The organism is Martelella sp. FLE1502, from assembly GCF_053484255.1.
This window is the reverse complement of record NZ_JBAKFQ010000014.1, coordinates 57,672-114,328: the sequence shown is the minus strand read 5'-3', so window position 1 is coordinate 114,328 and position 56,657 is coordinate 57,672. Positions and strand designations below refer to the sequence as shown.

The 56,657-nt window shown below is 62.5% G+C and carries 52 protein-coding genes, 5 tRNA genes and 1 pseudogene (2 of these 58 cut by a window edge); 18 read left to right on the top strand and 40 right to left on the bottom strand.

The window, feature by feature from the left end:
* The 5 genes from V6767_RS13705 to V6767_RS13685 form a co-directional block, all read right to left on the bottom strand.
* Positions 1-1,152, bottom strand: the beginning of a protein-coding gene (locus V6767_RS13705) for a valine--tRNA ligase (protein WP_448473995.1). The gene continues 1,761 nt to the left of window position 1, outside the view; only the first 1,152 of its 2,913 coding nucleotides appear in the window; its start codon is at positions 1,150-1,152; its stop codon lies off the left edge, out of view.
* 199 nt (positions 1,153-1,351) lie between these two features.
* Positions 1,352-2,086: a PopZ family protein gene (locus V6767_RS13700; protein WP_448473994.1), complete on the bottom strand. Its 735-nt coding sequence runs from the start codon at positions 2,084-2,086 to the stop codon at positions 1,352-1,354.
* Between the two features lie 178 nt (positions 2,087-2,264).
* Positions 2,265-2,933 (bottom strand): protein-L-isoaspartate O-methyltransferase family protein, encoded by a 669-nt coding sequence (locus V6767_RS13695; RefSeq protein ID WP_448468036.1) that lies wholly within the window; start codon positions 2,931-2,933, stop codon positions 2,265-2,267.
* A 201-nt stretch (positions 2,934-3,134) separates the two neighbouring features.
* Positions 3,135-3,947, bottom strand: a complete 813-nt coding sequence (locus tag V6767_RS13690) for a hypothetical protein (RefSeq protein ID WP_448473993.1) — start codon at positions 3,945-3,947, stop codon at positions 3,135-3,137.
* Between the two features lie 394 nt (positions 3,948-4,341).
* Positions 4,342-4,415: transfer RNA gene (locus V6767_RS13685), tRNA-Cys, on the bottom strand.
* A gap of 162 nt (positions 4,416-4,577) precedes the next feature.
* Here V6767_RS13685 and V6767_RS13680 point away from each other — a divergent pair.
* From V6767_RS13680 to V6767_RS13670, 3 genes are all read left to right on the top strand, one after another.
* Complete coding sequence (locus tag V6767_RS13680; protein ID WP_448473992.1) at positions 4,578-6,497, top strand: mechanosensitive ion channel family protein; 1,920 nt, start codon at positions 4,578-4,580, stop codon at positions 6,495-6,497.
* Positions 6,498-6,540: 43 nt separating this feature from the next.
* Positions 6,541-7,209: a hypothetical protein gene (locus V6767_RS13675; RefSeq protein WP_448473991.1), complete on the top strand. Its 669-nt coding sequence runs from the start codon at positions 6,541-6,543 to the stop codon at positions 7,207-7,209.
* 161 nt (positions 7,210-7,370) lie between these two features.
* Positions 7,371-7,445: transfer RNA gene (locus V6767_RS13670), tRNA-Asn, on the top strand.
* A gap of 43 nt (positions 7,446-7,488) precedes the next feature.
* Here the strand turns inward: V6767_RS13670 and V6767_RS13665 are convergent.
* Both V6767_RS13665 and V6767_RS13660 read right to left on the bottom strand, forming a co-directional pair.
* A pseudogene (locus tag V6767_RS13665) lies at positions 7,489-7,821 on the bottom strand (IS481 family transposase); the annotation flags it as partial.
* Between the two features lie 142 nt (positions 7,822-7,963).
* Positions 7,964-8,317: a hypothetical protein gene (locus tag V6767_RS13660; protein ID WP_448474007.1), complete on the bottom strand. Its 354-nt coding sequence runs from the start codon at positions 8,315-8,317 to the stop codon at positions 7,964-7,966.
* Here V6767_RS13660 and V6767_RS13655 point away from each other — a divergent pair.
* A complete protein-coding gene (locus V6767_RS13655) occupies positions 8,232-9,500 on the top strand; it encodes an NAD(P)/FAD-dependent oxidoreductase (RefSeq protein WP_448474006.1) in 1,269 nt (422 codons plus the stop codon). The two genes, V6767_RS13660 and V6767_RS13655, sit on opposite strands and share 86 nt — an antisense overlap.
* Before the next feature lie 12 nt (positions 9,501-9,512).
* The gene (locus tag V6767_RS13650; protein WP_448473990.1) at positions 9,513-9,884 is read left to right on the top strand and encodes a DUF5368 domain-containing protein; all 372 of its coding nucleotides are present in this window, start codon (positions 9,513-9,515) and stop codon (positions 9,882-9,884) included.
* Positions 9,885-9,957: 73 nt separating this feature from the next.
* Here the strand turns inward: V6767_RS13650 and fghA are convergent, their stop codons facing one another.
* Genes fghA through V6767_RS13630 form a run of 4 tightly spaced genes read right to left on the bottom strand, consistent with a single transcriptional unit; the run spans position 9,958 to position 12,839 of the window.
* On the bottom strand, positions 9,958-10,788 hold the full coding sequence (fghA, locus tag V6767_RS13645; protein ID WP_448473989.1) for an S-formylglutathione hydrolase: 831 nt from the start codon (positions 10,786-10,788) through the stop codon (positions 9,958-9,960).
* Positions 10,789-10,801: 13 nt separating this feature from the next.
* The gene (locus V6767_RS13640) at positions 10,802-11,251 is read right to left on the bottom strand and encodes a YaiI/YqxD family protein (protein ID WP_448473988.1); all 450 of its coding nucleotides are present in this window, start codon (positions 11,249-11,251) and stop codon (positions 10,802-10,804) included.
* The gene (locus V6767_RS13635) at positions 11,248-11,712 is read right to left on the bottom strand and encodes a GNAT family N-acetyltransferase (RefSeq protein ID WP_448473987.1); all 465 of its coding nucleotides are present in this window, start codon (positions 11,710-11,712) and stop codon (positions 11,248-11,250) included. Before V6767_RS13635 ends, V6767_RS13640 begins: the two co-directional genes overlap by 4 nt.
* Positions 11,712-12,839, bottom strand: coding sequence for an S-(hydroxymethyl)glutathione dehydrogenase/class III alcohol dehydrogenase (locus tag V6767_RS13630; RefSeq protein WP_230721255.1), 1,128 nt, complete (start codon positions 12,837-12,839; stop codon positions 11,712-11,714). Before V6767_RS13630 ends, V6767_RS13635 begins: the two co-directional genes overlap by 1 nt.
* A 192-nt stretch (positions 12,840-13,031) precedes the next feature.
* Here V6767_RS13630 and V6767_RS13625 point away from each other — a divergent pair, with 192 nt between their 5' ends.
* The gene (locus V6767_RS13625) at positions 13,032-13,409 is read left to right on the top strand and encodes a helix-turn-helix domain-containing protein (protein ID WP_448473986.1); all 378 of its coding nucleotides are present in this window, start codon (positions 13,032-13,034) and stop codon (positions 13,407-13,409) included.
* Positions 13,410-13,413: 4 nt separating this feature from the next.
* On the opposite strand, the gene lipB is transcribed toward V6767_RS13625, so the two are convergent.
* The gene (gene lipB / locus V6767_RS13620; protein WP_448473985.1) at positions 13,414-14,130 is read right to left on the bottom strand and encodes a lipoyl(octanoyl) transferase LipB; all 717 of its coding nucleotides are present in this window, start codon (positions 14,128-14,130) and stop codon (positions 13,414-13,416) included.
* Between the two features lie 194 nt (positions 14,131-14,324).
* On the opposite strand from lipB, the gene V6767_RS13615 reads away from it, so the two are divergent.
* Positions 14,325-14,409 (top strand) — tRNA-Leu (locus V6767_RS13615).
* Between the two features lie 488 nt (positions 14,410-14,897).
* On the opposite strand, the gene V6767_RS13610 is transcribed toward V6767_RS13615, so the two are convergent.
* The 8 genes from V6767_RS13610 to pcsA all read right to left on the bottom strand — a co-directional run bounded on the left by V6767_RS13610 (position 14,898) and on the right by pcsA (position 22,601).
* Positions 14,898-14,973, bottom strand: a tRNA-Lys gene (locus tag V6767_RS13610).
* 146 nt (positions 14,974-15,119) lie between these two features.
* A complete protein-coding gene (locus tag V6767_RS13605; RefSeq protein ID WP_448473984.1) occupies positions 15,120-16,028 on the bottom strand; it encodes a PhzF family phenazine biosynthesis protein in 909 nt (302 codons plus the stop codon).
* 7 nt (positions 16,029-16,035) lie between these two features.
* Entirely contained in the window at positions 16,036-16,782 is a 747-nt protein-coding gene (locus V6767_RS13600; protein ID WP_448473983.1) for an NUDIX hydrolase, read from the bottom strand.
* A 217-nt stretch (positions 16,783-16,999) separates the two neighbouring features.
* Complete coding sequence (locus V6767_RS13595; protein WP_230718013.1) at positions 17,000-18,076, bottom strand: BMP family ABC transporter substrate-binding protein; 1,077 nt, start codon at positions 18,074-18,076, stop codon at positions 17,000-17,002.
* A gap of 40 nt (positions 18,077-18,116) precedes the next feature.
* The gene (locus V6767_RS13590; protein ID WP_448473982.1) at positions 18,117-19,034 is read right to left on the bottom strand and encodes an ABC transporter permease; all 918 of its coding nucleotides are present in this window, start codon (positions 19,032-19,034) and stop codon (positions 18,117-18,119) included.
* Entirely contained in the window at positions 19,031-20,143 is a 1,113-nt protein-coding gene (locus V6767_RS13585; RefSeq protein ID WP_448473981.1) for an ABC transporter permease, read from the bottom strand. Before V6767_RS13585 ends, V6767_RS13590 begins: the two co-directional genes overlap by 4 nt.
* Positions 20,133-21,695, bottom strand: coding sequence for an ABC transporter ATP-binding protein (locus V6767_RS13580; RefSeq protein ID WP_448473980.1), 1,563 nt, complete (start codon positions 21,693-21,695; stop codon positions 20,133-20,135). Before V6767_RS13580 ends, V6767_RS13585 begins: the two co-directional genes overlap by 11 nt.
* Positions 21,696-21,851: 156 nt before the next feature.
* Complete coding sequence (gene pcsA / locus V6767_RS13575) at positions 21,852-22,601, bottom strand: phosphatidylcholine synthase (RefSeq protein WP_448470469.1); 750 nt, start codon at positions 22,599-22,601, stop codon at positions 21,852-21,854.
* Between the two features lie 193 nt (positions 22,602-22,794).
* On the opposite strand from pcsA, the gene V6767_RS13570 reads away from it, so the two are divergent.
* Positions 22,795-23,979, top strand: a complete 1,185-nt coding sequence (locus V6767_RS13570) for a UbiH/UbiF family hydroxylase (RefSeq protein ID WP_448473979.1) — start codon at positions 22,795-22,797, stop codon at positions 23,977-23,979.
* A gap of 51 nt (positions 23,980-24,030) precedes the next feature.
* Here the strand turns inward: V6767_RS13570 and V6767_RS13565 are convergent, their stop codons facing one another.
* Both V6767_RS13565 and V6767_RS13560 read right to left on the bottom strand, forming a co-directional pair.
* Positions 24,031-24,975 (bottom strand): AEC family transporter, encoded by a 945-nt coding sequence (locus tag V6767_RS13565; protein WP_448473978.1) that lies wholly within the window; start codon positions 24,973-24,975, stop codon positions 24,031-24,033.
* 26 nt (positions 24,976-25,001) lie between these two features.
* The gene (locus V6767_RS13560) at positions 25,002-25,745 is read right to left on the bottom strand and encodes a cytochrome c biogenesis CcdA family protein (RefSeq protein ID WP_448473977.1); all 744 of its coding nucleotides are present in this window, start codon (positions 25,743-25,745) and stop codon (positions 25,002-25,004) included.
* A gap of 240 nt (positions 25,746-25,985) precedes the next feature.
* Here V6767_RS13560 and V6767_RS13555 point away from each other — a divergent pair.
* The 3 genes from V6767_RS13555 to lexA all read left to right on the top strand — a co-directional run bounded on the left by V6767_RS13555 (position 25,986) and on the right by lexA (position 27,776).
* Positions 25,986-26,061 (top strand) — tRNA-Lys (locus tag V6767_RS13555).
* An 86-nt stretch (positions 26,062-26,147) separates the two neighbouring features.
* Positions 26,148-26,921: a YrhK family protein gene (locus tag V6767_RS13550; RefSeq protein WP_448473976.1), complete on the top strand. Its 774-nt coding sequence runs from the start codon at positions 26,148-26,150 to the stop codon at positions 26,919-26,921.
* Between the two features lie 147 nt (positions 26,922-27,068).
* On the top strand, positions 27,069-27,776 hold the full coding sequence (gene lexA, locus V6767_RS13545; RefSeq protein ID WP_448473975.1) for a transcriptional repressor LexA: 708 nt from the start codon (positions 27,069-27,071) through the stop codon (positions 27,774-27,776).
* On the opposite strand, the gene V6767_RS13540 is transcribed toward lexA, so the two are convergent.
* On the bottom strand, positions 27,730-30,288 hold the full coding sequence (locus V6767_RS13540; RefSeq protein ID WP_448473974.1) for a ComEC/Rec2 family competence protein: 2,559 nt from the start codon (positions 30,286-30,288) through the stop codon (positions 27,730-27,732). The genes lexA and V6767_RS13540 overlap by 47 nt on opposite strands.
* Before the next feature lie 289 nt (positions 30,289-30,577).
* Here V6767_RS13540 and gltA point away from each other — a divergent pair, with 289 nt between their 5' ends.
* Positions 30,578-31,864, top strand: coding sequence for a citrate synthase (gltA, locus tag V6767_RS13535; protein WP_448473973.1), 1,287 nt, complete (start codon positions 30,578-30,580; stop codon positions 31,862-31,864).
* 84 nt (positions 31,865-31,948) lie between these two features.
* On the opposite strand, the gene lpxB is transcribed toward gltA, so the two are convergent.
* From lpxB to V6767_RS13465, 14 genes are all read right to left on the bottom strand, one after another.
* On the bottom strand, positions 31,949-33,109 hold the full coding sequence (gene lpxB / locus V6767_RS13530; protein ID WP_448473972.1) for a lipid-A-disaccharide synthase: 1,161 nt from the start codon (positions 33,107-33,109) through the stop codon (positions 31,949-31,951).
* A gap of 11 nt (positions 33,110-33,120) precedes the next feature.
* Positions 33,121-33,990 (bottom strand): LpxI family protein, encoded by an 870-nt coding sequence (locus V6767_RS13525; protein WP_448473971.1) that lies wholly within the window; start codon positions 33,988-33,990, stop codon positions 33,121-33,123.
* Positions 33,987-34,817 carry an acyl-ACP--UDP-N-acetylglucosamine O-acyltransferase gene (gene lpxA, locus V6767_RS13520; RefSeq protein ID WP_448473970.1) on the bottom strand — a complete coding sequence of 277 codons (831 nt, stop codon included), beginning with the start codon at positions 34,815-34,817 and terminating at the stop codon, positions 33,987-33,989. The genes V6767_RS13525 and lpxA overlap by 4 nt, the downstream gene beginning before the upstream one ends.
* Positions 34,814-35,248: a 3-hydroxyacyl-ACP dehydratase FabZ gene (fabZ, locus tag V6767_RS13515; protein WP_230718446.1), complete on the bottom strand. Its 435-nt coding sequence runs from the start codon at positions 35,246-35,248 to the stop codon at positions 34,814-34,816. Before fabZ ends, lpxA begins: the two co-directional genes overlap by 4 nt.
* A 25-nt stretch (positions 35,249-35,273) precedes the next feature.
* Complete coding sequence (lpxD, locus tag V6767_RS13510) at positions 35,274-36,326, bottom strand: UDP-3-O-(3-hydroxymyristoyl)glucosamine N-acyltransferase (protein ID WP_448473969.1); 1,053 nt, start codon at positions 36,324-36,326, stop codon at positions 35,274-35,276.
* A gap of 45 nt (positions 36,327-36,371) precedes the next feature.
* Positions 36,372-38,711: an outer membrane protein assembly factor BamA gene (bamA, locus tag V6767_RS13505; protein WP_448473968.1), complete on the bottom strand. Its 2,340-nt coding sequence runs from the start codon at positions 38,709-38,711 to the stop codon at positions 36,372-36,374.
* Between the two features lie 328 nt (positions 38,712-39,039).
* On the bottom strand, positions 39,040-40,134 hold the full coding sequence (gene rseP / locus V6767_RS13500; protein WP_448474005.1) for an RIP metalloprotease RseP: 1,095 nt from the start codon (positions 40,132-40,134) through the stop codon (positions 39,040-39,042).
* A 32-nt stretch (positions 40,135-40,166) separates the two neighbouring features.
* Positions 40,167-41,048: a phosphatidate cytidylyltransferase gene (locus V6767_RS13495; protein WP_448473967.1), complete on the bottom strand. Its 882-nt coding sequence runs from the start codon at positions 41,046-41,048 to the stop codon at positions 40,167-40,169.
* On the bottom strand, positions 41,048-41,833 hold the full coding sequence (locus tag V6767_RS13490; RefSeq protein ID WP_448473966.1) for an isoprenyl transferase: 786 nt from the start codon (positions 41,831-41,833) through the stop codon (positions 41,048-41,050). The genes V6767_RS13495 and V6767_RS13490 overlap by 1 nt, the downstream gene beginning before the upstream one ends.
* Positions 41,834-42,394 carry a ribosome recycling factor gene (gene frr / locus V6767_RS13485; RefSeq protein ID WP_230718050.1) on the bottom strand — a complete coding sequence of 187 codons (561 nt, stop codon included), beginning with the start codon at positions 42,392-42,394 and terminating at the stop codon, positions 41,834-41,836. It abuts the gene before it with no gap.
* Between the two features lie 45 nt (positions 42,395-42,439).
* A complete protein-coding gene (gene pyrH / locus V6767_RS13480; protein ID WP_269065817.1) occupies positions 42,440-43,159 on the bottom strand; it encodes a UMP kinase in 720 nt (239 codons plus the stop codon).
* Positions 43,160-43,278: 119 nt separating this feature from the next.
* Entirely contained in the window at positions 43,279-44,205 is a 927-nt protein-coding gene (gene tsf, locus V6767_RS13475) for a translation elongation factor Ts (protein WP_448473965.1), read from the bottom strand.
* Positions 44,206-44,457: 252 nt separating this feature from the next.
* Positions 44,458-45,267 (bottom strand): 30S ribosomal protein S2, encoded by an 810-nt coding sequence (gene rpsB, locus V6767_RS13470; protein ID WP_230718055.1) that lies wholly within the window; start codon positions 45,265-45,267, stop codon positions 44,458-44,460.
* Between the two features lie 209 nt (positions 45,268-45,476).
* Positions 45,477-46,289: an EipB family protein gene (locus tag V6767_RS13465; protein ID WP_448473964.1), complete on the bottom strand. Its 813-nt coding sequence runs from the start codon at positions 46,287-46,289 to the stop codon at positions 45,477-45,479.
* 85 nt (positions 46,290-46,374) lie between these two features.
* Here V6767_RS13465 and V6767_RS13460 point away from each other — a divergent pair, with 85 nt between their 5' ends.
* The 5 genes from V6767_RS13460 (at position 46,375) to V6767_RS13440 (ending at position 49,766) form a co-directional block, all read left to right on the top strand.
* Positions 46,375-46,842, top strand: coding sequence for a RidA family protein (locus V6767_RS13460; protein WP_448473963.1), 468 nt, complete (start codon positions 46,375-46,377; stop codon positions 46,840-46,842).
* Positions 46,842-47,552: a glycerophosphodiester phosphodiesterase family protein gene (locus tag V6767_RS13455; protein ID WP_448473962.1), complete on the top strand. Its 711-nt coding sequence runs from the start codon at positions 46,842-46,844 to the stop codon at positions 47,550-47,552. Before V6767_RS13460 ends, V6767_RS13455 begins: the two co-directional genes overlap by 1 nt.
* Positions 47,553-47,622: 70 nt before the next feature.
* On the top strand, positions 47,623-48,822 hold the full coding sequence (locus V6767_RS13450) for a GNAT family N-acetyltransferase (protein ID WP_448473961.1): 1,200 nt from the start codon (positions 47,623-47,625) through the stop codon (positions 48,820-48,822).
* A gap of 3 nt (positions 48,823-48,825) precedes the next feature.
* Positions 48,826-49,257 carry an HIT family protein gene (locus V6767_RS13445; protein WP_448473960.1) on the top strand — a complete coding sequence of 144 codons (432 nt, stop codon included), beginning with the start codon at positions 48,826-48,828 and terminating at the stop codon, positions 49,255-49,257.
* Positions 49,254-49,766, top strand: coding sequence for an MgtC/SapB family protein (locus tag V6767_RS13440; RefSeq protein WP_448473959.1), 513 nt, complete (start codon positions 49,254-49,256; stop codon positions 49,764-49,766). The genes V6767_RS13445 and V6767_RS13440 overlap by 4 nt, the downstream gene beginning before the upstream one ends.
* 2 nt (positions 49,767-49,768) lie before the next feature.
* Here the strand turns inward: V6767_RS13440 and V6767_RS13435 are convergent, their stop codons facing one another.
* A complete protein-coding gene (locus V6767_RS13435) occupies positions 49,769-53,197 on the bottom strand; it encodes an AAA family ATPase (RefSeq protein WP_448473958.1) in 3,429 nt (1,142 codons plus the stop codon).
* 3 nt (positions 53,198-53,200) lie between these two features.
* A complete protein-coding gene (locus V6767_RS13430; RefSeq protein ID WP_448473957.1) occupies positions 53,201-54,433 on the bottom strand; it encodes a metallophosphoesterase family protein in 1,233 nt (410 codons plus the stop codon).
* A 128-nt stretch (positions 54,434-54,561) separates the two neighbouring features.
* Here V6767_RS13430 and V6767_RS13425 point away from each other — a divergent pair, with 128 nt between their 5' ends.
* On the top strand, positions 54,562-55,548 hold the full coding sequence (locus V6767_RS13425) for an aldo/keto reductase (RefSeq protein ID WP_448473956.1): 987 nt from the start codon (positions 54,562-54,564) through the stop codon (positions 55,546-55,548).
* Between the two features lie 212 nt (positions 55,549-55,760).
* Here the strand turns inward: V6767_RS13425 and V6767_RS13420 are convergent, their stop codons facing one another.
* Positions 55,761-56,657, bottom strand: the final stretch of a protein-coding gene (locus V6767_RS13420) for an esterase-like activity of phytase family protein (RefSeq protein ID WP_448473955.1). 1,299 nt of this gene lie beyond the right edge of the window; only the last 897 of its 2,196 coding nucleotides appear in the window; its start codon lies off the right edge, out of view — the gene reads right to left on this strand; the stop codon is at positions 55,761-55,763.

The window sequence follows — 56,657 nt, the reverse complement described above, 5'->3', positions numbered from 1 at the left end:
GGCATTGATCGCGTCGACGATGCGCTTGCGGGCGGCATAGCGGTCGAGGCCGCGATATTCGTCGGGCACGAGGTTGATGTCGTCGACCTCGGCTTCGGTCGGCAGCTCGCCGGATTTCGCGATCTTCATCGCCTGCTCGGCGCATACGGCATAGGGCTCGCCGTCATCGCGCAGCGCGGCCTTGGTGTCCATCAGCCGGTAGAGCGGAATATGGTTGCGGCGGGCGACCTGATAGTCGTTGAAATCATGCGCACCGGTGATCTTGACCGCGCCGGAGCCGAAATCCTTGTCCGGATATTCGTCGGTGATGATCGGGATCAGACGCCGATGCTCCTTTGGCCCAACCGGAATTTCGCAGAATTTTCCAATAATTGGCGCATACCGCTCATCCGATGGATGAACGGCGACGGCGCCATCGCCGAGCATGGTTTCCGGACGGGTAGTCGCGATCGAGATGTAATCGCGCTCCTCCTCGAGGATGACATTGCCGTCCGCGTCCTTCTCGACATAGGTATAAGTCTCGCCGCCGGCCAGCGGGTATTTGAAATGCCACATATGGCCGTCGACTTCGCGGTTTTCGACCTCGAGATCGGAAATCGCGGTTTCGAACTCGGGATCCCAGTTGACCAGCCGCTTGCCGCGATAGATCAGGCCGTGCTTGTAGAGCGAGACGAAGACCTCGCGCACGGCCTCCGAAAGCCCCTCATCCATGGTGAAGCGCTCGCGCGACCAGTCACAGGAAGCGCCGAGGCGCTTGAGCTGATTGATGATCTGCCCGCCGGATTCTTCCTTCCACTCCCAGACCTTGTCGATGAAGGCGTCGCGGCCCATCTCGCGCCGACCGGGAAGCTGGCGTTCCATCAGCTGGCGTTCGACCACCATCTGGGTGGCGATGCCGGCATGGTCCATGCCGGGCTGCCACAGCGTGTCCTTGCCGCGCATCCGCTCGAAGCGGACCATGATGTCCTGCAGCGTGTTGTTGAGCGCGTGGCCCATATGCAGCGAGCCGGTCACGTTCGGGGGCGGGATCACGATCGAGAAGCTCTCCCTGCCCGGCTTTGCGTTGGCTCCGGCGCGGAAGGCATCGGCCTGTTCCCACCGGGTGGCAATCCTGGGTTCGACGCTTTTCGCGTCATACGTCTTCTCAAGCATGTCTTCGCCAATTCCTGCTGATACCAATACCGGGCGAAACACATATAGCGCGCCTGCGTCCGGATTAAACGGCGGCGGGTGGCCGCGGCTTACGCAGCGGCCCTTCGCGGCCTGTCGTTGTTATGCGCTTGGCTTCAGGCCTGTCAACAACAAAGCCGCCCCGATCGGGACGGCTTTGGCAGGTCCAACGCGCGTGTTCTCAGCGCTTTGCGTTGCGCATGCGCTCGATTTCCTTGCCGACCATTTCTTCCACGATCGAAGGCATGTGCTCCTCGATCCAGTCCCGGAGCAGCGGACGCAGTTCCGAAATCACGATTTCCTCGATCTTGCGCGCGCCCTCGCGATCCAAAGCGTCGGAAAGCGCATGCAGTGCATTGCCGATACGCTGTTCGGAATCCGTCGAGAGCAGGCTGTCCTGACGCTCCTCAGTGCGCGGCGAATGGTCGGTCTCGTCTGCGTGCGCGGCGCTCTTGGGCTCGTGGGCCCCACCGGTCGCCTCCCGCACCTGACGCGCAACCTCGCCGATCGTGCCCGGATAGACCGCATCGTGCTCCAGCGGATGCGGCCGGGGCGCTGCCGCCTGCCGCTCCTCCTGTTCAGTAGCCTGATGCGTCACCGGCTCCTGGTGGTCTGCCACGAACGGCTGTTCGGCTTCCTCGCCATGTGTCGCTTCCGTTTCGTTCGACGGCTGGGAATCCTCATCAAAGGTGAAGGCAGGACGGCGCGAGACGAAGGAATTGTCGCCAAAAGGCTCGGGATCCTGCGCGGCCGGGGATGCATCGCCCGCATCATGATCGCGCTGCCGATAGGCCTCGGACACGCGGTAGCTCTCATCTCTCGGCGCGGCAGCGTTGTCACGCGCGGCGCGCGGAGAACGCCCGACATCGTCGCCGCTGTCGATGATACGGCGAATCGAAGCGAGAATTTCTTCCATCGAGGGCTCTTGCTGCAATTTTGGCTGCGCCATTACAAACCTTCCCGCGCGTTAATGTCCCTAGCGTCGAATCATCGACAAAGATACGCCAGCTCCGGTCGCATGAAGACCGAAACCGTCATATTTTCAGTGCTATACACAGGATTTTAGGGACACGTCCGGTAGAACTTACCAATCTCTAGAATTCGAAGGCCTTCGCCCGCGCGAAACCGGGAAGCGGCTTGACGGCGGCATTGAAGGACGAAAGCGACGAAAACACATCGCCGTCGCGATGATAGATGGTGGCCCGGGCGGAATAACCCGTACCCTCGACGCAGACGAGCCGGCCGCCATCGCGCAGCTGGTTCAGCAGCGCCTCCGGAACGACCTCGACCGCGCCATTGAGGAAGATCGCGTCATAAGGCGCCTCGGACGGATAGCCCTCGGGCAGGACGCCGCTGACCACAACCGCATTGTCATAGCCGAGTTCGAGGAATTTCGCGCTCGCGCTTTCAACCAGTTCCTCATCGCTGTCGATGCCGACGACCGACTGGGCGAGCAGCGAAAGAATCGCGGCGGCGTACCCATCGCCCGCGCCGACCACCAGCACCACATCCTTCTTGGAAAGCTCCAGAAGCTGGACCAGCTTGGCAAGCGGCGACGGCTCCATCATGTAGCGGGCGGGGCCGGCCTCGTTTGCGGGCTTCACCTGAATGTCCTCGTCGATATAGGCGAGCGACCTGGATTGCGGCGGCAAGAAAGCCTCGCGCGGCACGGCAAGAAAGGCTTCGAGCACAGGATAGGCTGTCACATCGGTCGGCCGGATCTGGTTTTCCACCATCTTCCTGCGCGCCGTTTCGAAATTCATCATGGCCAACAACCTCGCAAACATTCAGCGTTCAGCGCCGTCTTGACGCTCACACTGTGTTCATAGATGCGCTGTCGCCTCCATGCAAGACGGGAGTTTTGCGAAAAAGCCGAAGAGGAGAAGGCGCACAAGGCCGCGCCTGCTCACCCGGGACATGACGAAAGGGCCGGCGCGAGCGCCGGCCCCGATGGCATTTCAAGATCACCGATAACGGTTGACCAGAATGCAGAGCCGCTGCAGGCCGGCTTCATAATTGTCCGGCGTGCGCATCACGGCCTGGCACTGTTTACGCACGGTCTGCTGCTCGCCGCTGCTCAGATCGTCGAAGGCGATCACGAGACGCTGGTCGTTGCGGTTGTCAGGCATCGAACCGCCGCCCGATCCATCTCCGCCGGACGTGCCACCTCCATTGCCGCCACCGGCATTTCCGCCGCCGTTTCCACCTCCACTATTGCCACCGCCATTGTTGCCGCCTCCGCCGCCGAGGCCGATGTCCACGTCCGCGCCGGTGCCATCGTCGCCGCCAATGCCGACATCGACATCAGCATTCGCGCCGCTGTCGCCGCCGATCGTGGCGGAGGCCGAAGCCCCTATCCCGCTGCTGCCGCCAACATCGGCGGAGGCATCGGCGTTCACGCCACTGGAGCCGCCAACGCTTGCGCCGACATCGGCGCTTGCCGCCTGTCCGCCGCCGACATCGGCTGACGCTCCGGCATCAACGCCACCGGAACCGCCGACGCTCGCGCCGGCATCAACGCTTGCGGCCTGACCGCCGCCGACGCCGGCTGATGCGCCGGCATTCACGCCATCCGAGCCGCCGACGCTAGCGTCAACGCCCGCGCCGATGCCGCCTGAGGGATCGGTGTCGGTGTTGACGCCGACGCTTATCCCGTTCTCGCCGCCGATATTCAGAGACTGTGCATTGGCAGGGTTCGCACCATAAAATGTAACGGCGAGCGACCCTGCGAAAAAAGCACTCGCCAGAAGTGTAGATTTACTGCGACAGGCAAACATGTCGTCCTCCTTCTGGAGCCCTCGCTTTAGAAGGACTCCCCCTGTTCAAACAACCTTATGTTTGCGGCTCGTCTGTTCGATCCGCGTAACTTTTAAACGGGACCTTGAACGAAAAAGTTCCTCAGCGGCGAAGAATCTTCTCGGCGACCAGAACAAGAGATACTAATTCTGAGCTGAAAAGACCGAGGCTCTTCACCTACCATACTTCGATAACAAAGAAGATATTCGGGCCCGAAAAACACGTGGACAATCGGGAAGCAAGTTATTCAAATAAAAGAGTGGTAGCGATACCATGTGCTCGGCGACATCTATGGTCATGAAAATCACCAACACGATCGCACAGCAAACTGGCGATGCTGCCAGGACGGCGCTGAATTCTTATCAAAAAAGGAAGTGGAGGCCTCGGCCGGAATCGAACCGGCGTGCAAGGATTTGCAGTCCTCTGCGTAACCACTCCGCCACGAGGCCAAACTTTGTCGATCGAAGGGTTGGCGCGGATTTAGAATGATTTAATTTGATTTGCAATAGCGCTGCCCGGCGCCGCAGGCTCAAAAGGCCGCGCGAATCGGTTAGTGTCACGAAGTCCGGCTTCGGGGTCGAAATACCGGCGCGTCGCAATGGAGGGGACCAATGCCGACCATCTTGAATTCCGCCAGATTTTTTGCGGCGTGGTGCGTTTTCGCCCTTTTGACGGCGGCATGTCTTCAACTCTCGCCCGCCGCCGCTCAGGAAACTGACGACGAAAAAACCTCCACCGAGCTGGTGCAGGAAATCTTCCAGGACGCCCAGGGAAATGCCGGCCTCAAGGCGCGGTACGAGCGTCTGGTGACAAACCCCATCTCGCCGCCCGACACCCGCAGCCCGCGCGCGACGCTGGAAAGCTTTCTGGTGATCATGCAGACGGCGAGCGAACTCTGGCTTGAGGTGCGCGACAGCTATTTCGACGGCGACACCTTTTTTATGACTCGCGACCAGCGCGATCAGCTCGTTCTGGTGCAGTCGCTGCTGGAAAAGGCGGCGCGAACCTTCGATCTCTCAGCGATACCGGCCGCGTCGCGTCAGCGCGCGAGCATAGAGACCGTGCTGCAACTCCAGGAAATATTCGACCGGATCTATCTGCCGCCGGTGGAGGAAATACCCGGCCTTGCCGCGGGCGCGTTCGCGCTGTCGGATACGGACGCGGAAGCGCTGCCGGCGAAGTGGATCATTCCCGGCACCAGCCTGACCATCGAGCGGCAAAGGGACGGCCCCCGGGAGGGCGAATATCTTTTTACCCAAAGCACCATCAACCAGATCGACGACGACTACGAGGAGGTCAAGGCCCTTCCGATGATCGCCGACCTCGGCGAAGACCTCTACCAGTATTACATCTATACGCCGGGCAATCTGGTCGCGCCGCGCTGGTATGAGTTCATTCTCGATGGCCCCTACTGGCTGCGCTATGAATTCGGCAACCAGGCCTATTGGCAATGGTTGGGGCTGGCGCTCATCACCGTCGTGTCGGTGGTCGCGCTGGTCTGGTTCAGCCGCTGGAATGCGCGACGCGCCGTTCCGCTGGATCCCGCCAGGCGCCAGCTGCGTCGCGTGGTCACGCCCCTGCTGATCATCGGCGCGGCAAACCTCATCCGCTTCCTGATCGAGGAGCAGATCAACATCACCGGCGACCTGCTTTATGTCACCACCACCGCCTTGAGCGCGCTCATCTGGACGGCCACAGCCTGGTTCACCTACCAGCTTCTGCAGACGCTATATATGTGGACGATCCGCAATCCCGCCGTCAGCAATGCCTCGCTTGATGCCAGCCTGCTGCGCACCGGCTTCCAGGTGATGTCCTTCATCGTGGCGATTATCGTGCTCGGCTATGGCGCGACCCAGATCGGCATTCCGATCTATGGCGTCGTCGCCGGTCTCGGCGTCGGCGGCCTGGCGATTGCGCTTGCCGCCCAGCCGACGCTCGAAAACTTCATCAGCGGCGTGCTGCTTTACGCAGACCGGATCGTGCGGGTCGGCGACTTCTTCCAGTTCGACGATACCGCCGGCACTGTGGAGGAAATCGGCATCCGTTCGACCCGCATCCGCGCGCTCGACCGCACGCTCATCATCGTCGCCAATGCCGATCTGGTAAAACGCAAGATCACCAATTACAGCCGCCGCGACGTCTTCCTGTTCCGCCACAAGATCGGCCTCAGATACGAAACCGACGCCGACACGCTGCACAGGATCATGGAGGATATCCGGGCCCTGCTTGCATCCCATGAAAGCGTGCTCGAATCGCCAAGGCGCGTCCGGCTCGTGGAATATGGCGATTCGGCCGTGCTGATCGATATCTACGCCAATATCTCCGCCTCCGACATCAACGTCTTCCTCGAGGTGCAGGAGCAATTGCTGCTTTCGATTCGCGACATCGTCGAACGCCACGGTTCCGGTTTCGCCTATCCCACCTCCACCGTCTATCTTGCACAGGGCGATGATAAGGAACCCAAGCCGATCGCAGACGTTGCGACACAAGAGAACGCCGGCGAGGCGCCGAAGGACGACGACGGGACCTAGCTTTAGCAAAGCGAATGGGCCCCTATAGGCCGCGGAGGTTGAAATGTGGGGCTGGGTCAACGAGAACGCAGGCGCGATCAGCGCGGTTGCCAGCGTCGCCACGCTTTTTATCTGGGCGATCTATCTGCAATTGATTTTCAGCGGATTCCGGGAGGGACGGCGCGCCAAGATCCTGATCAATCGCGGCGGGAGCCCGACCCTCGACGGCCACTGCCTGGTTGCCAATATGAGCGCGAAGGCGCTGTTCATCGACGCTGTCCTGCTCGATCTCACCGTGAAGAACGGGACTGACAGCGAGCACTTCAGCTACTCGCTCAGCAACCTCACCTTCGATGATAACAATGCATCCGATCCGCGCGCCAAATTGTTTCAGGGCCCGCTGGCGGCGGCCGAGCATCTCGACCTCGGCACGTTCCGCGCATTGATCGCCAAGATGTCGCCCCCGGATTTCGATCGGTTCGAGACCATTGAAAACATCAATATCACCATCGTGGCGACCTATACCTCGGAGGACCGGCCGGTCGCAGCCGAACGGGTTTTCGATATTGTCGGCGAACGCGACGGGTTGGTCGTGTCTCCGCGCCGCTACGCCGCATCGCAGTTGCGCAGCCAGCGCCAGCGCCGCCGTATCGAAAGACTGATGCGCGATCTGCACCAATCCGAGCGTGGCGATGGTCGTAACAAACCAGACGGCGTCGAGGCGCAGTCCTGACCTCTCTCGGCGGCTCGATCGGGTCCGCATCCCGACCGAGCGAAACGGAACGCGCGAGGGTGAAAAACTTCTTTGCTTTTTTTATCGAAAAGGGCTTGGCAAATCGCCTCACCATTTGTATTAACCCGCTCACACCGCAGCGCCTCAGACGGCGCGATTGTTCCCTGGTAGCTCAGCGGTAGAGCACTCGACTGTTAATCGATAGGTCGTCGGTTCGAATCCGACCCGGGGAGCCATTTCTTCATTGTACAGCCCGAAAACATAGGTAACAGAATGTACCTAAAACATGGGTGACAACCTCGTGCCGAACGGGTTGTCGATGGTTTGCAATGTTCTCTGTTCCAAATCGATATATCCCAGATCATAGCGCATGAAGCTGATCAGCCAAATGCCGTCGTCGACCTCCTTGATGCCGAGTTTCTGACCGGCGAGCACGGTCGAGATATTGATCTTCTTCCGCGCCATGCAGATACGACCGCATACCGTGACGATGATGTCGCGGTCGTGGAAGGGTATTCCACGTCCGGCAGGCCCTCATAAGGCACAGAGAAAGGGACGTAGAGTTGGTCCCCTCATGACGAGCACCTCGCGAGGCCGCTCCTCATTGAATTCGCCGAAGGCGGACAACAGATCGTAGGCGTTCTTCCATAGCCTAAATCTCTCTCCACAGCCTCGACATCTCCCGCAAAACGAAAAGAGTGTCACCCATGTCTCCGGTACAAAACATCACCTATGTTCCGGGTCGCTGCCTTTTTCAGTCTGAAGCGCCGCCCGGCGGCGGCTTGCTCGAAATTTCTAACAATTTGATTGGGATCAATTCCGAGACTGCTGTGCCGTTGGTAAATTTTGCCTCGAATTCAGTCGCCTGCCGCAGACGCTTGCCGTGAGGAAGCAGGAGCTGGACATGCCGGCTGCGCGGAGGAGCGTTGCGCAGCCTATCACAACCGCCGGCGCGGCTTAAACCGCTGCCGCATTGGGAGGCAAAGCTGTTGAAACGGCGAGAGTTTCTATCTCTTGGCGCAATGGGCGCCGCTACTACTGCATTTAGCCCGGCACCTGCGCAGTCCGGGACGAAGCCGGTATCCACCAAAGCGAATATCGTGATCATCGGCGCCGGCGCGGCCGGCACTGCCATGGCCAATCGGCTGAGCCAGCGGCTGGAGGGCGCGCGGATCACGATCATCGATCCGCGCACAACCCACCTCTATCAGCCAGGGTTGACCCTGGTCGCGACCGGTCTCAAGCCGGCCGACTATGTCACATCCGACGAAAAGCGCTGGCTGCCGGACGGCGTCGATTGGATACAGGACCCCGTTGCCGCCGTTGATGCTGAAAACAAGATCGTCGCGACCGAGGGCGGCAAGGCGATTTCCTACGATTGGCTCGTGCTCGCGCCGGGTCTCGTTCTCGATTACGACGCGATTGAGGGATTCTCGCGCGATCTGATCGGACGGGATGGTATTGGCGCTCTTTACGGCGGGCCGGAGGACGCCGCAAGAACCTGGCAGGCGGCACAGAAGTTTACCGAGGAGGGCGGCACAGGGATATTCACCCGTCCTGAAACGGAAATGAAATGCGCCGGGGCGCCGCTCAAACATACCTTCCTGGTCGACGATATCGGCCGACGGGCGGGCAATGCCGGCAGGATGAACATGATCTACGCCGCGCCGCAGGCAAGCCTGTTCGGCGTGCCGATCGTGGCCGAGAAGGTCAGAATGCTGTTTGAGGACCGCGGCGTGGAGTCTCTGATGCAGCGCAGGCTCGCCGCGATCGACCCTGGCGCCAAGCGGGCGTTCTTCAGTGTGGAGGGCGGCGTCGAGGAACTGGATTACGACTATATCCACGTCATACCGCCGCAGCGGGCGCCGGACTTTATCCGCCAGTCCGGTCTGTCCTGGGCCGAGCGCTGGCAGGACCAGGGCTGGGTGGAGGTCGATCCCGCCACGCTGCGTCATCTGCGCTATCCGGAAATTTTCGCGCTGGGAGACGTCGCCGGCGTACCCAAGGGCAAGACGGCGGCTTCCGTGAAATGGCAGGTGCCGGTTGTGGAAGACCATCTGGTCGCCGCGATCGCGGGCCTTGAGGCCACGCAGTTCTACGACGGCTATACTTCGTGCCCGCTGATCACCCGCGTCGGTCGGGCCATGCTTGTCGAGTTCGACTACCACAACAATCTGACGCCTTCATTTCCCGGCATCATCGCGCCGCTGGAAGAACTCTGGATCAGCTGGCTGATGAAGGAGATCGCGCTCAAGGCCACGTATAATGCAATGCTGCGCGGCCGGGCCTGAGGAGGATTTGCCATGAAAGACCTTACCTTCGGCACGATGTTTGCCGTATTCGAAGAGATCTTCGGCCGCACTGTATTCTGGATCATGGTGGCGCTCGCGGCGCTGATCACCCTGGCCTATTTCTATGTCCTGATCCGCGATCGCGCCGTGAGCTGGAAAAAATTCCTGCTGGCGCAGCTTTCCATGCCGGTCGGCGCGGTGGCGGCCGTATGGCTGCTGATGGCGACCACGCATTCCAGGCTGTCGGATATCGGCGGGCCCATAGACGTGCTGGTACTTCTGGCAGTCGCCCTCGCCGGGGCAATTGGCATGGCCATATGCGTCTATACGGTCGGTTCGCTGATCGCTGGCCCGCGCTCGCGCCCCGCGGGTTTGGACTCTTGAGCGGGAATGGTGGTTGTGAAGCGCTCGCGAAACGTGACCACTTCATTCTAAAGGGAGTCTGTCGCGCGCGCCTTCACACCCGTTCGGCGTGCCAGCGCAGGTGATCGTCCATGAAGGTGGAGATGAAGTAGTAGGAGTGGTCGTAGCGCTCGTGCATGCGCAGCGTCAGTTCGATATCGGTGCCCTTGACGGCCTCCTCGAACATCCACGGCTTCAGCCCGTCCTCCAGGAAATTGTCGGCCTTGCCCTGGTCGATCAGGAAGGCGGGAAAGCGCGCGCCATCCTCCACCAGTGCGCAGGCATCGTGCTTGCGCCAGACGGACTGGTCGGAGCCCAGATATTTCGTGAACGCGCCCTGCGCCCAGGCCGATGTCGAGGGCGAGACGATCGGCGCGAAGGCCGAGCAGCTCTTGTAGCGGCCGGGATTTTTCAGGGCCAGCGTCATCGCGCCATGGCCGCCCATGGAGTGGCCGAAAATGCCCTGGCGATCCATGTCGACGCGGAAGCTCTTGGCGATCAGCGCCGGCAGTTCCTCGGTGATGTAGCTTTCCATCCTGTAGTGTTTCGACCACGGCTCTTCGGTGGCGTCGACATAAAAGCCAGCGCCCTTGCCGATCTGCCAGTCGGTCAGCGCGTCGGCGACATCCGTGCCGCGCGGACTGGTATCCGGGCACACGATGATCAGGCCGAGCTCGGCGGCCATGCGCCGGTACTCGCCCTTCTCCATGACATTGGCATGGGTGCAGGTGAGGCCGGAGAGATACCAAAGCACGGGGCATGGCCGCTCGACGGCTTGCGGCGGGAGGAAGACGGCGAAGGTCATCTCGCATCCGCAAGCTTCCGATTCGTGCGAGAAAACGCCCTGCATGCCGCCGAAGGCGGTGTTTTCGGAAATAATGTTCATCGTGATTCCTTCGTCATTGACCGGACGACTTCGCCTTGCGGCAAAGCTGTTCCATGGTTTGCAGAAAAGCCGATCGATCGCGGGCCGAAAACGGGGCGTTATAGCCCTTGCTCTCGCCGGTCTCGCGCAGATGCTGGCCGAGATCGCGCATGGCGCGGGCCATGCCGATATTCTTGTCGTCGAACACCCGGCCCGTGGGCCCCGTGACCAGCGCGCCGGCGGCCACGCATCGCTCGGCAAGCGGCACGTCGGCGGTCACCACGATATCGCCGGGGCTGGCGCGCTCCGCAATCCAGTCATCGGCGGCATCGAATGCGCCGGAGACGATGACGTTTTTGATCATCGGGTCGCGCGACGGGCGCAGGCCGGTATTGGCGACGAAGGTCACGGGTAGGCCGTGCCGCTCCGCCACCTTTATGACCTCCGGCTTCACCGGACAGGCATCGGCGTCGACATAGATCATGAGGCGCGCCTTTCGGCGGCGCGGACCATGTCCACATGCGGGATGCCGTCCTCAAGATATTCCGCCGAGGTAACGCTGAAGCCGAGAGTGCCATAGAAACGCTGAAGATGCGCCTGCGCCGAAATCGCGATCGCCGCACCCGGCGCGCGTTTTTCACAGGCGGCAATTGCCTCCCGCATGATGCGCTCGCCAAGACGCTGGCCGCGATAATCAGGCGCGACCACGACCCGGCCGATTCGCGCTTCGCCCGCAGTCGCGTCGGCTGCGAAGATGCGGGCATAGGCGGCAAGCCGGCCATCTTCCAGAAGGCGCAGATGCAGCGCCTCCGGGTCCTTGCCGTCGATCTCGGGATAGGGGCAGTTCTGCTCGACCACGAACACGTCGATCCTTAGCCGGAACAGGTCATGCAATTCGCCCGGCGTGAGCGCATCCAGCCGGGCGATATCGACGGTCAATGCCATCAGTAGAGGACAACCGAGCGGATGCTCTCGCCGCCATGCATCAGATCGAAGCCCTTGTTGATGTCTTCCAGCTTCAGGAGATGGGTGATCATCGGATCGATTTCGATCTTGCCGTCCATGTACCAGTCGACGATCTTCGGCACGTCGGTGCGCCCGCGCGCGCCGCCGAAGGCGGTGCCCATCCAGGAGCGGCCGGTGACGAGCTGGAACGGACGGGTGGAGATTTCCTGACCCGCGCCGGCCACGCCGATGACGACCGACTTGCCCCAGCCGCGATGCGAGCTTTCCAGAGCCTGACGCATGACGGTGGTATTGCCGGTGCAATCAAACGTGTAATCCGCGCCGCCGATCGTATCCGCGCCGCGCTTCGTCAGGTTGATCAGATAGGGAACGAGGTCCTCGCCGATCTCCTTGGGATTGACGAAATGGGTCATGCCGAAACGCTCGCCCCATTCCTTCTTGTCGTTGTTGAGGTCGACGCCGATGATCATGTCCGCGCCGGCAAGCCTGAGCCCCTGAATGACATTGAGGCCGATGCCGCCAAGGCCGAAGACGATCGCGGTCGCGCCGATTTCCACCTTGGCCGTGTTGATCACCGCGCCGACGCCTGTCGTCACGCCGCAGCCGATATAGCAGACCTTGTCGAAGGGTGCGTCCGGGTTGATCTTGGCGACCGCGATTTCCGGCAGAACGGTGAAGTTGGCGAAGGTGGAGCAGCCCATGTAATGATAGAGCGGCTTGCCATCGAGCGAAAAGCGCGACGTGCCGTCCGGCATCAGGCCCTGCCCCTGGGTCGAACGGATGGCGGTGCAGAGATTGGTCTTGCGCGACAGGCAGGACGGGCATTCGCGGCATTCCGGGGTGTAGAGTGGAATCACGTGATCGCCCTTTTTCACCGAGGTCACGCCCGGGCCGACGTCAACCACCACGCCGGCGCCCTCATGGCCGAGGATCGCCGGGAAAATACCTTCCGGGTCGGCGCCCGACAGCGTGAAATCGTCGGTATGGCAAATGCCCGTGGCCTTGACCTCGATCAGGACTTCGCCCGCTTTCGGTCCTTCGAGCTGAACATTCATGATTTCTAGCGGCTTTCCCGCTTCAACAGCCACTGCGGCGCGTACATCCATCGGCGTTACTCCCGGATTCTCTTGTTTTCGTGCACCGAGTTTCGCATGTGCGCTCCATCATCGGCAAGTATGCAAGCGACCAATTTCAGCTGATTTGCGGAAAGCGGCGGGTGTGGGTGGCGGTTTTGCCCGCGATTGGCTATGAAGGGTCAAGACCGGGCAAACCGGCGCGGTTTTCGGGAAGGAAGCGCAATGGACGAGAAATTCTACGCCGACGACACCCTCGGCGGAAGGCTGCTTGCCGCGCGCGAAGGCGCGGGATTGAGCCTCGATACCGCGGCCGCGCGGCTTGGCGTTGCGCCACTGACGCTCAGGAACTGGGAATGCGACCGCGCCGAGCCGACCGTCGAGCGCCTGGTGAAGATCGCCGCGATCCTCGGCGTGCGCCCCTTCTGGCTGATTTCCGGCGACTGGGAAGAAGATTGCGGCGAGGCCGGGATGAAACACACCGACATGGTGATGGGCATCAACCGCGTGGGAAAGACCGGCCGTCGCGACGGCGATGCCAAAGGCAGCGCATCGCGCGCGCGTCTTTCAGGCTTTGCGACCGGCAACAGGACGCTGCAATAGCGGGTCAGCTCTCGATTTCCGTTTCCCCGAATACATCCTCGAAGGCCTTGCGCAGGGCGATGTCGACATCGCCCATCGTCACCGGCAGGCCGAGATCCACGAGGCTGGTGACGCCATAGCCTGAAATGCCGCAGGGCACGATGCCGCCGAAATGATCGAGCTCCGGCTCGACATTAATCGACAGGCCGTGAAAGCTGACCCAGCGCCGGAGCCTGATCCCGATCGCGGCGATCTTGTCCTCGGCCATCGAGCCGTCCGGTAGCGGCGGACGCTCCGGTCGCCGGACCCAGACGCCGACCCGGTCCTCGCGCCGCTCGCCGCGCACATTCATCGAATCGAGCGTCTTGATGATGGTCTCCTCGATCGCGGCGACGAAGGCGCGCACATCGCGGCGCCGGCGCTTCAGGTCCAGCATCAGATAGGCGACCCGCTGACCGGGGCCGTGATAGGTATATTCGCCGCCGCGTCCTGTGTCATAGACCGGGAATCGGTCGGCGATCAGCAGGTCGGAAGCATTGGCGCTGGTGCCGGCGGTGTAGAGCGGCGGATGCTCGACCAGCCAGACGAGTTCGTTCGCCTCGCCGGACGCGATCAGGTCGACCTCGCGCTCCATTTCGGCAAGCGCCTCCGGGTATTCCGTCAGTCCCTCGCTCACCCGCCAGCGCACCGGCGGGCTGCCGGGCTCGGGCTGCATCAGGGTCTCGATGTCGCTTCTTTGCATATGCGGATCCTTCGGCCTTCTCCTTGCAGATTTGGGGCGGGACGGCAAGCGCCGCAAGGCCTGTCGCGGCGGGCAGAGAGCGCGGTTTCACACTTCGCGTGCAGAAATGAAAAAAAACGATCAATGGCGCTTGTGTGGCGAGTTTGCTTTTGCTACATGCTGCGGCGCCGGCACAAACCGGCATCTACCACGATGCGGTCGTGGCGGAATTGGTAGACGCGCAGCGTTGAGGTCGCTGTGGGGCAACCCGTGGAAGTTCGAGTCTTCTCGACCGCACCATTTTTAGAGTTAAACTCAGTAAAAGCAGTCGCTTATGATTTGCGCGGCATAAGCCGTGGCGCTGAGCGAGTCGAGCATGGTCACCCAGACTAGCCCTTGATTACCCTGACAACGCTTTTTCTGTTCGTTTGGCGGCGCGTTCCGGCCGTCGTCTCCCTACATGATGCGCTCAGATTGCTTCTTCCGAGGGCGGCCAGACGCTCTCTTTCCACGAAATGTCCGTTGCACGTGCCAGTCAACGCTCATCACGAAGGCGATGAAGCCCGTGTCATTGATCCAAGCCTGCGCTCTCAAGACTTATCGCCGTTCAAAGGAAAAGTAGCTCGAAGACAGCATTTGGCTGATCACAGCCTTATGCGCTATGATCTGGAGTGTTTCGATTTGGAACAGAGGACATACAGACCATCGACAACCCTTTTGGCACGAGGTTGTCACCCATGTCTCAGGGGCATTCTGTTGCCTATGTCTTCGGGCTGTAGAAGAGAAAATGGTGGGTGATGTAGGTCTCGAACCTACGACCCGCTGATTAAGAGTCAGCTGCTCTACCAACTGAGCTAATCACCCACGAGAACGGCGCGTTTGCGTCGTTGGAGGCGCATATAACGGGGATTCGGGGGCTTGTCCAGCACTGCAAGTGAAATTTTCGGCGTTTCGTGAGCAGCCAAGGACTTATCGGTGGGAAACGGTCGCTCGAGGCTGTCAGGGCGGCCCTACAGCAGCGTGCCGCGCGCTACCCGGACCGCCTGCCCGCCGATACGCGCGGCGGTGATTTCACCGGCCGCTCCGGTCTCCAGATTGAGACGGATATAGGACGGACGGCCCATTTCCACGCCCTGCTCGATGACGAAGGTGTGAGACCCTTCGCCCGGCGCGTCGAAATGCTGGATCGCGCCCGAAAAGGCCGCGGCGGCCGAACCGGTCGCCGGATCCTCCTCGATCGTTTCAGCGGCGAACATGCGAACGTGGAAATGCGCGTCATGGCGCACACCGCCTCTTGTGTAGGGATAGGCCCAGACCGGCAGGCCATCAACGAGCGGCGCGAAGGACAGCCACTGGCGCTGATCGAATTCGACCTTCTCCACCGCCGCAAGATTGCGCAGCGGGATCATGGCGAAGGGAACGCCGGCCGACCAGATTGTCGGCACGTGATTCTCAAAGCCAATTTCAGCCGGCGAGATACCGAGCGCGTCGGCAAGCTTTTCGCGCGCGATGACCTCGTCAGACCGGCGCGAGTGTTTCGGCAGATCGAACTCAGCGAAGCTCGCGGCCCCCGGCTTGAGCTTCACGGCGCAACGCACCGGCCCGATCTTTTCGGCCAGAACCGTGACCATATCGACATCCGCATCCTCGCCGTGCTGACGCTCGGCAAGCGCGATCGACGCGCCCACAGTCGGGTGGCCGGCGAACGGCAGTTCCCCGCCGGGCGTGAAAATGCGGGCCGCGGCCGAGTGCGAAACATGCTCCGGCGCGCTGAGGAAGATCGTCTCCGACAGGTTGAACTCGATGGCGATCGTCTGCATCTCGTCGTCGCTCAGCGCGTCGGCGCCGAAGACCACGGCAAGCGGATTGCCCTTGTAGCGCTCCGCCGTGAACACGTCATAGATCACATAATCCAGCATGGTGTCGTCATCTCCTCAGTCCGCCGTCGAAAAACAGTTCGAGCACTGGCAACATCGAATAGGCGTAGTCGCACGCGTCGCGGTTTTCACGCGTGATCGCCAGAACCGCGTCGATCTCCTGCTCGTCGTCGTGGCGCATATGCTCTCGCACATTGGCCATAAGATCATCGGCGTCAAGCGCGGCGTGGAAAAACCGGTAGAACATCACAGCCTGGCGGAAATGCGCGCAGTAATAGCCCGGCCGGGTTTCAAGCTCATCAAGCCGCAGCCCGGTTTCCTCAGCCGCCTCGCGCGCCATATTGGCATCGATATCGACGCGGCCGTCAACGATATCGGCGGGTTCGAGCGAGCCGGACGCGCAATAGACCTTGCCGGCATTGGCGGTGGTGGGACTCATGCGGATCGCGATGATCGCGCCATCGGCCGAGATGATCACCGGCATGGCGAAGGAATGGAAGGTCGGCGGGCGCGGCTCCTGCCGCCGCCACCACAGATGATAGGCGTAGGGAACGATCTGACCGGTGGCCGTCACCCCGCCATCTTCAAGGCGCACCTCGTTCAAGGTAATCAGCCGGCCATTGAACAGATGCGGATTGGCCGAAACCTCACGCTCCCAGTTTGCCTGCACCTGCCTGTCGAAACGGGAAATGCCGGCCGGATCGCCCGCCTCGACCCGGATATCGATCGATCGCACCGGAAAGGCGCGGCCCTCGGCCGGCCAGTTTTCGGGGATCAGGGAGTTGAAGGTCTGCATTCGGTTCCGGATCAGTATGCTGGCGCAGGCAGCGCGCAAATCAGTTTCATTCACGCAGGCAGGCTAAGACGCATCGACGCGATTTGGAAGCGCGTGTCGGGCGATTTTGGGACAAAGACGCGGCAGACGGGCTGACCGCAGCCGAGGCTCCAAAAAATGAAAAGCCCGGCGTCAAACAACGCCGGGCCCTTCCTAAGCCAGTCCCGAGACCGAGCCCTTATTCAGACTTCGGCAGCGAGCCTTCCACGCCCTCGACCAGAACGTTGAGGCCGAGCAGGGTGCCGTCATCGGCGACTTCGCCCTCTGCGAGGAACGGCGTGCCGTCCTGCAGGGTGACCGGGCCGGTGAACGGCTTCAGCTCGCCGGAAATGATCTTTGCTTCAGTCTCTTCGGCGAGTTTCTTCACGTCATCCGGCATGTTGGTGTAGGGTGCCATCGTCAGGATACCGTCCTTCAGGCCATCCCAGCTCTGCTCGGATTCCCAAGTGCCGTTCTGAACGGCCTCGACGCGCTTGATATAGTACGGTGCCCAGGTGTCCAGAATAGAGGTGAGCTGGGTTTCCGGGCCGGCCTCGATCATGTCGGAGGCCTGACCGAAGGCCTTGATGCCACGCTCGGCGGCGATCTGCATCGGCGCGGTGGTATCAGTGTGCTGGGCAAGAACGTCGACGCCCTGGTCGATCAGCGCCTTGGCGGCATCGGCCTCGCGGCCCGGGTCAAACCAGGTATTGGCCCAGACCACCTTGGTCTTGAAATCCGGATTGACCGACTGCGCGCCGAGCTGGAAGGCATCGATGCCCATGACGACTTCCGGGATCGGGAACGAGCCGATATAGCCGCCAATGCCCGATTCGGAGATCGAGCCGGCGATTACGCCCGAGATATAGCGGCCTTCATAGAAGCGCGAATTGTAGGTCGCGACATTGTCGGCGGTCTTGTATCCGGTGGCGTGCTCGAACTTCACATCCGGATATTTCGCGGCAACCTTCAGCGTCGGCTCCATGAAGCCGAAGGAGGTGGTGAAGACGATGGTGCAGCCGGACCGCGCCATGCGCTCGATCGCGCGTTCGGCATCCGGGCCTTCCGGCACGTTTTCGATATAGGCGGTTTCGATGTCGAGCGTATCCTCGAGCTCCTGCCGCGCGATGTCGTGGGCCTGGGTCCAGCCGCCATCGGTTGCCGAGCCGACATAGACGAAGCAGGCCTTGACGTCTTCCTGGGCGCTGGCGCCGGTTGCATAAAGCCCGGCGATGATCGCCGCCGAGGCGGCCAGTGCGAAGTTCAGCGTTTTCATCGTTCACCTCATTTGGTTTGAAGGGTTCAGTCTAGTCCGCCTAGCGATCCGGGACAAAGGATTTCCCGAGCGAAGCAGGCGTATTGATGAGCGTCATCCTGCGGTTCTGCGAGATGATGACGAGCACGAGGACGGTCACCACATAGGGCAGCGCCGAGAGGAACTGGGACGGGATGGCTATGCCGAAGGCCTGCGCATGAAGCTGGCCGATCGTGACCGCGCCGAAGAGATAACCGCCGACCAGCACGCCCCAGGGCCGCCAGGATGCGAACACGACCAGCGCCAGCGCGATCCAGCCGCGCCCGGCCGCCATGTTCTCCGACCATTGCGGTGTATAGACCAGCGAAAGCTGCGCGCCGGCAAGTCCGGCGCAGGCCCCGCCGAACATCACCGCGAGATAGCGGATGCCGATGACATTGATGCCGAGCGCATGGGCGGAGCCGTGATTGTCGCCGACCGAGCGCAACACCAGTCCGCGCCGGGTCCTGAACAGGAACCAGGAGACGCCGGCAACGATCGCGATCGAGAGATAGAAGAAGATATCCTGATCGAACAGCAGCGGTCCGATGACGGGGATGTCGGACAGGACCGGTATATCGAGCGAGGGCATCTTGACGCCCGGCTTGCCGACGAGGCCTTCGCCGATCATCGCCGAAAGCCCCTGCCCCAGTATTGTCAGCGCGAGACCTGTGGCCACCTGGTTGGCGACGAGCGTCAGCGTCAGGAAGCCGAAGAGCAGCGAAAACACAGCGCCCGTGATCAGTCCGGCCAGCATGCCGATCCAGGGCGAGCCGGTGGCATGCGCCGCGGTGAACGCGCCGACCGCGCCCATCACCATCATGCCCTCGACGCCGAGATTGAGCACGCCGGCACGCTCGCACACCAGTTCGCCGATCGCCGCCAGAACCAGCGGCGTCGAGGCCGTGATGATCGTGAGCAGAATGGCTTCGACAATCATGACGCTTTCTCCTCAACGGGCTGGCCGGGCGCCGCCTCGGACGATCTGCCGCCGAAAATCACCCGCACCTTGTACAATATCAGCGTGTCGCAGGAGAGCACGAAGAACAGCAGCATGCCCTGAAACACGCGCGTGACCTTGTCGGAGACGCCCATGGTAAACTGCACCCCTTCGCCGCCGATATAGGTCAGCGCCAGAACGAGGCCCGCGACAATCGCGCCGAGCGGATTGAGCCGGCCGAGAAAGGCGACGATGATCGCGGTGAAGCCGTAACCCGGCGAAATCTGCGGCTGGAGATAGCCGAGCGCGCCGGAAATCTCGCTGATGCCGGCAAGCCCCGCAAGTCCACCGGAGAGCAGGAAGCAGAACCACACCATGCGCCGCGAGGAAAAGCCCGCGAACCGCCCCGCGCGCTGCGACTGGCCGATGACGTTGACCTCGAAACCCTTCAGCGTGAAGCGCATCATGAACCACACTGCAAGCGCTGCCAAAATGGCCAGCGCGAAGCCGTAATGGGCGCGACCGGAAGCCACCATTTCCGGCAGCGTCGCCGCGTCGACGAAGTCACGGGTCTGCGGGAAGTTATAGCCCTCGGGATTGCGCCACGGCCCGCGCACCAGCCAGTCCAGGAAAAGCTGAGCGACGTAGACCAGCATCAGCGAGGTCAGGATTTCATTGGTGTTGAAATAGTTTTTCAGCAGTGCGGGAATGCCGGCATAGAGCGCGCCGCCGGCAATGCCCATCAGCAGCATGATCGGCAAAAGCAGCGGCGACGACCACTGATAGAAATAGACCGGCACGATCGAGCCGACGATCGCGCCGACGGTGAACTGACCTTCGGCGCCGATATTCCAGATATTGGAGCGGTAGCAGACCGACAGGCCGACCGCGATCATGATCAGCGGCGCTGCCTTGATCATCAGTTCATGCAGCGACCAGACATCGAACAACGGCCAGATGAAGAACTGGTAGAGCGCCTCCAGCGGGTCCTTGCCGAGCGCCAGAAACATGATCGCCCCAAAGACCACGGTCAGCGCGAAGGCGATGACCGGCGACAGCAGCGAAAACAGCCGCGAGGCGCCCGGACGTTTTTCGAGTTCAATGCGCATCGGCAGCCTCCTCGCCATGAACGCCGCCCATCAGCAGGCCGATCTTCTCCAGCGTCATCGTCTCCGACGGATAGCTGTCGGACAGCCGGCCCTCGGAAATCACGGCAATCCGGGTGGCGATCTCGAAAATCTCGTCAAGATCCTGCGAGATCACCAGAACGGCCGAACCGGCGCGGGCGAGATCGACCAGCGACTGGCGGATATGGGCGGCAGCGCCCGCATCCACGCCCCAGGTCGGCTGGTTGACGATGATGACCTTGGGCTTGCGGTCCAGCTCCCGGCCGACAATGAACTTCTGCAGATTGCCGCCGGAGAGCGAGCCGGCGGCCGGGTCCTCGCCGCTCTTGCGAACATCCATGACCTTGGAAATATCGCCGGTGCGCGCCCGCGCCACCGCACGGCGTATCATCTTCAGCGGACCGCCCGCCAGAAACGTGCCGGCTTCCGCCTCGTTGCGGGCTAGCACGAGATTTTCGGAAAGCGGCAGGCTGGTGACCGCGGCGTGGCCGTGGCGTTCTTCAGGGACGAACGCGGCCCCCAGCGCACGGCGAAAATTGATGCCTTTCGCGCCGACCGGCTTGCCGTCGATCAGAACGCTCTGGCCATCGGCGACCGGGTATTCGCCCGACAGCGCATCGAACAGTTCCGACTGACCGTTGCCGGCAACGCCCGCGATCGCCAGCAGCTCGCCGGCCTTGACCTCGAGATAGATATCCTTCAGCGCCGTCGCAAAAGGCGTGCGGGACGGCGCGTTCAGCCCCTTGGCCTCAAGTAGCACCCTGCCCGTGGTCATGGCCTCCGGCCGCTTGATCTCGGAAACGTCGCCGCCCACCATCATGCGCGCCAGCGAGGCCGCCGTCTCATCGCGCGGCGTGCAGGCCCCGGTCACCTTGCCGTGGCGCAGCACGGTGGCCTTGTCGCAGATCCGCTGTACTTCTTCCAGCCGGTGGGAGATGTAGAGCACGGAGCGGCCCTCGGCCCTCAGCTTGTTCAGCGTCTCGAACAGCCGGTCGGCCTCTTGCGGCGTCAGCACCGAGGTCGGCTCGTCCAGGATGATGAGGCTGGGGTTCTGCAGCAGCGCCCGCACGATCTCGATGCGCTGGCGCTCGCCGACCGACAGATCGGCCACATGGGCGCGCGGATCGAGCGGCAGGCCGTATTCCACCGAAAGCCGGCGCGATTCGTCGGAAATCTCGGCCAGCGAAATGCCGGGATCGAGCGACAGCGCGATGTTTTCCGCCACAGTCAGCGCCTCGAAAAGCGAGAAATGCTGGAAAACCATACCGATGCCGAGCTTGCGCGCATGGGCCGGCGCTTCGATGCGCACCGGCTCGCCTTGCCAGACGATCTGGCCCGCCGAAGGTTCCAGCACACCGAACAGCATTTTCACCAGAGTGGATTTGCCCGCGCCGTTTTCCCCAAGCAGGGCATGGATTTCACCCCTGGCGATTTCCAGATCGATCCCGTCGCAAGCGGCGAATGTGCCGAAATACTTCGTGAGACCGGAAACCGCCAGCAGCGGTTGACCCGCCGGTTTCTTTACTTCGTCCAAACCGCCCTCCGGCCGCCGGCACTGCACCCGGGCGCATGCGCCCTGCCCGCCATGGATTGACTAAAAATTAGGACTTCCCCTGCCCTGCGTATAAATGAAGCACAAACCCCGGTCGATGCGCAACGGTTTTGGCCGCTCCGCAAACAGATTCTTCGCTCAAAATTCGGCGCGCGTTTCCGCAGCCCGCGCGCCGAGCTTGGGCAGGAACTGCAGCACCGCACCGATAACGTAGAGATAGATGCCGCTGGCGACGAACAGCGCCTCGATCAGTTTCGGCGCGTCAAAGGAGGCAATCAGCGCATAGAACCCGGTCGCGCACCAGATGCCGAAGACGGCCAGATTGAGGGGGCGCAAGCGCTTGACGCGGACGGGATGCAGGAACTGCACGGGCGCGAAGGTGAGCGCGACCGACAGAAGCACGATCGCCATAGCGACCAGCGAGGAGGGCTGAATGACGAAGAACGAGAACACAACCATGTTCCAGACCACGGGAAAGCCCGAGAAGAAATTCTCGCCGGTCTTCATCCCGCTGTCGGCGTAATAAATCGCGCTGGAAACCACGATCAGCGCGGCGGCGACGAAGGACAGCGGCTCGCCGATCATATGCGACTGATAAAGCGCGAAGGCCGGAAGAAGCACATAGGTGACATAGTCGATGATGTTGTCGAGCATGACGCCGGACCAGCTCGGCAGCACTTCGCTGACCCTCAGCCGCCGGGCGATCGGCCCGTCAATGCCGTCGACGAGCAGCGCCAGCCCGAGCCACCAGAACATCGACACGAATCGCCCCTCGGCGGCGGCCACGACCCCGAGAAAGGCCAGGAACGAGCCCGAGGCCGTCAGGATATGGACGGAAAAAGCCCTGATTTCCGCATATGGCACTTTTCGCTGAGTGAACAATCCCATTCGATATCCGTTTGCTACGTCGTGCGTTGCCGGCCTTTTCCGCCGGACGATCCGGCATGCCTACCGAATTTCGGTCCAGAATGCACCAGATGGATGCGATGCGCGAAAAAAATCTTGGCTTTCCAGAATTTTTCGCAGCAGAAACAGCCTTGCCGCATTATATCGGTATCACAACAAATGACGAGGCTCGATTATGGCGGAGCATGAAATTGCAGTGATCGGCGGCGGACCCGCCGGAATGATTACGGCGCTGTCGCTGGCGCGTGGGGGACGCGACGTCGCCCTGGTGGCGCCCGCCCAAAGCAGCGGCGACCACCGCACCACCGCGCTCATGGACCACTCCATCGCCTTCATCAACCGGCTGGGCCTGTGGAAGGACATCAAGCCCGGCGCCGCCCCGCTCAAGACCATGCGGATCATCGATGGCACAGGCCGCCTGCTGCGCGCGCCGACCGTCAGCTTCCGCTCCGCCGAGATCGATCTGGAGGCCTTCGGCTACAATATTCCGAACACGGTGCTGGTCGAAAAGCTTTCGCAAGCCGTCGAGAACGAGGCCAACATCACCCAGTTCCGCGAGGCCGCAAGCGATATCGAAATCGGCAAGGACGCCGTCGCGATAACGCTCGCCTCCAGCGAAAGCCTCAACTCCGAGCTGGTTGTCGGCGCCGATGGCCGCAGGTCCAAGGTGCGCGAAAGCGCCGATATCGGCACCCGGCAATGGAGCTACAAGCAGTCCGCCGTCGTTCTGAATTTCGAACACGGCCTGCCGCACGGCGATATCTCGACCGAGTTCCACACCCGCAATGGTCCCTTCACCCAGGTTCCACTGCCGGAAGCCAACCGTTCCAGTCTCGTCTGGGTCATGGCGTCGGCCGATGCGGAGGCCATGGTTGACCGCCCGCCGGAGGAAATGGCCGCGGCGATCGAGGAGCGCATGCAGTTCCTGCTGGGGGCGGTGAAGATCGACGACCCGGTGCAGAAATGGCCGCTCTCCTCGCTGGTCTCGAACCGTTTCGGCAAGGGCCGGATGGCGCTTGTCGGCGAGGCCGCCCATGCCTTTCCGCCGATCGGCGCGCAGGGGCTGAACCTCAGCCTGCGCGACATCATGCGGCTTTCGCGCATGCTGGACGGCATTGACGGTTCGACCATCTCGTCACGCACCGGCGAGCGCTATGATTTCCTGCGCAAGTCCGATGTCTGGAGCCGGACGGCAAGCGTCGACCTTCTTAACCGTTCGCTGCTGGCCGATTTCCTGCCGGCGCAGCTTGCACGCTCGGCCGGGCTCTACGTGCTCTCCGCTGTGCCGCCGCTACGCCAGTTCGCCATGCGCGAGGGCGTGCAGCCGATGCGCGGCATCAAGGCGCTGTTTGCGGGATAACGTCAGGAAACCGGCATAAGTTATTGTTTTAGATGTCTTTAGACGCCGAATCTAGAACGGAATCGCATCGGCGCTGATCAGCGCCAGCAATACGCCGAGCGTCGCCACCGAAGCGATTGTCGAGATCAGGATCGTCGCCGAGGCCCGCTCATACCAGATGCCGTACTGGCGAGCGATGACGAAGACGTTGGTCGCCGTCGGAAGCGCGGCCATCAGCACCGCCGCCTTGACCCAGAGCGGGTCGAAGCCGCCATGGGCCATCATGAACAGATAGACCACCAGCGGGTGGAGGATCAGTTTTGCCGGCACGATATAGTTGATTTCCGCCGGCACCCGCCTGACCGGCCTCAGCGCCAGCGTGACGCCCATGGCAAACAGCGCGCAGGGCGCTGCCGCCTGGGCAAGGTAATCCACCAGCCGGTTGAAGGCCTGCGGCACGGCGAACCCGGATGCAGAGACAGCAAAGCCCAGGGCGGTCGCCACCAGAAACGGGTGAAGCAAAGCGCGCAACACGATATGGCGGATCAGCGAACGCCCTCCGCCGCCGCGGGCCGTCGCCATCACCGTCGGCGCAACGATGAAATGCAGCGCGTTTTCAAAGCAGATGATCAGCGCCACCGGAACGGCGGCCTCCTCCCCCAGCGCCAGCAGCGCAAGCCCCGGCCCCATATAGCCGATATTGCCATAGCTGCCGGCAAAGGCCTGGATGGTCGTTTCCCGCACCCCGTTCTTCTTCCACAGATAGCCGATGGCAAACAGCAACAGAAAAACGGAATAGGTCGCCGCAAGATCGATCGACACGAAATCGAGCCGCGTCAGTTGCTCGAACGGCGTGCGCGAGACCAGCTTGAAGAACAGCGCCGGAAGGGCGGCATAGATGATGAAGATATTGAGCCAGGCGGTGCCTTCTTCGGGATGGCGAAAGATTTTCGCCGCGCCGAAACCGATGACGATCAGCCCGAAAAACGGGAAAAGCAGCGCTAGAATATCGGCCATGGCTCCGGTCGCTTGGTGGCGGGCAGCTAGCCGATGCGCGAGAGCACCGGAAAGGTCTGCTGAAACCAGATCGCCATATCGGCAATGAAGCCGAAAAGAAAGGCGACGCCGGTGAGAATCAGCAACACGCCCATGATTTTCTCGACAGCGCCCAGATGTTTCCGAAACCGCGTCAGAAACCGCATGAAGGCGCCGGAGAAATAGGCCGCGATCCAGAATGGCACGGCAAGGCCCAGCGAATAGACGGCCAGCAGGATAGCGCCGTTCGAAACCGTCGCCTTGGTGGCGGCCACGGCGAGGATTGCGCCCAGAACCGGCCCGATGCACGGCGTCCAGCCAAAGGCGAAGGCGAGCCCCATGATATAGGCGCCCGTGACGCTTGCCGGCTTGCCGCCGCCGTGAAACCGCGCCTCGCGCGAGAGAATCGGAATCCGAAGCACGTCCAGGAAATGCAGCCCCATCAGGATGATGATCACGCCGCCGACCTTGCTCAGAATATCCATATACTGGCGCAGCAATTGCCCGATGGTGGACGCGCCCGCGCCGAGCGCCACGAAGATCGTCGCGAAGCCAAGCGTGAAGAAGAAGGCCGGCAGCAGCACCGCCCACTGGCTTGCCGGCTTGGCTTCGCCGCCACCTTTCAACTGGTCGACCGATATCCCCGCCATGTAGCAGAGATAGGGCGGCACCAGCGGCAGCACGCAGGGCGAGAGAAAGGACAGCGCGCCGGCCAGAAGCGCGCTCAGAAGGGAAATATCGCCGATCGACAAGAAACCTGCTCCAACACCTTGCAATTGCGGGCGCGGGCAATGCCCGAAACCCATGCTCGCGACAGCGTAAATGCCCGCGCAACACGTCCGCGGGTCTTAAACCAGATGACCGGTCAAATCCAATCACCTTTCCGCGCGCCGAAAACCGCCCTATTATCGCTTTCGCGGCGAGATTCCGGGTTGACCTTCATAAAGACCCTTTCTATGTTCCGCCCACTTTCAGCCGGGCATCCGGCTCGGGAGAGCGTAGCTCAGCCGGTAGAGCAACTGACTTTTAATCAGTAGGTCCAGGGTTCGAACCCCTGCGCTCTCACCATTTTGTTTTTCAGCCGGTTTTGATTTTCCTTCCCCGCTTCGTTAAAACGCGGCCAAGCGCCAGGCGTATCAATCTCGAGGGACCGCATGCCGCATATGTTCGTCAATCGACCGCGTCTTCATGACGTGATTGCCGATACGCCGGCTAAGCGAAAGAATTTCCGCTGGGAGACGATCAACGCGATCGCCTATCAGGCCGGCGGGCTGATCTTCATTTTCGGCAGCATCTGCTTCTTTCCGGCGCTTTCATCCTATGCCGATCTTGGCGCCTGGATATTCTTCTTCGGCTCGCTGATCTATCTGCTCGTGACTGGCCATGACCTGATCGAGGTCTTCGTCTACGCCAGGCAGCGCAAGGACCCGGAAACGCTGTGGGACAGGCTGGAAGCCTGGGCGGCCTGGACCTATGTCTTTGGAACCGCGCTGTTCGTGGTTGGCAGCGTTTTCTTTCTGTCGTCCGTCGACCTTCCCAAGGCCGGCGCGTGGTGTTTCATCATCGGCAGCGTCTTGTTCGTGGTCGGCGCGGTCATCAACGTCATCCAGATCGTCCAGGCCGACGATCTCGTCACCCTGCAGATGATGAACCTGACGGCCCTGACCTTCGTGGTCGGCTCGGCGCTCTTTGCCGTCGCCTCCATCCCCTATCTCTGGACGCTTGCCAGCGAGCGCGACGAAACCCTGCTGGACGGTTTCCTGGCGTGGCAATATCTGGTCGGCAGCGTCCTGTTCTTCATCGGCGGTCTGTTCAACTACCGCCGCGCCTATCGCGTGGTCGCCACCGCACTGGGAAAACCGACATCCTATGCGCTCCACCCGCTGAAGCCGCTGGCGCCCAGAAGGAAGAAACGCTGGGAAGAGTGAAACCGACCTCGCGGTTTGTCGATTCGTGTCCCGCCCCGCACCGGCGGCGCGAAACCCCTTGATTGCCGGGACTTCCCCGGGCTTGCGGAACACAGTGAGAACATGTATATTCGTTCTGGATTTGTTTCGAAGGGCCAGGGGCAGGAAATGCTGACACGCAAACAACAGGAATTGCTGTATTTCATTCATGAACGGATGAAAGAGACCGGCATTCCGCCGTCCTTCGATGAAATGAAGGAGGCGCTGGACCTCGCGTCGAAATCCGGCATACACCGGCTGATCACCGCGCTGGAGGAACGCGGCTTCATCCGCCGGCTTCCCAACCGCGCCCGGGCGCTCGAAATCCTGCGCATGCCGGACAGCGCGATCGGCCAGCAGCCGCGCCGGGGTTTCTCGCCAAGCGTGATCGAGGGCTCGCTCGGCAAGAAACAGGAAGAGCCGAAGGCGCCGGCCAGCGCCAATGACGGCGGCTCGGCGGGCATTCCAGTCATGGGCCGGATCGCCGCCGGTGTGCCGATCTCCGCAATCCAGGAAAACACCCATCAGATCACCGTGCCGGCTGAAATGCTGGGCGCGGGCGAACATTATGCGCTGGAGGTGCAGGGCGATTCGATGATCGAGGCCGGAATTTTCGACGGCGACACGGTGATCATCCGCAATATCGCCACCGCCTCGCCCGGCGATATCGTCGTGGCGCTCGTCAATGACGAGGAAGCGACCCTGAAGCGGTTCCGCCGCAAGGGCGCCTCGATCGCGCTGGAAGCGGCCAATCCGGCCTACGAGACCCGTATCTTTTCGGCAAACCAGGTCAAGGTGCAGGGCAAGCTGGTCGGCCTGATCCGCCGTTACCACTGAAGGTGAGCGTCTGCGGAACCGCGATCACCGGCAGATATTCGCCGGAGCGCCAGTCATAAAGCCGGTGCCTGTTCCACGGGCGGGTCAGTGCTCTGACCGATGTGCTGACTGAGATCGTCATCGGGCCGCAGGATGGTTTTACGAGCACTGGCGGGGGCGGTTGCGCTTTCGCATCCGCGATGCCTCCCGGCAACGGATTGGCGTTGCCTGCCTGCTGATCGGGTTCGCTGCCCCTGCCCGGCTCCGCGACCGAGCGCCGTATGTCGCCGTCGTCCATATTTCGACCAGCCGCCGGCGGGAGCGTGAATTGAAAGGCGCCGTGCTGGCGGCGCATTGCTGGCGTGACGAGGTATGCGCCGGAACGGCAGGTCTGGAATCCGGGGCGGTAACGGCTGACGACGATATCGGCATTGTCGCAGGCAAGGCCGGCAAAAGCCGGCCGGTCGACCGTCATGATTCTGAGGCCCATCAAGGTCGCATAGCACCATGCATCCTTCTTGCAGCGGAAGGTGCCGGGCGTCCGGGCGGATTCGGTGATCGTTTCGCTGAGCGCCCGCGCGGCGCTCGCCATATCCGTTGCTTCGAGCCGCGCGAAACGATCTTCCTCATTCAGCACCAGCGCGCTTTCCTCCACAGGCGGCAGCGTCTCCGCGAGTGTGAGTGCCGTTTCCCATTGCTCGAACACGAAGGATGGCGGCCGCTTCGTGGTGAGAGCCGCGACATTACCGGTGACGATCGCCACGAGATCGCCATCGCCAGCCACCAGGATTTGCGGCGGCGGAGGCTCGCGCGGCCATGAGATCAGCGCGAAGGAAACCGCTATCGGGATCACACCGAGGAGACGCAGACGCGTGCGCAACAACACGAGCGGCAGGAAGCCGGCGAGAAACAGCAGCAGAACCCCCTCCGGCGCGCGGCCTGTGGTAAACGCGCCGCCAAGGCTATCGACCCAAGTCGCCGCCTGCATCACCCAATCAAGCCCCCAGCCCATGACGATCAGAAACGGCGCGTGAAGATTGAGCGGCATGGCGATGAGCGATAAAAGCCCGGCCGGCATGACAACGAAGGTGACCACCGGCATGGCGAGCAGATTGCCAAGCAGCCCGTAGCCCGCGATACGGGAAAAATGATGGATGGCGAACGGCGTCGTCGACAAGCCGCCGATCAGCGCGGTGAGCACGATACCGGAGGCTGCGATCCAGAGCCAGCGGAGCGGCCCGCGGCTTTGGCGAAATCCTTGAGCGGGCCGGCGCTGCCATGCGCCATAGCCCGCGATCAGCGCCAGCGTGGCGGCAAAGGACATCTGCATGCCCGGCCCCACCACTTCGGCGGGCGTCACGACCAGAATCACCAGCGCTGCAAGCGCGACATTGCGCAGGCTGATCGCCGGACGATCGAAGATCGCCGCCGCCAGCATGACGGCCAGCATGATGAAGGCCCGTTCGGCGGACACCTGCATGCCCGATATCAGCAGATAGAACAGCGCCGCCGCGATCGCCGCGGCCGCTGCGATCTTCTTGGTCGAAACCGCCTCGGCCGCACGTGGCGACAGCGCCAGCAGCAGCCTGAGGCTTGAGAAGAAAATGCCGGCGGCGAGCGCCATGTGCAGGCCGGAAATGGCAATGATGTGGGCAAGACCGGCATTGCGCAGCGCATCGAGCGTGTCGTCGCTCAGCGCCCGCCGCTCGCCGGTGATGATCGCATTGGCAAAAGCACCGGTGTCGCCCGCAAGCACCGCACGAATACGTCCTGCAATGCCGTCGCGTATCCGCTCGATCGCAAAACCCGCCCGCACGCTGACGCCCGGCGCGGGCGCGAGGCCGGCATCGCTCGGCGGCCCATAGAAAAAGCCCACCGCGCCGATGCCGTCGAAATAGGAGAGGAACCCGAAATCAACCAGGCCGGGCATGACGGGCGCGGAAGGCGGCAGCAGCCGCCCAAGCCCCTGAATGGCGTGACCGATGCCGACAGGCGGCAAATTGCCGCGGGCAACAAGCGTGACGCGTTCGGGCGGACGGTGGATCACGGGGTCGTCCGTCGCCGTCACCCGCACAACATAGCGCCAGCCGGTTTCCGTCGGCTCGCGGCTTTCGACCACACCGGTGATATGGGTGGTCACCGGCGAATCGAGCATCACCGTGGCCCGCCGCGCCGTCTCCAGCGCCGCAAGCAGCGCGCCGCAGAGGAACAATGCGATGCAGGCGCTGACAACGGGCAAGAGCCCTCGGCCGTTGCGCAGCAAGACGGCCGCGAACACCGCCATGCCGCAATAGATGCCAAGGCCCAGCGAAGACGGGCTCTCGTCGAGCGAGAACCACCAGCCAATCCCGGTCGCCAGCACCACCGGCACAATGAGAAACGGCCGGCCGAATGCCTGCTCCTCCCGCCACAAGGCGGCAATATCGAACCGCCCTGCCCGGCCCGCGTCGCGCCTGCCAAAGCCGGCCTCGCGCTCGCCTTGCGGTTGGCGCCTTCTGAAAGGCGCGCGAAGCCGGTCGGCTCCGGCGCGCAAGCCCGTCGCCTTGTCTATCTCGCTCGTGCCTACCCCACTCCCGCGCATCCGAAACCGCCGCCCTACAACTTTTACATGTTGTGGCCAATGCTAATCGATTGCAATGCAAGCGCTGGCGGCAGAAGCAAAATTTTCCTTTTCTAAACCCCGTAAAACTTGCTAAACGCAGATATTACTCATCACCCGCCGCGCGGCTTCGTCGGCTTGGCAACACCTTGCCAATCCTATAGCTAATGAAAATCCCGATTGGCTTCGACAGCGTATTCGCGCCGGAAATTTGGAGGATAGGATGACGGAAACTGGAAAACTGCAACTCGACGGCAAGGAACTTGAGCTGTCCGTGGAAGAGGGCACATTCGGCCCGAAAGTCCTCGACATCGCTTCGCTCTACAAGCAGTCGGGCATGTTCACCTACGATCCGGGTTTCACCTCGACGGCCTCGTGCAAATCCAAGATCACCTATATCGACGGCGATAACGGGATTCTGCTGCACCGCGGCTACCCGATCGACCAGTTGGCTGAAAACGCCGACTTCCTGGAAGTCTGCTATCTGCTGCTGTTCGGCGAACTGCCGACGGCCACGCAGAAGAAGGATTTCGACTTCCGCGTGACCCATCACACGATGATTCACGATCAACTCACGAGGCTCTTTACCGGTTTCCGCCGTGATGCCCATCCCATGGCCATCATCTGCGGCGCCGTTGGAGCCATGTCTGCCTTCTACCACGACTCGATCGACATCTCCGATCCCTACAAGCGCGAGATTGCCAGCATCCGCATGATCGCCAAGATCCCGACGATCGCGGCCATGGCCTATAAATACCACGTCGGCGAGCCCTTCGTGTATCCGCGCAACGACCTCGGTTATGCGGCCAACTTCCTGCATATGTGCTTCGCCACGCCGTGCGAGGAATACAAGGTCAACCCGATCCTGTCGCGCGCGCTCGACCGGATCTTCATCCTGCATGCCGATCACGAGCAGAACGCCTCGACCTCGACCGTGCGTCTTGCCGGTTCGTCTGGCGCCAATCCTTTCGCCTGCATCGCGGCCGGCATCGCCTGCCTGTGGGGCCCCGCCCATGGCGGCGCCAACGAGGCGGCGCTCAACATGCTGCAGGAGATCGGCTCGGTCGACCGCATCCCGGAATATATCAACCGCGCCAAGGACCGCGATGATCCCTTCCGCCTGATGGGCTTTGGTCACCGCGTCTACAAGAACTACGATCCGCGCGCCAAGATCATGCAGAAGACCTGCCATGAAGTTCTCAAGGAACTCGGCATCAAGGACGATCCGCTGCTGGACGTCGCGATGGAGCTGGAAAAGATCGCTCTGACGGATGAGTACTTCATCGAGAAGAAGCTCTATCCGAATATCGACTTCTATTCCGGCATCACGCTGAAGGCCTTGGGTTTCCCCACCACCATGTTCACCGTGCTGTTCGCGCTTGCGCGCACCGTCGGCTGGATCGCGCAGTGGGCGGAAATGATCGAGGATCCGGAACAGCGCATCGGCCGTCCGCGCCAGCTCTACACCGGCGCCCCGGAACGCGATTTCGTGGACATCTCCAAGCGCTGATTTCCAGCGTGTTCAAATGCGAAAGGCCGGTCCCGCGACCGGCCTTTTCTGTGTCCAGAGGGGGGGTGAGCGCTATCGGGCAGCCTACTTCGCAGGGCCCTTCTCCGCCAGCACATCCAGAACGATGGCCGCCGCGCGCTCGCCGGGCGGGACCTCGGTCTGCATCAGTGCGATGACCCGCTCGAAGCCTTCCATCATGCCGCGCCGCTGGAAACTGTCCTTCGTCAGCAGCTCCATCCAGCGCGCAAGCGCGCCGGCGCGGATCGTGTCGTTGAAATATTCCGGCACCAGCGGCGCATCGGCGATCAGGTTCGGCAGCGACGCCGACCAGACGGTGATCTTGTTCAGCATCAAACGGCCGATGAAATCCGCCTTATAGGCGGAGACGGCGGGAATGCCGGAAAGCGCCAGCTCCAGAACCACCGTGCCCGAGGCGGCAACCGCGGCATCGGCCATGGCAAAAGCCTCCCACTTGGCCTCCTCGCCGACGAAGAGTTCCGGCTTAACCTTCCAGTCGGCGATGGCCGCGCGCACCTGCTGCTCACGTCGCGTCACCGTCGGCAGGATAATGCGACAGCCGTCATTGCGCGCCGCGAATGTCGCGGCGACATCGCGAAATATCGGTGCCAGCGCATTGATCTCGGATTTGCGCGAGCCCGGCAGCAGCATGATGGTCGGCTTCGACCGCGCGCGCTCCAGACGGTTCTGGCGGCGCGCTTCGAGCACGCCCGGCTCCCCGGTCAGCCGATGGCCGACAAAGGTGGTCGGCGGCCCGCCGAGACGCTCCATCGCCGCCGGTTCGAAGGGCAGCACGGCCAGCACGTGGTCGACATAGGCGAGCATGTCGCGGGCGCGATATTCCTTCCAGGCCCAGACGCTGGGGCAGACATAGTCGACGATCGGGATTTCGGGAGCTGCGGCGCGCACGCGCTTTGCCACGCGGTGGGTAAAATCCGGGCTGTCAATGATGACGATGATATCCGGTTTCGCAGCGATCAGCGCCTCGGCGGTCTGGCGGATACGTCGCAGCAATTGCGGCAAACGGGCGATCACCTGGGTGAACCCCATGATCGACAATTCACTGTAGTCGAACAGTGATTCCAGCCCCTCGCCGGCAAGGCCGTCGCCGCCGACGCCGACCAGTTCCACCGGGCCGCCATGAAGCGCCTTTAGCGCGGCAATCAGGTTGGCGCCCAGTAGGTCGCCAGAAACCTCGCCGGCTACAATCCCGATTTTCAAAGCCACATGCCGCTCCCTTATGATCGAAGGTCAGGCTCCAGCCCATAGACAAACAGACCCGCCGCATCGGCGGCCCGCAGCGTCTCTTCGCGCTCGAGTATCAGCGACCGCCCGGCCTCAACCGCAATGCCGGCCAAGCCCGCTGCCGCCGCCAGTCGCACCGTGTTGGCGCCGATCGATGGCAGGTCGGCGCGCAGATCCTGTTGTGGCTTGCACAGCTTGACAAGCACGCCCCGCCGCCGGGCGCTGATGCGGCCCGACTGGCGCAGCACCGCCACCCGCTGCAGCATCTGGTCCGTGCCTTCCGCGCCCTCAAGCGCCACCACGCGACCGCCGACGCTGACGGCGCCCTGCCCGATATCCATCACGCCGATCGTGCGCGCGGCGTGCGCGGCGACCTCGATATCGGCCTCGGCCTCGCGATCCGGTGCAAGCCTGCCAAGCGCGCCGGCCTCGGCCAGCAGATCGCCCGCAATCGATTGCGCCGCCACCACCTCGAAGCCATGCTTTTCAAACAGGGCGATAACCATGCGCAGGACCTTGTCGTCCCCGCCGCTGCGCAGTTTGGCAAGGATTGCGGGAATGGAAGCGAGCACGGAAAGCGTGGGGCGCAGGCTCAAGAGTTCGGGCCGGCTGTTGACCCCGCCGGTCAGCACGATCTTGTCGATCCCGCGTTTGCGCAGCGCCATCACCACCGGCCGGAAGCCGCCGAGATCGGCGTCCATATGGTCAAATCCCGACCAGTCATGGTCGTCCTCGCCGCGCAGCTGCACGATAAACGGGCTATGGCCGGCTTCGCGCGCCGCCTCGGCCACATAATAGGGCAACAGACCGTTGCCGGCGATGATCGCAATCGGCTCCTTTGCGGAGACCGCCGCGGAGTTCACGCCGCGCCCTTGCGCCGCCTGGATCCCGGCGTCGTCAACGAGCGCTCGGCATCGCGTTCGAGGATGAAACGCAGCATTTCGTCGACCGCATCGCTTTTGCCGCCGAATTCCGCGCGCGCCGCCTCGGCGTTTTCCAGGATCAGGCCCGAGGAGAAGATCGTCTTGTAGGCCTTGCGGACCAGATGGATCTCATCGCGCTCGATGCCCGCGCGCTGCATGCCCACGACATTGAGCCCGCCCATCATCGCCGGGTTGTCGACGATCATTGCATAGGGAACGACATCATTGACGACGCCGGCGAGCCCGCCGACAAAGGCCTGCCGCCCGATCTGGACGAACTGGTGGATCGCGGCGCCGCCACTGAGGATAACCTTGTCGTGCACCAAGACGTGGCCGCCGACCATGACATTGTTCGACAGAATGACGTCGTTGCCGATCCGGCAATCATGGCCAATGTGGGAATTGGCGAGGAACAGATTGTTGTCGCCAACGACCGTGATCCCGCCGCCATGCGACGAACCGGTATTGATCGTGACGCCCTCGCGGAAGATGCAGTTCTTGCCGATCTCAAGCCGCGTCTGGCTGGCATCGTGGCGCACGCTCTGCGGCGGGCCGCCGATCACAGCCATCGGAAAAACCTGGCAGCCGGAGCCAAGCCGGGTCGCGCCCTCGACGCTGGCGTGATGCATCACGACGACGCCATCGCCAAGCACAGCATTCGGGCCGACATAGGACAGAGGTCCTATGACGGCGTTTTCACCGATAACGGCCCCGTCCTCCACGACCGCTTTCGGGTCGATCCGGGCGGAGCTGGCAATTCTGGTCATTCTTCATCCTTGCGCACCATCATGGCGCCGATATCAGCTTCCGCGACGAGCTGTCCGTCGACCGTCGCCTCGCAGTGAAATTTCCACACCCGACGCCGCTGCTTCTGCTTGACGACCTTGTAGCGCACCTGATCGCCCGGCACCACCGGCTTGCGGAAGCGCGCATTGTCAATGGTCATGAAGTAGACCAGATTGTCCACCTCATCGGCCTTGCGCGCGCAGATCGCGCCCGCCGTCTGGGCCATGCCCTCGACAATCAGTACGCCGGGCATGATCGGCATGGACGGGAAATGTCCGGTGAAATGCGGCTCATTTGCCGTCACGTTCTTGACGCCGACCGCGCTGTCGTCGCCGTCGATCTCGATAATCCTGTCAACCAGCAGAAACGGATAGCGATGCGGCAGGAACTTCATGATCTCCAGAAGTTCCATATGTTCCAAAGTCTCAGTCACAGCCTCATTCACCTTGCTCATCTCCCCCTGTCTGAGCCCGTCTGCTCAGTTCCGCAAGTTCGCGCAGATACAGTTTCATAGGACGCGCCGGAATGCCGCCGACGCGCGATCCGGGCTCTATCGACGAAAGAACGCCGCTTCTGGCGGCAATCTGTACGCCGCTGCCAATCTCGAGATGGCCATTGACGCCGGCCTGCCCGCCAATCATGACTCCGTCGCCGATCTTGACGCTGCCGGCGATCCCCACCTGGCTGACAATACCGCAATGACGACCGATCTGCACATTATGGCCGATCTGAACCAGATTATCGATCTTGGTCCCCTCGCCAATCACGGTATCGTCCATCGCGCCGCGGTCGATCGTGGTATTGGCGCCGATCTCAACCTCGTCCTGGATAATCACCCGCCCGACCTGCGGCAGCTTGACCATGCCCGTCGGGCTGCCGGCATAGCCGAAGCCATCCTGGCCGATCCGGGCGCCGGTATGGATGATGACATTGTTGCCGATCAGCGCGTTGGTGACGCTCACTTGGGCGCCAATCGTCACATTGCGCCCGATCTTCACATCCGCGCCGACGACGGCGCCGCTCAGGATCCGGCTTCCCGCGCCGATCTGGGCGCGCGCGCCGATCACGGCGAATGGCGACACCTCGACGCCCGTTTCGAGCGCGGCCGTGGCGTCCACCGCAGCCTGCGGAGAAATCTCGCCCTCACCCACAAGCGACTGCGGCCGCATCGCCGCCGGATACAGCAGCGCCGAAGCGCGGGCAAAGGCAAGCTGCGCATTGTCGGATACAAGCGCCGTCAGCCCATCCGGCAGCAACGCGGTCAACGCTTGAGGGCAGATGATCGCGGCCGCCCGGCAGGTTTTCAGATAATCCGCCGAACTTCTCGATTGTATATAACAGATGTCATTCGGTCCGGCGCGGGAGATTGGCGCAATCGATTCCACCAGACGATCGCTCGCCGTGGCCTCTGACAGAGAAGCGCCGATGCGGCCGGCAAGCTCACCCAGAGGGATTGCCTGCCGTGCGCCGAAAAACTGGTTCTGATCCATGTCCGTTCTCCAGAACAGTTAAGCTTTGAGTTCTGGAAACAGATATCAGAACGTGTTGGCGATACCGAAACGGAAACGCTGGGTTTCGTCGAAATCTTCCTTGGCGAACGGAACGGCATAGTCGAACCGCAGGTCGCCGAAGGGCGAGTTCCAGATCAGACCAATACCCGCCGAAGCGCGGATCGAGAAATCGGTGCCCTCGATCTGAGTCCCGGTGACTTCCACAGCGTTACCCCAGGCCGAGCCGGCGTCCACATAGGCAGCGCCGCGGAGGTTGATATCCTCCGGAATGCCCGGCAGCGGGAAGTTGGTCTCCGCCGAAAGCGTGGCGTAGTACTGCGAACCGAGTGCGTCATTGGTGCCCACGGTGCGCGGGCCGATACCGTTCTGTTTGAAGCCGCGGATCTGCTGACCGCCGATCGTGAACTGGTCGAAGACGTTCAGATTATCATCGAACGGCGTGACGAAACCGCCGCGCGCCGTGATCGAGCCGATGATATCGGCCTGATCGGAGATCATCTGATACCAGCGCGCCTTGCCGTCCAGCTTGTAGTAATGCGAGTCGCCGCCAAGACCGGCAAATGTGTTGTTCAGTGCCGCCAGGACGCCCTCGCGCGGCAGCTGCCGGTTATCGACGGAAGAGAAGTTGAAGGACTGCTGCAGCGACGACACCACCCACGGGCTGCCGTTGATCAGGTCCTGATAAACCTGCGACACATTGTTCAGGTTCTGCCAGTCGCCGCGACCATCATATTCAAACTGCTGGTAGGAATATTTCACCGTCGAATAGAGGTTGTCGGTGAGCGGCGCGGTCAGGCGGATAGCGCCCGCCGTTTCGGCATAGTTGTAGTATTCCTGGGTCGAGGACGACGCGCGATAGAGATCGAAACCGGCAGCCAGACGATAGCCCAGGAAGAAGGGCTCGGTGAAACTGAAGTTGTAGATCTGCGAATCGTCATCGCCGAGACCGGCGGAGGCGCGGATATACTGGCCGCGACCAAGGAAGTTGCGCTCCTCGACCGAGAGCTCCAGAACCAGCGAATCGCCTTCCGCATCGTAGCCGGCGCCGATCGAGAACGAGCCGGTGGGCTCATCCACGACATCGACCTCGAGAACCACACGGTCGGGCGCGCTGCCCGGCAGCGTCTTGATCTCGACCGAGCTGAAATAGCCCAGCGCCTCGAGCCGACGCTTGGTGCGCGCGATCATCTCGCGGTTATAGGCATCGCCCTCGGCCAGATCGAACTCGCGGCGGATGACGTAGTCGCGGGTGCGGGTGTTGCCGACGATATCGATCCGCTCGATATAGGCCTTCATGCCCTGATCGATCTCGTAGTTCACCGAATAGGTATCATTGGTGAAGCTGCGGTCGCCGCGCGGATTGACCTGCGCGAAGGGATAGCCCTGCGAGGACACCGAAGCAGCAATCGATTCCGACGTCTTCTGAATGTCGTCGGCGTCGTAAATCTTGCCGGTCCGGGTCTTGATATCGCCCTTCAGGTTCGAGATGTCGACGCCCTCGACCGTGGTCTCAACGCCGATATCCCCAAACTTGTAACGATCGCCCTCAGAAATATTGAAGGTGATCGAATAGGAATTGTCGGTCTCATCATAGTCGACATCGGTCGACAGAAGACGATAGTCCGGGAACCCGTGATTGTTGTAGAACTCGCGCAGCAGCTTCTCGTCCTGACGCAGCTTGTCGGGATTGTAGATATCCTTGCGCGTTAGGAACGACAGCGGCGTCGAGCGCTTGGTCAGGATGACCGAGGCGAGGCGCGCGTCGCCGAAGGTGTTGTTGCCTTCGAAATTGATCTTCCGGGTCTTGGTGCGGCCGCCTTCATCGATGACGAAGGCAACGTTGATGCGGTTATCCTGAACGGTCGCCGTCTGGATCGTGACCTCGACATCGGAACGGCCGATCGAGGCGTAAGCGTCCTTGATGTGCTGGATATCGAGCTGCGCCTGGGCCTCGTTATACGGACCGAGCGAATGCAGCTCGACGACGCCCTCGAGCTTCTTGTCGGAGACCTTGCGGTTGCCGTTGAACACGACCTGATTGATGAGCTGGTTTTCCGTGACGTTCACGACCAGCGTCGAACCGGAAACCGAAATCCTGACGTCGGAAAAATAGCCCGAGCTGTAGAGATTGCGGATCGACTGATTAATGTCAGCGTCGGTGAAGCTCTGGCCGGGCTTGATCGTCAGTTTGGATTTGATCGCGTCGGAACCTGCCTGACCGGTTCCGTTGACGGTGATGTTCCTGACGACGGCGGCATACGCGTCTACAGGCACAGCAACGGCGGCAACGACCCCCCCGGAAACGGCGACCGCAAACGAAAGCGCCGCACCTGAAACTGTGTTCAAAAATCTTGAACCGGCCATGCTACTATCTACCCTTTATAATCGCTCGGTATAAGCGGTTTTCGGCAATGTGGATTTAAGTTCTAAAGACTTCGCATCCCCACGCAATAGAAAGCCGCCCCTCAGATGCAACTTCCGCCCCAAGCGTGACCAAATCGCCACGTTCTTCTGTGTTTATGGTAAACCGAACGCTACGGAATACGTCAACAGCACGACGGAGATGCTCCCTCAGGGGTTTCCTATCATCTCCGACGCCAAAGGCAAGGCCACATTTGCACAAGAAACCATTTGCGGCAAGATGAGAGCGCGCGCACGGTTAACCAAATAGTGTCAAGGGGTTAAAATCGCCCTACCCCATCCGCCCGATCGTATCGTTCCACGTCGCGAACACCATCAGCGCCAGCACCAAAAAAAGACCGATCCGGAATGCGAATTCCTGGACGCGCGCCGAAAGCGGCCGTCCCCGCACGGCCTCGATCGCGTAGAACATCAGGTGCCCGCCATCGAGCATGGGAACCGGCAACAGATTGAACAAGCCGACCGAAACCGAAAGAATTGCTGCAAAATTAGCAAATGCGACAATACCGAGCGACGCCATCTGACCGGCCATCGTCGCCACCCGCACCGGACCGCCGATCTGGTCGGCCTTCATCCTGCCGGCAAAGACATTGGCGATATAATCATAGGTGCTGACGACGATATGCCAGCTCTGCAGCGCGCCCTGGCCGATGGCTGCAACCGGGCCATAACGCTCGACGCGGAAATTACCCGAATCACGTGTACCGACAACGCCGATACGACCGAGTTCCATTTCATTGCCGAATCGGTCCTCGGTCTCCACCCGCTCCGGCACCACCGTCAGATCGACCGGTTCCCCGTTCCGCTCCACCGTCAGCACGACCGGCACGCCGGGGCGCACGCTGATATAGCGCACCACGGCATCGAAGGTATCGATCGCCTGGCCATCGAGCGCCGCCATGATGTCGCCGGGCTGAACGCCCGCCGCCGCAGCGGGGCTGTCCGGCGTCACCTCGCCCACCACCGGATCGGAAACCGCGCGGCCATAGACCATGAAGATCACGGCGAAGATCGCGATCGCCAGCAGGAAGTTGGCGATCGGCCCGGCCGCCACCGTGGCGGCGCGCTTCCACAATGCGGCGCCGTTCAGCGTGCGGGCGCGCTCCTCTTCCGGCAGCGTTTCCAGGCCCTTGAAGTCCGGGCGGCTTGCGACATCCTCATCGCCGTAAAACCGCACATAGCCGCCAAGCGGGATCGCGCACAGTTTCCAGCGCGTGCCGTGGCGGTCGGTGCGCCCTACGATCTCCGGCCCGAAGCCGAGCGAGAACGCCAGAATGCGGATGCCGCACCAGCGCCCGACCAGATAGTGCCCGAGCTCGTGAAAAAACACGAGAAAGGAAATCGCCACGATAAAGGCGACGATCATCCCCGGGGCATTGGTAAAGGCGAACTGCACGGTCAGGCTCCATTCATCGGAGCGGCAAGTCCGCTCCAGTTCATCAGCATGTCGCCCGCAAAACCCTCATGGCCGGCAAGCGCCACCAGAACGACGACAACATACATCGCGAATGCCGCTGCGACGAGTCCGTCGACGCGATCCATCACCCCGCCATGACCGGGAATCAGATGGCTGGAATCCTTGGCCCCGCAGCGCCGTTTCAGCGCCGATTCGAACAGGTCGCCCACTTGGCTGCAAACGGACAGGAAAAGCGCGAGAAGGCCAATCGCGATCGAGGGAGAACCGCCATAGCTCCAGCACAGCGCAAAGGCTGCCGCGACGGCGAAGGCTGCCCCGCCAATTGCGCCCGACCACGTCTTGCCCGGCGATATTGACGGCGCAAGCTTGGGGCCGCCGAGGGCGCGGCCCACGAAATAGGCCATGATATCGGTGCTCCAGACAACGGCGAACAGGAACAGAATCGCGAACAGCCCCGCCTCCCCGCCGTTCCTAAGCGCCGCAAGCGCGATCATGCTGCCCGCGGCATAGATCACCGAACCCGCAAACCAGAACGGCATGGCCGCGCGGCGCCCGAGGAACCAGAATGCCGCCGCGCCGAAACAGGCAAGCGCCAGCGCCAGCCCGAAAAGCTCGAGAAAGACAAGGATGGCAACGGCGATCATCACCGCGATGCCGCCAAGCACCGGCGTGCTCCACCGGCCGATCAAACGATTAACCTGACCGTCGCGCGCCCGGCTCATCTCCAGCCATTCATAAAAAACCAGAAAGCCGATCGCGACCGCAAGCAGGTTGAAGAGAGAGCCGCCCGCCCAGGTGATCAGCAGAACCACCGCCGCCAGAACGGCTCCCGAAACGATGCGCAGCCTCAGTTCCTGGGTCATCAGGTGTCCGTCAATGCCGCCTGCGGCGCGGAAAGCGCACCGAACCGCCGGTTCCTCCTGGCATATTCCGAAAGCGCTTCGAAAAACATCTCGCGGCTGAAATCCGGCCAGTTGCATGGCAGGAACACCAGTTCCGAATAGGCCGTCTGCCAGAGCAGGAAGTTGGAAAGGCGCTGCTCGCCGCTGGTGCGGATGACAAGATCAGGATCCGGCAGGCCGGCAGTATCGAGGCGCTCGCTGATGGCGGCCTCATCGATATCATCCGGGTCGGTCTTGCCCTCCGCCACCTGGCGGGCGAGCGCGCGGGCAGCGCCGGCAATCTCGGCGCGCGACCCATAATTGACGGCGACGACCACATGCAGCCCGGTATTGTTCCGGGTCCGCTCCTCGGCGACCTCGAGGGCCTTCAATATCTTTGCCGACAGGCCGCTGCGCTCGCCGATCATCTGGAAACGCATGTTCTGGCGATGGTAATTGTCGAGCTCGCGATGGATGAAGGTCGAAATCAGCTCCATGATGCCATCGACTTCATCGGAGGGCCGCTTCCAGTTTTCGGAAGAGAAGGCGAACAGCGTCAGATAGCCTATCCCGCTTTCGCGCGCCGCATCCACCGTGCGGCGAACGGCCTCGACGCCCTTGCGATGGCCGAACAGCCGCCCGAGCCCGCGCCCGATTGCCCAGCGTCCATTGCCATCCATGATGATTGCGACATGGCGCGGAATGGCTGGGTCTATAATTTTGTTCATAAGGGCGACCGAGTCTTCTTTAAAAGAATAGAGTGGCAACTAAACCTGCATGATTTCTTTTTCTTTGTCTGCGAGCAAGTCATCAATTCTGGAAATTGACTCATCGGTCAATTTTTGAACGTCTTCGGAAAGCGAACGGCTGTCGTCCTGGCTGATGTCCCCATCCTTTTCCGCCTTCTTCAATCCGTCCATGCCGTCCCGACGCACATGGCGGATCGCCACCCGCGCCTTCTCGGCATATTCATGGGCAACCTTGACCAGAGAACGGCGACGTTCCTCATTGAGTTCCGGAAGCGGAATTCTGAGCGTCTGCCCGTCCATGATCGGGTTCAGGCCAAGATGGGATTCGCGGATCGCGCGGTCAACAGCGCCCGCCATCGACTTGTCCCAGACATTGACCGAAAGCATGCGCGGCTCCGGCACGGTGATGTTGGCAACCTGGTTGAGCGGCACTTTCGAGCCATAGGCCTCAACCTGCACCGGATCGAGAATATTGGCCGAGGCCCGCCCGGTTCGAAGCGAGGTGATGTCGCCGATATAGGCGTTGATCGCGCCTTCCATGCGGCGCTTCAGGTCGTTCAGGTCGGTTGGATCGCTCATCATCTGTCTCCCGTCACACATGTGCCCCAAGCGGGCAAGGCGTGATCATTCTTCTGTTACGATTGTCTTGCGGCCGCCGCCGGCCATGATCTGGCCGAAGCCGCCGCGCTCGTGAATCGAAAAAACGATAATCGGTATGTAGTTTTCACGGGCAACCGCCACCGCGGCAACATCCATCACCTGCAGCCCGCGTTCAAGCACCTGCTGATGAGTCAGGGCGTCGAAACGGATAGCGTTCGGATCCTTTTTCGGGTCGGCGGAATAGATACCGTCGACCTGCGTGCCCTTGAAGATCGCCTCCGCGCCGATTTCCGCCGCGCGCAGCGCTGCAGCGGAATCAGTGGTGAAGAACGGATTGCCGGTGCCACCGGCAAAGATCACCACCCTGCCCGCTTCCATATGGCTGCGGGTGGCGCGCTGGGAAAACGACTGACAGATTTCCGGCATCGCGATCGCCGACAGCACCACGGTGTCGACCTGCATCTTGCGCAGCGAGGTGGCGAGCGCCAGTGCGTTGATGACCGTGCCCAGCATGCCCATGTGGTCGCCGGTGACGCGTTCGCCGCCCTTGGAGGCAACGGCGACGCCCCGGAAAATATTGCCGCCGCCGACGACGATGCCGATCTCAACGCCCATGGAGCGAACCTGGGCAATATCAGAAGCGATGCGGTCTGCGACGTTGACATCGATGCCGAAGCCCTGGTCGCCCATCAGCGCCTCACCGGAAACCTTCAGCAAAACACGGTTGAAAATCGGTTTCGTCAACGCCGCAAACTCCCTTACAAAGCAATGCCATCCCGATACACGAAGGGCGCCGCAATGTCACGCGGCGCCCCCGGGATTTCAACGGCTGATCCTAAAATGAACCAGACGGACGGAAGGGCTTAGCCCTTGGCCGTGGCGGCAACTTCCGCCGCAAAGTCGGATTCTTCCTTCTCGACGCCTTCGCCAAGCGCCAGACGGGCGATGGCGGCGACCTTGATCGGCGCGCCGACGTCCTTCTCCGCTTCCTTGACGGCCTCTTCAACGGTCAGGTCAGGGTTGATGACGAACTGCTGGGAAAGCAGCGCCACTTCCTGGAAGAACTTGCGCATGCGGCCTTCCACCATCTTTTCGGCGATGGCGGCGGGCTTGCCGGATTCCTTGGCCTGCTCCAGGAACACCGAACGCTCGCGATCGGCGATTTCGGCGTCGACTTCCTCGGGGCGTACGGCGAGCGGGTTGGTCGCGGCGACATGCATGGCGACCTGGCGGCCGATCGCGTTCAGCGCATCCTTGTCGCCGTCCGATTCGAGCGCGACCAGAACGCCGAGCTTGCCGAGGCCATCGCCGACGGCATTGTGCATATAGGTCGCGACAACGCCCTTGCCGACCGAAAGCTTGACCGCGCGGCGCAGCGTCATGTTCTCGCCGATCGTGCCGATCGCATCCTTGATCGTGTCGGCAACCGACTTGCCGGACTTCGGATAGGTCGCGGCGGCAATGGCATCGACGGAGCCGTCGGTGCCAAGCGCCACGTCGGCGATGCCGGAGACGAGCTGCTGGAAGGCTTCGTTGCGGGCAACGAAGTCGGTCTCCGAGTTGACCTCGACGACGACGGCTTCCGCATCGCCGGCGGCGATGCCGATCAGGCCTTCTGCGGCCGTGCGGCCGGACTTCTTGTCAGCCTTGGAGATACCCTTGGCGCGCAGCCAGTCGATGGCGGCTTCCATGTCGCCGTCGGTTTCGGCGAGTGCCTTCTTGCAATCCATCATGCCTGCGCCGCTCTTTTCGCGCAGTTCCTTCACCATTGCTGCCGTAATCGTGCTCATAACTTGCCTCTCGTCCATTCGCTGGGCGGCGCCGTCGGGCGCGCCGGTCGGGAGTGTACCCGTGTCTGTGACAGGGTGATGAAGATCATCCCTGGCGGCCATGCCGCATACGCGGCTGGCGCGATGAAAATATGTATCGGGCGGCCGGTTTTGAAGGCCGCCCTCATTCCTGAAACCCAATGGCGGCGCCGATAACGCCGCCATCTTCAGGTCCTGTCGCACATCAGGCGCTCGGGCCTGATGCCGGTCGCCTTACTCGGCGGGCTTTTCGCCGGTCGCTTCCTCGGCAGCGGCTTCCTCGGCGGGCGCCTCTTCAAGCGCCGGCTCGGCCGGTGCTTCAGCGGCAGCGCCGAGATCGACGCCCGAAGCGCCCTGCTGACGGGCGATGCCGTCGATGGCGGCGCGCGAAATCAGGTCGCAGTAAAGCGCGATGGCGCGCGAGGCGTCGTCATTGCCGGGGATCGGGTAGTCGACTTCATCCGGATCGCAGTTCGAATCGACGATAGCGACAACCGGAATGCCGAGACGCTTGGCTTCCTCGATCGCGATCTTTTCCTTGTTGGTGTCGATGATCACGATCAGGTCCGGCACGCCGCCCATGTCGCGAATACCGCCAAGGGCGCGGTCGAGCTTTTCACGCTCGCGGTCGAGGTTCAGGCGCTCTTTCTTGGTAAAGCCCTGCGCTTCGTTGGCGAGGATTTCGTCGAGCTTGCGCAGGCGCTGGATCGAGTTCGAAATCGTGCGCCAGTTGGTCAGCATGCCGCCGAGCCAACGCGAGTTGACATAGTACTGAGCGGAGCGCTGCGCGCTGTCGGCAACGATTTCCGAAGCCTGACGCTTGGTGCCGACCATCAGAACGCGGCCGTTGCGGGCGACGGTGTCGGACACGACCTGAAGGGCGCGCTGCAGCATCGGCACGGTCTGTGCGAGGTCGATGATGTGGATGTTGTTGCGGTCGCCAAAGATGTAGGGCTTCATCTTCGGGTTCCAGCGGTGGGTCTGGTGACCAAAATGGACGCCTGCCTCAAGCAGCTGGCGCATGGTAAAGTCGGGCAATGCCATTGCCTTGTCTCCTTTTCCGGTTGAACCTCCGCAGACCTGAGAACGGACGGAAACCCGTCCGGCACCGGCGGAGCGCACCGGATTTCTCCCGGAACACCCCATGGCCTGCGTGTGGAATGGGGGCGCGATAGCCTGTTTTGAGATGGAATGCAAGTGCCGCGGCAATTTGCGCGCACGGCAACGCGCAACGAAGCCTTGCTATGCGAAGCTCAGCGCTGTGTGGCGGCCGTCGTCGGCAGACCTTCGCAAGCAGCCGGGTCCAGCATTTCGAGCTTGTCGAGGCGGCCGGCCATCTTGAAGTTGCCGAAATCCATCAGCAGGTCACGGCTGACGCCGTTTGCCGCCAGCGTCATCGAGACGGTATAATCCGGCGTCTGGTCGCCATCCTGCGAGGCGATCGGAAAATAGCCAGTGGTGACCGGCCACTGGTCGGGCCCGCTGCCGACGCCCTTTTTGCGATCGCCGATCAGCGTGACCGCGCGCATCACGTCCTCGCCCGAGCCGTCAAAGGACGTCGCCTCGTAGACATGCTTGCCGCTCTCAGCCGCATCCAGAACATGGGCAAGATATTCCGTCGGGAACTGGGCCTTGCCGATATCGAAGGGGTTCTGGTCGCCAAGCTTTACCGCGATCTTGTGATCGGCGGCGCGGTTGGCTTCGCCGGCGGTCTCCGATTGCAGGTTGTAATCGGCAAACATCTTGCTCGAAAAGCTGAAGGCGCCCTTTTCCAGATCCTCGAAGGATGAGGATGTCTGGTCGGTGACCATGGCGCCGTGCTCGCGCGCGATATCGGTCACCATCCGCATTTCGGTGACATAACCCTCGCAGGGCGCGCCGGTGAAGGAATAAACGAAACGGCCGTGCAGCCCCTCGATGCCGGACTGGCCGGACGCCCAGGCGAGCGTCAGGTCATAGACCGCGCGGTGGGGCTCGAGCGTCACCCCGGGCTGCGGCGGCATGCCGGCCGCAGCCGTCATTGCGAAGGTGGAGCAGAAAATTCCTGTAACGGCCAGTGTCCGCATCGACATTCCCCTTGGCTTTGAACACTGATGGTATAGAAAAGTCCTCGCTCTGCCAATCATCATCCGTCCCCCTATGGAGCAGAAAATGTCCCACGCCATCGAAGACAGGCTCAAGGCGCTGTCGATCGCCCTGCCGGAAGCCGCGGCCCCCGCCGCCAATTACGTGCCCTACGTCATTTCCGGAAACCTGCTCTACATCTCCGGACAATTGCCGACCGAGGGCGGGAAGGTGATCGCCACCGGCCATCTCGGCGCCAATGTATCGCTGGAGGATGGACAGAAGGCGGCGCGCGCCTGCGCCATCCACATCATCGCCCAGGCGAAGGCAGCGCTTGGCGGCGATCTCGGCCGGGTCACCCGCATCCTGCGCATCAACGGCTTCGTCGCCTCGACGCCGGATTTCACCGAGCAGCACCTCGTCATCAACGGCGCGTCCGACCTTTTGGCCGATGTCTTCGGCGAGGCCGGCAAGCATAGCCGCGCAGCCGTCGGCATGGCCGCGCTGCCGCTGGGTGCGGCCGTAGAGATCGACGCGATCCTGGAAGTCGCCTGATGCCCGCCTGGCTGACTGCCAAACCCATCGCCCATCGCGGCTATCACGACATGAACCGCGCGATCTGGGAGAATACCCTGCCCGCCTTCGAGCGCGCGATCGACGCCGGTTTCGCGATCGAATGCGATATCCACCTTTCCGCCGACGGCGTGCCGCTGGTGTTTCACGATGACGAGCTGCAACGGCTTTGCGGCCGCGACGGCGCGATTGAAGACCTGACGGCCGCCGAGGCGAAGACCATCGCTGTCGGGGGAACGGAGGCGACGATACCGACGCTTACCGATCTTCTCGATGTCTGCGGCGGCAAGGTGCCGCTGGTGATCGAACTGAAGGCAAGCCGCGCCGATCCCGCGGCATTCGCCAAGGCGACGCTTGCCGCGCTCTCCGGCTATGACGGACCGGTCGCGCTGATGAGCTTCGATGCCGCCCTGCTCGCCGCCCTCAAACAGGCCGGCGCCTCGCAGCCGCTCGGCCTGACGGCGGAAGGAATGAGCGAGGAGGCGCTGGCGGATCACCGGAAAGCCTTCGAAATCGGCCTTGATTTCGTCTCGTATTATTACGATCATCTGCCCAATGCGTTTGTTGCTGCGCTTCGGGCAAGGAGCGTGCCGGTGATTACCTGGACCGTGCGCGACGAGGACGCCAGAAGACGCACGTTCCAGAACGCCGACCAGATGACCTTCGAAGGTTTCGATCCACGCGAGAGCTAGCCGCTCTGAGCAGACGGAACTGAAACCGGGCAGGCCAGATCAGTTTCCAGACCGCATTCCGAGAGATTTCTTGAGCGAAAACCTGCAAATCCGCATCGAAAACAGCTTCGCGAATATCGAGCGCGCGGCCTGGGACAGCCTTGCCGCGACCACGCCCTCGCTCGACGGCGACGGGTTCTACAGCCCGTTCCTGTCCCACGCCTTTCTGTCGGCGCTGGAGGAATCGGGCTCTGCCACAGCTGAAACCGGCTGGCTCGGCCATCACCTCCTGCTGGAAACCGAGGATGGCCGCCTGATCGGCGCGGTGCCCTGCTATCTGAAGAACCACAGCCAGGGCGAATATGTCTTCGATCACGGCTGGGCCGATGCCTTCGAGCGCGCCGGCGGGCGCTATTATCCGAAGCTCCAGGCGTCCCTTCCCTTCACTCCAGCAACCGCGCCGCATCTTCTGGTGCGCAACGGCTATGATCATGCGACCGTCGCCAAGGTGCTTGCGGAGGGGCTACAGGCCGTCAATGACCGGCTCGGCGTATCCTCCACCCACGTCACCTTCGTGCCCGAAGACGAGATCGGCATCTTCGAGCAGGCCGGCTACCTGCACCGCACCGACCAGCAGTTCCACTTCCTCAATCCGGGCTATGACAGCTACGATGCCTTCCTCGACACGCTCGCCTCGCGCAAGCGCAAGGCGCTGAAGAAGGAGCGTCGCACGGCGCTCGAAGCCGGGATCGAGATCGACTGGCTGACCGGCTCCGACCTGACGGAGGAGATCTGGGACCAGTTCTACACCTTCTACATGGATACGGGCAGCCGCAAATGGGGCCGGCCCTACCTGACGCGCGAATTCTATTCGCTGATCGGCGAGCGCATGGCCAAGGACATCCTGCTGGTGATGGCGAAGCGCGAGGGGCGCTACATCGCCGGCGCGATCAACTTCATCGGCTCGGATGCGCTTTACGGCCGCCACTGGGGCTGCATCGAGGATCATCGATTCCTGCATTTCGAGGTCTGCTACCACCAGGCGATCGACTACGCGATTGCCCATGGCCTGAAGCGCGTCGAGGCCGGCGCCCAGGGCGAGCACAAGCTGGCGCGCGGCTATCTCCCTGTCACGACCCATTCCGCGCACTATATCGCCCATGAGGGGCTGAGGCGCGCGGTTGCCGATTTCCTCGCGCATGAGCGCGAGGACGTCGCCCGTTTCAATGATATTCTCGTCGACCACGGACCCTACAAGAAAGCTGGCGGCGAACGCATCGAGGAGGACTGAACCATGGCCGAGTACGACAACGACAATATCTTCGCCAAGCTGCTGCGCGGCGAAATCCCCTCCATCCGTCTTTACGAGGACGAACACGCAGTGGCGATCATGGATGTGATGCCGCAGGCGCCGGGCCATGTTCTGGTGATCCCGCGCGCGCCGTCACGCAACCTGCTCGACGCCAACCCTGACGTGCTGGCGAAGACCATTCCCGTGGTCCAGAAGCTTGCACGGGCTGTAAAGGCTGCCTTCGACGCCGATGGCGTGTTCGTCGGTCAGTTCAACGAGGCGGCCGCCGGCCAGACCGTCTATCACCTGCATTTCCACGTCGTTCCGCGTCATGAAGGCGTGGAGATGAAGCGCCACAGCGACGGCATGGAGGACATGGAAGTGCTGAAGGCCAATGCGGAAAAAATCCTGACGGCGCTGAAGGCGTCGCCATGACGCAATTTCTGGCCGAAGAGTTCCGAAACGCCTTTTCCGCCGATCACATCATCATGTTCGTCCGGCTGATCGGGGCTGCGATCTTCGGCGGGCTGATCGGCTTCGAACGCGAGATCCATCGTCATCCCGCCGGGCTCAGAACCCATATACTGGTCAGCATGGCGGCGGCCCTGTTCGTGCTCGTCGCCATCGAGGTGCCGGAGATCATGCGCAGCGACCGCGACGTGCTGCGCGTCGATCCGACCCGCGTGGTGCAGTCGATCACCGAGGGCGTGGCCTTCCTCGCCGCCGGCATCGTGTTTCTGCAGAAGGGCACGGTAAAGGGGCTGACCACCGGCGCCGGCCTCTGGTTTTCCGGCGCAATCGGCCTGACGATCGGGCTCGGCCTCTGGAGCCTCGGCATTTTCGCCTCGATGCTGGGACTTGTCGTCCTGTTTCTTCTCAGGCGTCTGGAAATCAACACAAATATAAGCAAACGCAAGAGCTTGTCCGAAGAAGCTGAAGAATAGGTTCAGCTTCGCTCCAGCGTGATGATGTCCGCCGCATCGCCCAACTCCCCGCGGGCGATCTCCACCATGCTCGATTCGTGGGTAAACAGGATGGTCTGCAACCCTGCAAGCCCGGCAAGCGCATTGAGGCCGGCCGCGCTGCGGGCATCGTCGAAGGTCTGGAAGATGTCATCGACGATCAGCGGCGCGGGCTCGTTGCGGCTGGCATAATCCTCCAGGAAGGCAAGCCGGAGCGCGAGATAGAGCTGGTCGCGGGTGCCGTCGCTCAACCCCTCGACCCGGATTTCATCGCCGCCGGCGCGCACTGCTGAAAGCACCAGTGCATCATGCTCGCCATACGCCTGTGACAGGCCCTCGAAACCGTTGCGGGTCAGCGTGCGGAAATGCCGTCCGGCCGCCGCAAGGATCGGATCGGACCGGCTTTCCCGGTAGCGCTCCAGCGCGCCGTCCAACAGCCGCCCGGCCAGCTTCAGCACCACCCACTCACGGGCGAGCGCCTGCGCCTCCGCCTCGGCGGCGGCGCGATCGAAGGCGGCAGCCTCGGCTCCCGGCCCGGTTTCCAGCGCCTGCTTGCGATGACGCAGTGCCATCCGCCGCTCCCGAAGCGCCTCGATCTCGGCCGCATCCTCTCCGGCATCGGCCTTCAGATGCGCGAGTTCCTGCCGGCAATCGACCTCGTCCAGCGTTTCGGCGAGCGCCCGGATATTCTCCACCGAGGCTCCGTCGCTGATGCCGGAAAACCGCTGCCGCGCCTCATCGAGCGTCTGACGCGATGCCGCCCGCTGCCGCAACCGCGCCGAAAGGCCGTCAATCGCGACGCCCTCCGGCAAGGTGGCCGCTATGGCCGCGATCCGGCCGTCGATCTGCTCACGCTCGCCGGTGTCGGCAGCCAGTTCAATACGAAGCCGCTCGGCGCTTTCCTTAAGCGTTGCCCGCTGCGCCGCGCGCGTCGCGTGGTCGGCCGCACGTTCGGCAAGTGCGTGGACGATCCGCGATGCCGGTTCGCCCGCGATATCCGCCGCCACAGCTTCCGCCAGATGCAGAGCGGCGGCATCGAAGGCGGCAACGCGCTTGCCGTCGGCCTCTGCCTCCCGCGCCAGCCGCGCCCGGTCCGCGAAAAGGGATGGCAGGTCGGCCCACAGCGCAAGCGCAGCCTCGGCCCCGGCGAGGCCGGTTTCGCCCGGCAGGCCGACACCGGTGAGGCTTGCGGCGAAACGCTCGTTCAGGGTTTTCTCCCCGGCCCGCAACCGATCAAGCTGCTCCGCGCCCTTTTCGACTGACTGACGCGCGGTCTTCAGCGCGCCGGCATGCTCCCGCGCCTCCGTCCAGCGTTCGCCGAGACGGTCGAGCGCGGAACCGACATCGCGCGCAAGCGCGGCGAGCGGCAGCGACGCGTCCGTGCCGAGATCGTTCGCGAGCCGCTCCAGCGTCTCCCGCAGCGCGGCGTTGTTGCGGTCAAGGACCGCTTTCCTGTCTTTCAGCGCATAGAGCGCGGTCCGCGCCTCGAGCAGCGCATCCAACCGCCGCCGCCATTCGAGCATCGCCTCGGGGGCCGCCGGCGTGAAATCGAACGCGACAAAGAGCGTCTCAAAATTCGCCTGCGCTTTCGTCAGTTCCAGAAGCGCCGCCTCGCGTTTTTCCGCGCCCTGTTCCCGTTGAGCGGCCTCACGCTCCAGCCGGCGCAGATTGTCGGCATGGCGGGCCACCCGCTCGGCATCGTCGAGCGCGTCGTCGGCAAGATCGTCGGCGGCGCGCACGGCATCGCGATAGGCGCTCTCCTCCCCATCCAGCGTCTCGAACAGCCGGTCGCGCTCCGCCCGCGCCGCGTCGATCGCCGCACGGGTCGGAACCGGCCCGGCCTCGCGATCCTCGGCGAGCAATCCTTCCAGACGGGCGCATTCCGCATCGATCTTCGCCAGCGCGCCGTCACACTCGGCGAGCACGGATTTTGCCGAAGCGATATCATCGCACGCGGTCTTCAGCGCGGCCTCGGCGGGAAGATCGCCCGCATGGAGAGCGAGAATATCGCTCACCGCGGGACGCAGGCCGGCGGCCTGCTCGAACAGTACGCGCTCCTTGCCGGCGATCTCCGTTTCAAGCGTCTCCGCCTCCTTGATGCCGGCAAGGTCCTCGCGCAAAGCCTCATAGCTCTTGCGCAGCGGCGCGGGATCGCGCAGGTGGCTCTCGCCATGCTGCTGTTCCAGCCGCGCCAGCGTTTCTCGGTTTTCAGAGAGCGCGTTTTCGGCAGCGCGGCGGGCGCGGCCCTGCTCTTTCAACTGCTCGACAATCGCTTGAAATTCTGACCTTAACAGACTGTTTGGAAAGTTCTTTTCCAGATTTTCAAAAGAATCGAACCCAAGCTGAACGGCAGCGCTCCGCAACCGCGCCTCAATTTCCGTCAGCTCGTGCCGGCGACGCGGCAGGTTCTCAAGCGCCTGTTCGTAAAGCCCGCTTTCGCGCTGCAGCCGGGCGATTTCGGCACGGCGCTCCAGCAGCGCGTCGTCCACAACAAGCGCCTCCAGCTCCCGCTGACCGGCCGCCTGCCTGGCTTCCTTTTCCTCTATCTGCTCGGCAAGTCGCATGTGGCGGGCTTCGAGCGCGGCGAGTTCCTCGCCGACGCTGTCATCAACCGCCGCGATATCGGCAAACGCCGCCAGCGCCGCGTTGTGGCCGTCGATCTCGCCAAGCAGGCCGCGCAGCCGCTGCAGCCGCTCAAGCTCGCCGATCCGCCGCGCGCGCTGCGCTTGCCGCTCCTCGGCCACGGCGAATTCCTGCCCGATCTCGCGCTCTTCCTTCAACAGCGCCGTCCAGTCACTGGCGTTCAGCTGGCGGTCGCGCTCGGCCCTGCGGGCTTCGTCATAGCGCTCCAGCGCCTGATAGAAGCTGCGAGTCTGCGATTTGCGCGGCGCGTAGATGCCGTCGGCCTCCGTTGCCAGCGCCTCGCTCGCCGCTCGCAGGCCGGTGAGGCCGGAGGCAGCGGAAAACAGCATCTGGCCGATCTCCCCGCCATCGGCCAGCATCTCGTCCGCCCCCGCCCTGAGCCGGAGCGAATCGAGCCCGAAGGCGCGCTCGAACACCGCGCGGTCGAGACTGCCGACAAAACCGGCGAGCGCGTCATCGTTCAGCGCGACTTCGGTTTCGGCATCGAGCAGCGTATTGGCCCGGCCCTTGCGCCGGCGAAAGGCGAGTTCGGTCCCGCCATGCGCGCGCAGCCTTGCGCCGAGGCGCAGGTCGCGTGCGGGATGGAGGAAATCGTAGCCAACATTGCGGTCTGGAAATCCGAACAGAAGGTCGGAGAATGCGGCGAGCGCTGAGGATTTTCCGGCCTCGTTCGGGCCATAGACGATATGAAGCGCGGCGTCGGGCCGGAACGTGACGGTCCTGTCGGTGAAATGGCCGTAGCGGATGAGATCGAGCGAGAGAAAACGCATAAATCACTCCTCCAGCCGGGCGCTGAGAATCGCGCGCGCTTCCGCTACGAGATCCGCATGCGACCCCGAAAACGCATCATCTCTGGCGCCGACGCCGCCGGGCAGCTTCACGGCGATCTCGTTTATCAGCGCCTCGATTTCGGCGTCGATCGCTTCGTCGCCGGCCAGCGCATCGATCATCGCCTCGATATCGAGGTCACTATCCGCCACACGTCGGCGGGTGGACACCGGCGCATCAACCGCGATCACCAGTTTCTCAAGCCACAGATCGGCATGAACCCGCTGGCAGGCGGCCTGGAGATCGTCGTGCCATTCGCCATGCGCCGCGCGCATCCTGTGCGCATCGCCATGGCTGCCTTCAAGCGTCAAGCGCAGCGCCACGGGTCGCGCATTGGCCGCTTCCGCAAGCGCCGCCAGCGTCGCCTCCACCGCCTGAAGGATTTCGCTTTCCTTCATCTCCGGCGCAATTGCCACGGTAACGGCCTCGAAGCGGGCGCGATCGAGAATGATGCGTTCATAGCGGGGCCGGCCGTCCTCGACCGTCACCAGCACCGCGCCCTTGTTGCCGGTCTCGCGGATATTGCGGCCCTGCAGGTTGCCGGGATAGAGCGTCAGCGGATCGGCGGAGACCTCCTCGAAAGCGTGGACATGACCGAGCGCCCAGTAATCATAGCCGCGCGAGGCAAGGTCCGCCGGCGTGCACGGCGCGTAGACGGCATGCGGCGGCCGGCCGGAAAGCGAGGTGTGCAACACGCCGATGTTGAAATGGCCAGGCACCGCCGGCGGATAGGCAAGCGCCAGATTGTCGCCGGCCACCCGGTCGGCAAAGCCCTGGCCGTGCAGCGCCACTTTCAGCGGTTCGATGGTAAAGGTCTCGGGCTGACGCGTCGAGAATTCGTGGACACCGTCCGGCATCGCGATCGTGCGGGTGACGATGCTTTCGGCATCGTGATTGCCGCGCAGGAAATAGACCGGGATTTCAGCGCGCGAAAGCCGGGCGATCTCGCGGTTGAAGAACAGGCCGACGCTGTTGTCGCGCCATGCCCCGTCATAGACATCCCCGGCGATCACCATGAAATCCACGGAACTTTCGATCGCGCAATCGATCAGCGCCGTGAAGGCATCGCGGCCGGCGGCGGCAAAGCGCTCGGCGATCTGCCGGTCCTTGAGCGCCAGTCCCGAGAGCGGGCTTCCCAGATGCAGGTCGGCGGCGTGGATGAAACGGAAGCTGGTCAAGGTTCCCTCATTTGTCTTCTCGTCTCAAAGGGGTAAAAGAGTTCGCGACGATACTTCAACCCAAAAGCGCCGGCGTCGCGCTTTATCCCGCCCGCATTTTCGCGGGCTGGCCACCACCGGAGGAATTCATGCACTATCACAATTTCGGCCGCACCGGACGGCCCGTTTCCAATATCGGCTTCGGCGCCTGGCAGATCGGCGGCAGCTGGGGCTCTGTCAGCGAGGAGGATGGCCGCGCCGCCCTGCACGCAGCGCTCGATTCGGGCATCAACTTCGTCGATACGGCCGATGTCTATGGCGACGGCCGCTCCGAAAAGATCATCGCCGATGTGCTCGCCGATCGCGGCGGCCAGAAGCCGTTCGTCGCCACCAAGGCCGGCCGCAGGCTTAACCCGCACACCGCCGATGGCTACAATCTGGAAAACCTCGAAGGCTTCGTCGACCGCAGCCTGAAGAACCTCAGAATGGAACGGCTCGACCTCGTGCAGCTCCACTGCCCGCCGACCGAGGCGTTTTACCGTCCGGACGTGTTCGAGGCGCTCGACGCGCTGAAGGCCAAGGGCAAGATCGCCAATTACGGCGTCAGCGTCGAAAAGGTCGAGGAGGCGCTGAAGGCGATCGAGTTTCCGGGCGTCGCCAGCGTGCAGATCATCTACAACATCTTCCGCCAGCGCCCGGCCTCGCTGTTCTTCCCGGAAGCAAAGCGCAAGAACATTGCCATCATCGTGCGCGTACCGCTGGCAAGCGGGCTGCTGTCAGGCAAGATCACCCGCGACACCGTGTTCGACAAAGAAGACCACCGCAATTTCAACCGCGGCGGCGATGCCTTCGATGTCGGCGAAACCTTCGCCGGCGTGCCGTTCGAGATCGCGCTCGATGCCGTGGAGGAAGTCCGCAAACACGTACCGCGCGGCACGGCCATGGCGGGTTTCGCGCTGCGCTGGATCCTGATGAACGACGCGGTCACCGTCGCCATTCCCGGCGCGCGCAACGCCGAACAGGCAAAAGCCAATGCGTCCGCCTCCGACCTGCCGGTCATCGGCGACGAGGTCATGGCCGCGATGACGGAAATCTACCGCACCCGCATCGCACCCCACGTGCACCAGCGCTGGTAGGGTACGCCCTACCGCTCTCCGCCTTCGCCGTCATGCCGGCCTTGAGCCGGCATCCAGGGCCTTACGGCACCGCCTTTGCGAAGCGCCCGTCGCAACGCCCTGGACCCCGGATCAAGTCCGGGGTGACGGCAGAGGGGGAGGCAGCTTTGGCGAAAAAATCGAAAGGCCGGGCGTCCGACGCCCGGCCTCTCTTGTTCTGCAACGCGTTATGATCAGTTCAGCGAAACCGTGAAGAACAGCGTCTCGCCGGAGGAGTCGTCGACGCCGTCATTGTCGGTGACGGCGTAGGCCGTGCCGTCGGCGGCGATGGTGAAGCCTTCGATCTTGTCGACGACGAAACCGTTGGCGGCGGACTTCATCAGCGGCATCAGATCGGCGGCTTCCTGCTTTTCGACAACCGGCAGATCCGAGCCGATCGGGGCCGGCTGCATGTCGGAAAGGGCGACCTTGTAGAGCTTCTTCAGCTTGGCGGCCTCGCCGATCTGGTTGTCGCGTTCGATGATGTAGACGCTGTCGCCGTTCGCCGTGATCTCGGAGAGACCGACCCAGCCCTGTTCCGGCGTCTCGAGCGGATAGGCGACCGCACCCCATTCCTTGGTGGCGGGCTTGTAGGCGAGCAGCTTGACGAAGCCTTTCTCGTCATCTTCCCATTCGCGCTGCACCGCCATCCACAGCGTCAAGTCATCGCCCTCGCCGACCGTGGTGATGCCTTCCATGCCGAAGCGGGTCTGGTTGGCGAGCAGAGCCTCCGGCAGGTCGATCGTCTCGGTGATCGCGCCGGTTCCGTCGACATGATAGACGGCGTGCGGCACGTCCTTGTCGGGATTGCCTTCCGAGGCAAGCCAGAAGCCGCCATTGCCGTCGGTCGCAACGCCCTCGAGGTCGAGCTTTTCAGCCGGGGCGCCATCGCGGGTAACGCGGATGACGTCGGTGATCATCGCCGGCTTCTGCGCGGCGTTGATGATGAAGATCGACGGCTGGGCGGAGTAGAAGCTGTCATTGACGGCGTAGAGCTTCGAAGCATCGCTCGGATCAGCAGTCAGGCCCGAAAGCGCGCCGAAGCCGATCAGTTCATCGCGCGAGACATCGGACAGGATCTGCGGATAGTT

What these genes read in the sequence shown, in the direction of transcription:
- pcsA (WP_448470469.1), bottom strand. Translation starts at nt 22,601, where the DNA reads ATGGGATTGTTCACTCAGCGAAAAGTGCCATATGCGGAAATCAGGGCT.
- V6767_RS13630 (WP_230721255.1), bottom strand. Translation starts at nt 12,839, where the DNA reads ATGGATGTACGCGCCGCAGTGGCTGTTGAAGCGGGAAAGCCGCTAGAA.
- V6767_RS13650 (WP_448473990.1), top strand. Translation starts at nt 9,513, where the DNA reads ATGAAAGACCTTACCTTCGGCACGATGTTTGCCGTATTCGAAGAGATC.
- tsf (WP_448473965.1), bottom strand. Translation starts at nt 44,205, where the DNA reads ATGAGCACGATTACGGCAGCAATGGTGAAGGAACTGCGCGAAAAGAGC.
- V6767_RS13435 (WP_448473958.1), bottom strand. Translation starts at nt 53,197, where the DNA reads ATGCGTTTTCTCTCGCTCGATCTCATCCGCTACGGCCATTTCACCGAC.
- fghA (WP_448473989.1), bottom strand. Translation starts at nt 10,788, where the DNA reads ATGAACATTATTTCCGAAAACACCGCCTTCGGCGGCATGCAGGGCGTT.
- V6767_RS13440 (WP_448473959.1), top strand. Translation starts at nt 49,254, where the DNA reads ATGACGCAATTTCTGGCCGAAGAGTTCCGAAACGCCTTTTCCGCCGAT.
- V6767_RS13640 (WP_448473988.1), bottom strand. Translation starts at nt 11,251, where the DNA reads ATGATCTATGTCGACGCCGATGCCTGTCCGGTGAAGCCGGAGGTCATA.
- V6767_RS13495 (WP_448473967.1), bottom strand. Translation starts at nt 41,048, where the DNA reads ATGACCCAGGAACTGAGGCTGCGCATCGTTTCGGGAGCCGTTCTGGCG.
- gltA (WP_448473973.1), top strand. Translation starts at nt 30,578, where the DNA reads ATGACGGAAACTGGAAAACTGCAACTCGACGGCAAGGAACTTGAGCTG.
- V6767_RS13585 (WP_448473981.1), bottom strand. Translation starts at nt 20,143, where the DNA reads ATGCGCATTGAACTCGAAAAACGTCCGGGCGCCTCGCGGCTGTTTTCG.
- V6767_RS13455 (WP_448473962.1), top strand. Translation starts at nt 46,842, where the DNA reads ATGCCCGCCTGGCTGACTGCCAAACCCATCGCCCATCGCGGCTATCAC.
- V6767_RS13425 (WP_448473956.1), top strand. Translation starts at nt 54,562, where the DNA reads ATGCACTATCACAATTTCGGCCGCACCGGACGGCCCGTTTCCAATATC.
- V6767_RS13460 (WP_448473963.1), top strand. Translation starts at nt 46,375, where the DNA reads ATGTCCCACGCCATCGAAGACAGGCTCAAGGCGCTGTCGATCGCCCTG.
- V6767_RS13675 (WP_448473991.1), top strand. Translation starts at nt 6,541, where the DNA reads ATGTGGGGCTGGGTCAACGAGAACGCAGGCGCGATCAGCGCGGTTGCC.
- V6767_RS13625 (WP_448473986.1), top strand. Translation starts at nt 13,032, where the DNA reads ATGGACGAGAAATTCTACGCCGACGACACCCTCGGCGGAAGGCTGCTT.
- V6767_RS13570 (WP_448473979.1), top strand. Translation starts at nt 22,795, where the DNA reads ATGGCGGAGCATGAAATTGCAGTGATCGGCGGCGGACCCGCCGGAATG.
- V6767_RS13660 (WP_448474007.1), bottom strand. Translation starts at nt 8,317, where the DNA reads ATGATCACGATATTCGCTTTGGTGGATACCGGCTTCGTCCCGGACTGC.
- V6767_RS13690 (WP_448473993.1), bottom strand. Translation starts at nt 3,947, where the DNA reads ATGTTTGCCTGTCGCAGTAAATCTACACTTCTGGCGAGTGCTTTTTTC.
- V6767_RS13600 (WP_448473983.1), bottom strand. Translation starts at nt 16,782, where the DNA reads ATGCAGACCTTCAACTCCCTGATCCCCGAAAACTGGCCGGCCGAGGGC.
- V6767_RS13700 (WP_448473994.1), bottom strand. Translation starts at nt 2,086, where the DNA reads ATGGAAGAAATTCTCGCTTCGATTCGCCGTATCATCGACAGCGGCGAC.
- lexA (WP_448473975.1), top strand. Translation starts at nt 27,069, where the DNA reads ATGCTGACACGCAAACAACAGGAATTGCTGTATTTCATTCATGAACGG.
- bamA (WP_448473968.1), bottom strand. Translation starts at nt 38,711, where the DNA reads ATGGCCGGTTCAAGATTTTTGAACACAGTTTCAGGTGCGGCGCTTTCG.
- lpxA (WP_448473970.1), bottom strand. Translation starts at nt 34,817, where the DNA reads ATGACCAGAATTGCCAGCTCCGCCCGGATCGACCCGAAAGCGGTCGTG.
- frr (WP_230718050.1), bottom strand. Translation starts at nt 42,394, where the DNA reads ATGAGCGATCCAACCGACCTGAACGACCTGAAGCGCCGCATGGAAGGC.
- rpsB (WP_230718055.1), bottom strand. Translation starts at nt 45,267, where the DNA reads ATGGCATTGCCCGACTTTACCATGCGCCAGCTGCTTGAGGCAGGCGTC.
- V6767_RS13595 (WP_230718013.1), bottom strand. Translation starts at nt 18,076, where the DNA reads ATGAAAACGCTGAACTTCGCACTGGCCGCCTCGGCGGCGATCATCGCC.
- V6767_RS13465 (WP_448473964.1), bottom strand. Translation starts at nt 46,289, where the DNA reads ATGCGGACACTGGCCGTTACAGGAATTTTCTGCTCCACCTTCGCAATG.
- V6767_RS13655 (WP_448474006.1), top strand. Translation starts at nt 8,232, where the DNA reads ATGGGCGCCGCTACTACTGCATTTAGCCCGGCACCTGCGCAGTCCGGG.
- rseP (WP_448474005.1), bottom strand. Translation starts at nt 40,134, where the DNA reads ATGATCGTCGCCTTTATCGTGGCGATTTCCTTTCTCGTGTTTTTTCAC.
- V6767_RS13590 (WP_448473982.1), bottom strand. Translation starts at nt 19,034, where the DNA reads ATGATTGTCGAAGCCATTCTGCTCACGATCATCACGGCCTCGACGCCG.
- V6767_RS13550 (WP_448473976.1), top strand. Translation starts at nt 26,148, where the DNA reads ATGCCGCATATGTTCGTCAATCGACCGCGTCTTCATGACGTGATTGCC.
- V6767_RS13445 (WP_448473960.1), top strand. Translation starts at nt 48,826, where the DNA reads ATGGCCGAGTACGACAACGACAATATCTTCGCCAAGCTGCTGCGCGGC.
- lpxD (WP_448473969.1), bottom strand. Translation starts at nt 36,326, where the DNA reads ATGGATCAGAACCAGTTTTTCGGCGCACGGCAGGCAATCCCTCTGGGT.
- V6767_RS13565 (WP_448473978.1), bottom strand. Translation starts at nt 24,975, where the DNA reads ATGGCCGATATTCTAGCGCTGCTTTTCCCGTTTTTCGGGCTGATCGTC.
- V6767_RS13635 (WP_448473987.1), bottom strand. Translation starts at nt 11,712, where the DNA reads ATGGCATTGACCGTCGATATCGCCCGGCTGGATGCGCTCACGCCGGGC.
- V6767_RS13695 (WP_448468036.1), bottom strand. Translation starts at nt 2,933, where the DNA reads ATGAATTTCGAAACGGCGCGCAGGAAGATGGTGGAAAACCAGATCCGG.
- fabZ (WP_230718446.1), bottom strand. Translation starts at nt 35,248, where the DNA reads ATGGAACTTCTGGAGATCATGAAGTTCCTGCCGCATCGCTATCCGTTT.
- V6767_RS13680 (WP_448473992.1), top strand. Translation starts at nt 4,578, where the DNA reads ATGCCGACCATCTTGAATTCCGCCAGATTTTTTGCGGCGTGGTGCGTT.
- lipB (WP_448473985.1), bottom strand. Translation starts at nt 14,130, where the DNA reads ATGCAAAGAAGCGACATCGAGACCCTGATGCAGCCCGAGCCCGGCAGC.
- V6767_RS13605 (WP_448473984.1), bottom strand. Translation starts at nt 16,028, where the DNA reads ATGCTGGATTATGTGATCTATGACGTGTTCACGGCGGAGCGCTACAAG.